Origin of the sequence: Streptomyces sp. NPDC005574, assembly GCF_040605435.1 — a bacterium.
Classification (GTDB): Bacteria; Actinomycetota; Actinomycetes; order Streptomycetales; family Streptomycetaceae; genus Streptomyces.
The window spans coordinates 113,656-171,326 of record NZ_JBEXCW010000005.1; the positions used below are offsets into that span (position 1 = coordinate 113,656).

Below are 57,671 nucleotides of genomic sequence, written 5' to 3' on the forward strand. Positions count from 1 at the left end.
GCGCGAGGTAGGTCGTCGACAGACCGCTCACCGACGAGGGCACGGTGAGCGCGGTGCTCCGCGCGCCGTCGCCGCCCACCGTCACGCCGGTGACGGTCTTGTCGTACTTCTGGGTGCCGTCGGTGTTGAAGAGCGTGGTCCGAGCGGTGAGGCCGGACGCCGGGGCGTGCCGGTTGTTCACCACGACGACCGAGCGGTTGTCGTACGAGTACTGGACGTGCAGCGGCTCGTTCGCCTTCTTCGCACCGAAGTAGGCGCCGCCCTGGTCGAGGTATCGGTCCATCAGCTGCCAGTGGAGCGAGGTCCAGCCGCTGTTGAACATCCAGTAGACGACCCCGGTCGAGGGCTTGGTGGAGTCGGTGGCGTTGCGTCCGTACGCCTCGAACTGTGCGCGGACGTTCTCGTACTGGGCGAGCTGCGCCTTGCGGACGTAGTCGGTGAGGCCGGTGGGTGCGCCGTAGCGTCCGGTCAGCGCGTCGTCATACAGCTTCAGGGTGCTGAAGGTCGACGACGGCGATCGGTGGTACTGCTGCGAACCCGGGTTCTTCCAGAGGGTGTCGAGTTCCGCCGGGCTCATCATGCGGCGCAGGGTGTCGAGGGTCGGGATGTCGGGGCCCGCGCTGGTCTCGGAGTTGAAGCCGGTGGCGCCGCCCTCGCGCTTGGCGTACCAGTAGTTCGGCGGGATCCAGTCGTAGGGGCCCGACATCTTCATGCCCGAACTTCCGCTGACGGGGGAGGAGTTGTCGGAGGCGGCCGCGACCACGGGGGTGGGCCAGTCGGCCGCCTTCAGCGCGTCGAGGTAGTCCTTCTCGATGGTCGCGTCGGGCGCGAAGTCGCTGCCGATGAGAAAGGAGATGACGCTGGGGTGGTCGCGCAGCCGGGCGGCCTCGGCGGCCATCGACGCCCTGGCGACCGGGTGGTCGGCTGCGGTCCACTTGTCGCCCGGCTCGCCGCCGTTGACGTTCCCCTCCCACTTGTCGCAGCACTCCCAGCCGGGCAGCGTGAGGATGCCGTAGCGGTCCGCGAGGTCGAAGAACTCGTCCGGCTCGATGTGCCCTTCGAGGCGGATGGTGTTGAGGCCCAGGTCGAGTGCGTACTTCAGCCGGTCCTCGACGTACGTCCGGTCCCAGCGCAGGAACTCGTCGGGCGACCAGCCGCCGCCCTTGATGAGCAGCTTGCGCCCGTTGACGCTGTACTGCCGGGCGCCGTCGGAGTTGAGGGGGGCCTTCACGTCGCGGATGCCGAAGCTCTCGTGCGCCGTGTCGGAGACGGTGCCCGCGGTCGACGCGGTGAGGGCGAGGGAGTACAGGGGCTGTCCGCCCATGCCCGCCGGCCACCACACCTTCGGCGAGGTCAGGTGCAGGCCCGGCACGTCGGCCGGGGTGAAGGTGACCGCCTTGGCCTCGTGCGCGGCCAGGGAGACGGACGTGCTGAACGAGATCGCGCCGATGCTGCCGGAGACCGTGGCGGTGACGGGGGAGCCTGTCTCGTTGCGGGCCTGGGCCTTGACCGTCAGATCCGCGGCGGACAGGGTCGGTACGTCGAGCTTGGTGACGACGTGCGCGTCGCGCAGGGCGACCGGGCCGCCGCGCCGGACCAGCACATCACGGACGACGCCCATGTTCTCGTCGGGCGGCGGCTGCAGCCAGTCGATCCAGCCCATGGTGAGGTTCTTGTTCGGGCTGTTGGGCTGGATGCGGAAGGCCACCGTGTTCGTGCCCGCGCGTACCAGCGAGGTGACGTCCAGCTCATGGTGCGTGTACGCGCCCGTCACGTCGGCGGCCTTGGCGACCTGCTGCCCGTTGACGTAGACGTCGGCAGCCGAGATCACGCCGCTGAAGTCGAGATACGTACGCTCACCGGTGTCGGCGACCGTGAAGTCCGACCGGTACCACCAGGGGACCTGGAAGTCGGCCTTGGGGATCTGCTGCTGGTTGGTGGAGTAGAACGGGTCGGCGTACTTCCCGTCCGCGAGCAGTGCCGCGAGCACCGTGGACCGGGAACCCGCCGGATACCAGCCGCTCGCCGGGTAGCCGGGGGAGGAGACGGCCGCGGCCGAGTCGGTCACCTTCGCCGTCGACTGGATGGTGTACCCGGACAGCGCCGTGGTGGCGCCGGCGCGGGAGGTGACGGTGGTGACCTGGGCATCCGTGTGGGGTGGCGAGGGGGCGCGCGCGCCGGCCCACGCGCTCGTGGACAGCGTGCAGAGCAGACCCATGGCGACGGCGGCCGTGGCGAGGCGGCGTCTGACGGCGGGGCGGTGGAACACGTCTGCCTCCTGGAGGAGTGGGGGAGCATCCGCGCTACGACACTTCAAGTTAGGAAACTTTACTAACTCGGGGCACAAGCTAGGGGCCGCCGCTGGGCGTGTCAATCACCGTCGTCGCCGTGGCAGTTGGTCAGGGCGCCGATCGGCGTTCGAACACCACGTCCCGCGCGGTCCCCAGGGCCGTGGCCACCGCCCCCAGGAGGACCGCGTCCTCACCGAGCCGGCTGGGCACGATCTTCGGCCGCAGCGGGGTGAGCGCGCGCAGGTTCTCCCGAACGGGACGCAGCAGCAGGTCCACGCTGTGGCCCACCCCGCCGCCCAGCACCACGAGATCCGGGTCGAGCACGGCCGCGGCCGCTGCGACCGTGTGCGCGATCCGCTCGCTCTCCAGCCCGACCGCCTTGACCGCGGCGGGATTTCCCTGCCGGGCCGCGTCGAAGACCGCCTTGGCGGTGAGCTGCCCGGTCATCCCGAACCTCCGCGCCGACTCCACGACGGCCACCCCCGAGACGGCGTCCTCCAGCGTCTGGATCCGCTGCTGCCCGGGCCACGGCAGGAACCCGATCTCCCCGGCGCCGCCGTGCGCCCCGGTGAACAGCCGGCCCTCGCTGACCACCCCCATGCCGAGCCCCGTGCCGATCATGATGTACGCGAACAGCCGGCTGCCCGCGCCGACGCCGTAGGTGTACTCGCCGAGCGCCGCCAGATTGGCGTCGTTGTGGACCTCCAGCGGGACTCCCAGCTCCTCGCGCATCCGGTCGACCAGCCCGGCCCGGCCCCAGCCCGGCAGATGCATCGCGTACCGCACCCGCCGCTGCTCGGCGTCGTACACGCCCGGCGTGCCCACCACGGCGTGCGCCAGCTCGTCATGGCCGACGCCGGAGTTCCCGACGACCTGCAGCGCCGTGGTGACCACCAGGTCGGCCAGGGCGCCGGACGAGCGCGCCCGGTTGCGTACGTCCGCGCGGGCGACCAGCTCGCCGTCCAGGTTGGCGACCGCCACCCGCAGCCAGCCGCGTCCGATGTCGATGCCCAGCGCATAGCCGGCGGAGGGGTCCGGGGCGTACAGGACGGCGACCCGGCCGCGCTCCGGCGTGTGCGTACCCACCTCGTGGACCAGGCCGGCCTCGGCCAGGGCCGCCAGCGCACTGGAGACCGTCGGCTTCGACAGGCCCGTGTCGCGGGCGAGTTGAGCGCGCGAGGCGGCGCCGGCGGAACGCAGCCGGTCCAGGAGCATGCGCTCGTTGGTGCTGCGCAACCGCTGCCGGTTCCACGGCTGATCCGGCTGCTCGCCGGCGTCGCCGAGGGGCATCGCAGCATTCTCATCCATAGGGGACACCCTCTTGACGCATCTAGTAAGGCTCCTTAACTTTATCGCCCAAGCGAGAGTTCGTACCCGGATACGGACTCTCCGCCTCGCCGGGCGAGCCAAGGGGAGCCCAGCGTCGACCGGATACCCGCCGCCCTTGATCCGTCGGCCGCCGAGCAGCGTCGGTCGGCACGTCGTACAACTCCCCGCCTCTCGCTTCAGGAGGACCCATGTCCGGTAGCCCGCCACCAGAGGGTGGCTTCGTCCGCCGTGTCGGCCTGTTCCAGGCGACCGCGATCAACATGAGCCAGATGTGCGGCATCGGCCCGTTCGTGACGATTCCGCTGATGGTCGCGGCGTTCGGCGGCCCGCAGGCGGTGATCGGCTTCATCGCCGGCGCGCTCCTGGCCCTCGCCGACGGCCTGATCTGGGCCGAGCTGGGTGCCGCGATGCCCGGTTCCGGCGGCAGTTACGTCTATCTGCGGCAGGCCTTCCAGTACCGCACAGGGCGGCTGATGCCGTTCCTCTTCGTCTGGACGGCGATGCTCTTCATCCCGCTGATCATGTCCACCGGTGTGGTCGGCTTCGTGCAGTACCTCGGCTATCTCGCGCCGGACATGGGAAGGACGACCGGCGACCTCGTGGGCCTCGGCATGATCGTCCTCGTGATCGCCCTGCTGTGGCGGGGCATCGAGCACATCGCCAGGATCACGGCCGTGATGTGGGCCGTCATGATCACCTCGGTCCTCCTGGTGATCGTGGCCGCGGCCACCGACTTCAGCGCGGACCTGGCCTTCACCTACCCGGCGCACGCCTTCGACCTCACCGGCAACCACTTCTGGCTGGGCTTCGCCGCGGGCCTGACGATCGGCATCTACGACTACCTCGGCTACAACACGACCGCCTACATGGGCGCCGAGATCAAGGACCCGGGCCGTACGCTGCCGCGCTCCATCATCTACTCGATCGTCGGCATCATGGCGATCTACCTGCTCCTGCAGATCGGCACCCTCGGCGTCATCGACTGGCACCGGATGACCGACCCGAACGACATCGCCTCCACCTCCGTCGCCTCGGCGGTCCTGGAGAAGACCTGGGGCAAGGGCGCGGCCGACACGGTCACGGTGCTCATCCTGATCACCGCCTTCGCCTCCGTGTTCACCGGTCTGCTCGGCGGTTCCCGGGTGCCGTACGACGCGGCCCGTGAACGGGTCTTCTTCCGCCCGTACGCCAAGCTCCATCCCAAGCACCGCTTCCCGATGCTGGGTCTGGCCACCATGGGTGTGGTGACGGCGATCGGCTTCCTCATCGGCCGCCACACCGACCTGGCGACGCTGATCCAGCTCCTCACCACGGTGATGGTCCTCGTGCAGGCGCTGGCCCAGATCGCCGCGGTGACCGTCCTGCGCAGACGGCAGCCCACCCTGCGCCGTCCGTACAAGATGTGGCTGTACCCCCTGCCCAGCCTGGTCGCCCTCGTCGGCTGGCTGGTGATCTACGGCTATGCCGACAAGAACTCTCCAGGCCGCCACCCCATCGAATGGTCGCTGGCCTGGCTGGCCCTCGGCATCGTGGCGTACGCGCTGTGGGCCCGCTTCGAGAAGGTCTGGCCCTTCGGGCCGAGGGAGATCACCGAGGAATACCTCACCGCGCCGACCCCGGACGCGGAGCCCGCGGGGGCCTGAGAGCGGGGTCTGTGCACGTGGGTGCCCTCCGGGGTGGCCGCCCCGGGGTCAGGGGTCCGGCCACCCCGGGTCCGGCCTGACCCCGGGGCGCCCGCTTCCCGCCGGGCCGGCAGATGGGGGAGAGCGCCGGCGGAACGGCCGGAGCCGAGGTGGTGGTGCGGCCTCCGTACCGAAGGCGCCCTTCGTTGGCGGTGCTTCCGTGCTCAGTCACGCGCCGGCGGGCGGGCTCTCCGAGCGTTCTCGGGATCTGCCGTCCGCGCCGTGGCCGAGCCGCGACGGGAGCACGACGTCCGTACGGGGTCGTTCCGGCCGTCTGGACCAGCCCATGGTGTCCGTGGGCTGGAGGCAGATGCCCGCACTCCAGCCCACGGGGAATCAGCCGAGGCCCACCGAGAAGACGTGCAGCTCTGCCTCCTTCGGGAGGGTGACGGACTTGATCTGCTTGCCGTCCGGCACCTCGTAGGGCTTCGTGGCGAAGACGAACGCCGGGTCGCCCTTTCCGCGGGCGCTGTTGCGATACTCCGTCCTCGCCACGACGGAGTTGCCGTAGACCGGAGCGGTTCCGCCGCCCGGCCGGGTCCAGTCGCCGAAGGAGAGATCCGCCTCGGCGGTCGTGCCGTCGGTGAAGGTGACCGTCGCGCTGGCCCTGTGATCGCCGTTCGTGGCCGAACCGACGAAGAGCAGTCGCCCGGTGCCCCTGGTGTCGGCGGCCACATCGAGGCGCTGGCCGTTCGCCGTGATGCTGTCGGGGCGGCCCTCGGGCGGCCCGGGCCAGACGAATTTCGTCCCGGACACGTCGACCGTGGCACCACCCCTGAGGCCGGCCGCGGCCAGCGCCTGACGCGAGTAGCTGTTGCCCGCGCCGTCGAGGTCGGCCGCGGCCGGCGTGTCGTCGCTCGACACCCCCACCGCCGTGTACGCGTCACTCAGGGCAGCGGTGACGCCGCCCTCCCCGGCGACGAGGACGATCACGGTGCGGTGGACGACGTCACCGCTGCGGCCACGGACGGTGAACGGCACCTTGTGGTAGCCCGGGTCCGCTCCGGCCGCCGCCCTGATCGTCAACTCGGCGGTACCCGAACCCGTGCCCGGCGCGAGGGTCATCCTGCCGCCCGACACGGTCAGCCCCGCCGGGGCGTCCACGGCGACCGTCAGCGTACGGTCGTGCCCGGCCAGCCGCTGCCCGTGCACGGTGAGCTTCGTGCCCTCGCCGCCCGGGGACACGGTCACCTGGTTCTGTGCCGCGTACGCCAGGAAGTCCTGCTCCCCTTCGCGGTACGAGGGCGGCTCCGCCTGCGCGGAGCCGGCCCAGCTCCTGTCCGGTGTGCCGGACAGGGCGAAGTCCAGTCGGCCCCCCTTCGTCACCGCTGACTTCGGCAGATAGGTGCGCTCGTAGTGACGGCCGTCAAGTCGCAGCCCGTGGACGTAGGGTGTGCCGGCCGCCGCCCGCGGAGCGCGGATGTCCAGGTCCCGTCCGCCGCCCGGAAGATCCACGACCAAGCGCGGGAAGAGCGGGCTGTGCACCGACAGGTCCGCGGTGCCCGGTGTGGCGGGGTAGAGGCCCATGGCGGCCCAGACGTACCAGGAGGACTGGGCGCCCAGGTCGTCGTTGCCGGGCTCGCCGTCGGGGGTGGGACTGAAGAGGCTGGTCGCGATCGCGCGGACCTTCTTCTGCGTCTTCCACGGCTGCCCGAGGTGGTTGTACACCCAGGGGACACCGAAGTCGACCTCGTTGCCCGCCCACATGTAGGGCTCGTTGGGCCCCGCGTTGAGCTTGCCGAAGAAGGCGTCGAGCCGCTTCGCCGCGGCCTCGCGTCCTCCCATCGCCTGGACCAGGCCGGCGGTGTCCTGCGGGACGAGCCAGTTGTACTGGGCCGCGTTGCCCTCGTCGAAGCCGTCCTGGCCGAACTTGCCCTCCGGCGGCGGCTGGTAGCCGGGCCCGTCAGGGAAGAGACCGTCCTCTCCACGCGGGGAGAGGTAACCGGTGGCCGGGTTGAGGATGTTCTGCCAGTTCTGGCCGCGGCGGGTGAAGGTGCGCGCCGTGTCGCGGTCACCGGCGGCCCGCGCCAGTTGCGCGATGGCGAAGTCGTCGATCGCCCACTCGAGAGTGACGGAGGCGCCGACGCGTGCGTGGTCCCCGCGCACTGTGCTGTTGTTCGCGTAGCCCCGCTCCATGTAGTCCTCCACGCCCGGCCGCTCCTGGTAGGCGCCCGGTGTGCGGTCCACCGAAGTCGCGCCCTTGACCAGGTACTTCAGCGCCGCATCGAGGTCGAAGTCGCGTGCCCCGTAGGCGTACAGGTTCGCGACCAACGGGACGGAGTTGTCGCCGGTCATCTGGCCGGTGTAGTCGTTCGCGAGGGGCCAGCGCGGCCACCAGCCTCCCTGCTCCGCGTCGTGGACGAGCGACTGCGCCATGTCACCGGCCTGCCGGGGGAACAGCATCGCCTGCAGCGGCGCGAGCGAGCGGTAGGTGTCCCAGTCGGAGAAGTTGGCGTACTGCGTACGGTTCTTGGGCAGGGTGCGGACCTTGTCGTCGAAGCCGATGTAGCGGCCGTCTGCGTCGTTGAAGGTGTTCGGGTGCAGAAGCGAGTGGTAGAGGAACGTGTAGAACATCTTCCTCTCACCAGTCTCGCCGCCGCCGACACGGATCTTGCGCAGCGCCTGCTTCCACTGGTCCCGGGTCTGCTTGCGGACGTCGTCCAGATTCCAACCGGGTATCTCCGCGGCCATGTTGGCCTCGGCGCCGGCCACCGAGACGTACGACATGGACACCTTCGCGCGCACCGTGCGCTCGTCGCCGGTGTCGAAGGTCAGATAGGCGCCTGCCCTGGGGGAGTCCACCGCATCTCCGTCCGCGGTCACCGCCTCGCCGTCCCAGGTGCCGTGCGCGACGAACGGGCGATCGAAGGTGATCGCGTAGTGCACGGTGTACTCGTTGCCCTTGCCGCAGAAGTTGCCCGTGGTGGCGGATCCGGTGACCCGGCGGTCACCGGAGATCGTCAGATCGGCACTCTTGTCACCCGCGAGACTGCCGCCGCCCTTGACCAGAACCTGCGCCTTCTTCCCCGTGTCGGCGGGGAAGGTGAACGCGGCCAGTCCTGTGCGGGTGGTGGCGGTGAGCTCGGTGCGCACCGTGGCGTCGTCGCCGGTGGTCACGGCGTAGTAGCCGGCCTCCGCCTTCTCGTCGGTGTGCGTGAACGACTCGGTGCGGTTCCATGGGGCGGTGCCGACGTCCCCCGCGATCGGCATCAGCGGCACGTCACCGAAGGCGGTGCAGCCGACGGACGCGTGGTTGAGGCTGAAGCCCCTGAGCCTGGTGCTGTGGTACTGGTACCCGGCGTAGGAGCCCTCCGTGTCGGGCGAGAACTGCATCATGCCGAACGGGGCTGACGGACCCGGGAAGTTGTTGATCTCGCCGACCGACTGCCCGCCGTTGCCCGTTCCGATGAGCGGGTCCACGAACTCCGTCGGATCCGCGACGAGTTCGGTGCTTCCAGGCGTAGACAACGTTGTCAAAGCGGCGGAAGCGACTCCACTCGAACCTCCGATGAGTGCTGCCACGGCAGTGGCTACGACTGCGACGTGCGTTCTGAAACGTCTCACGTGCGACTCCTGTGCGATGGCGTCCCGGCCACCACACCGTCGGTCATGCTCGCACCAGGGTCAAGAGGGCCGTGGTGTCCGCGCGTTGGGTGTCCCGTTCCGGGCCCGACGGTCGAGCGGCCCGGATTCACCGCCGTAGAGCGGGCATTGAGGTCGCGATGACGAGGTCACGAGGCGTCTCCGGCAGGAGGGGGCGACTCCACGCGAAACTCGGACCGGTGTGCTGGGTGGCGTTGACGGTCTTGCGCAGTGATGGCGGTGACCGGGGCTGCCATGGCGTCAGTTCCGTCTCGGCGATGCCGTACGCCTCCTCCCTGGAGGTTGGTGCGCATCCCCTTGCGCAATGGTCAAGAATCGTTGACCATTGCTCGCATGCCTACCGATGACCTCCCGGAGACGTTTCACGTCACCACGGACGACCAGCTGCGCGCCGTCTCCAATCTGACGCGCCACCGGATCATGGCCGTGCTCCGCTTCGAGCCGGCGACGATCACGCAGATCGCCGCCCGGGTGGGCCTTGCGAAGGGGAGTTCCAGCTATCACGTGCGGCTGCTGGAGCGGGCCGGCCTGGTGAAGGTGGTGCGGACGCGGAAGGTCCGGGGCGTCACCGAGCGGTACTACGCCATGGCCGCCCGGGCGATCGCGCTGCCGGACCCGGGCGAGGGAGGGCCGGATGTGCTGATGCGGCATGCGGTGGCGGACCTGGAGGCGGCGCCCGCGGACGGCGAGCGGCACGTGCGGATGGCGCATCTGCGGCTCACCGAGGACCAGTTCGCCCAGCTGGGAGCGCGGCTGCAGGCACTGGCGGACGAGTACCGGGAGCTCTCCGATCCGTCACTGCCGGACGCGTCCCTCGTCTTCGCACTGTTCCACCCGGCGCAGGGCCAGCAGACCGAAGGGGGCGCCAAGTGACTATCGACACAAGGAAGTTGCCGACCGGATTCGGACGGTTGTGGACCGCGCAGACGATCTCCTCGCTCGGCGACGGGGTGACGCATGCCGCACTGCCGCTGCTCGCGTTGACGTTGACGCGGGATCCGATGGCGCTCGCCGTCGTCACGGCCGCCGGGACGCTGCCGTGGCTGCTCTTAGGAGTGCTCGGCGGTGCGCTGGTGGACCGCTGGGACCGCCGGCGCGCGATGTGGGTCGCGGACACGGCACGTGCGGTGCTGCTCGCGATACCGGCAGCGGCGGCCGCGCTCGACGTGCTGAGCATTCCGCTGCTCGCGGCCGTCGCCTTCCTGCTGGGCGTCGGCGGCCTCTTCTTCGACACGGCCGCCACGGCCTATCTGCCGGATCTGCTCCGCCGCGACCCCGCACTCCTGGAGCGCGCCAACTCCCGCCTGCGCGGCGCCCAGACCGCCATGTCCGGCTTCGCGGGGCCGCCCGCGGGCAGCGCGCTGCTCGCGCTCGGGCGGGCGGTTCCGCTGCTGGCCGACGCGGTGTCGTTCATGCTCTCCGCACTGCTCGTACGTACGCTGCCCGCCATGCCCGGGCCCGTGCCAAAGGCCCGCGAGTCGCTGCTTCGGCAGGCGCGGGCCGGAGCCTCGTACGTCTTCCGGGACCGGGTGCTGCTCGGGCTCGCGCTCCGCCCGGCGGTCGGGAATGTCGCCTTCCTCGCCGTGGAGACCGTCCTCGCCCTCTTCGCGCACGACCGCCTCGGCATCGACACCTACGGCTTCGGTCTGCTCCTCACGGCGGAGGCCACCGGCGGTCTGCTCGGCGCCGGCATCGCCTCCCACCTCGGCCGACGACTCGGCACCGGCACCGCGCTGACCTGCACGGCCGCCGTCGAAGGGCTTGCCATCCTGGGCCTGGCCGCGGCCCCGAACCCGTACGTGGCGGGGCTGGCGCTCGCCGTCTGCGGGGCAGGCATGGGCGCCACGATGGTGCTCGGTCCCTCCCTGCGGCAGACGATCGTCCCGGCTCACCTGATGGGCCGGGTCGCCTCCACCTCCCGCATGCTGGCCATGTGCGCCGCCCCCGTCGGGGCGTTCCTCGGTGGCTGGCTGGCCACCACGTACGACATCCGCACCCCGCTCTACGCCGCCGCCGGCCTCCTCCTGGCGATGACGGCCGTCACGGCATCCATGACCAGCAACCACCGGATCGAAGCGGCGCTGCGTGCCGCCACCCCGGCCGACGGCCTGGAACACCCGGCATCCCAGGCCCCCGCCCAGGAGGGCGCACGCGACTTGTTGTGACACCTGCCGTGAAGGCGTCACACACGTCGGGTGCCAGGCCCCTCGCGGGGCGCGACGAGACCGGGTCGGTCGGATGTGCCGGCTGTCAGTCCTCGTCGTCCTCGGCGGCGAACGGGGCCCGGAAGGGGGCAGGCCCTGGCCGGGGCCGCTGGCTTTGACGTCGTACCTTGCCGAGGCTTGATGTCCGACCGTCCATGACGTCCCCCACTCCGGACGGACGGGTGTCAAGCCGACCGTCACCGCCTCGGTCCTCGCCCGAGCCCGTCGCATCCGCCGCCCGTGCCGCGACCGGCAGGCCGACGAACAGAACACCGCCGTCACCCTCGCCGCCGGCACCAGCCGACCACCGCACCCACGGCACAACCGAGGCCCTGCGTCTCGGTCATCGGCGACTACAACGAGCCTCAGGCAGGGCACTCCGTCCCTTGCCATGGCGTCACCGTAGGTCAACGCCGGGGCCCTCGCGCCTTCCCGAAGCAGATGCGACATACTCTCGGCCGATGAACAGAATTGCTGCACGACTGGAGGCAGACGCCACACCGTCAGCCCCCGCTCTCATACTTCGTCCCTGGAACCCGGCGGACGCTGCTGGCCTGGTTGATCTGGCCTGCGATGAGGCCCTGCGCCGCTGGACGAGTTCAGCTGTGAACGACGAGGTGAGCGCGGCACGGTGGGTTCAACATCAGCAACGGGGATGGGAGACGGGAGACCGCTTCGGATTCGCCATCGTCGAGGCCCAAGTTCCGGGTGATGAGGGACAGTTGGCGGGTCATGTGGTGCTCAAGAACGTCACTCCCGGCGCTTCGTCCGCCGAGGTCGGCTACTGGACCGCGGCGCACGCGCGCGGCCGGGGAGTGGCCCCCCGGGCACTGCAGGCACTCACGGACTGGGCCTTCACCGCCTTCCCTGGTGACGGACTGACGCGCCTTGAACTAATGCACCAGGTGGACAACACGGCGTCATGCCGCGTCGCGAGTAAGAGCCGGTACGAACTGACCGGACTCCTGCCCGCGGCACCGCCCGCTTACCCCGCCGCCGGTCACCTGCACGTAAGGACGCGCGACCTGTGACCTCCACATCGGGTGCCAGTCGAATCCGTCGAGAGCGAGCTCGACAGGCCCATGACCTGCACCGAAAGCACCACTCAGATTGTCATGTGCGGCCCAGACACAGCTTCTGAGCTTGGCATTCAACCTCTGAGCTCGAACGACGAACCACTCAGACGTGTCGCCTGGCGGGCATGTGTGGGACGGGCAGACGACCCTTGCATGTGGATGGGTTCATCCATGGACATTCGTAAGAGGAATTTGGCACGGTGGCGCGCATGTCAATCCCTAACCCTGCCTCGGACGCCGCCGCCTTCTACGCCGCACAGAGCCCGTTCTCCGACCCCGGAGACCTCGCAGGGCTGTACGCCGCCTTGCCCGCCGATCCGCGCGAGCTCGCCCGGATCGCCAGGGGCCTCGTGGTCCACCGCTTGGAGGGTGACCTCTTCGAGTACGCCGTCCCTCAAGATCGTCTCCACAACGACGCCGAGACGCGCTACATCGATGACATCCTGCGGATCGTCATCGCGCGCAACGACGCCCCGCGCATGGCCTACCTCCTGGAACCTCCGTCCTCACCTGCACAGTCCGGCTCGCGACCCAAACCCTCAACTCCCGGCCCAGGACGCCCACCTGGCTCGAAGAACCGGCGCCCCGCCACCCGCTACGACGTGGGCAAAACGACCAGACGCCCCGAGAGCATCGCTGAACGTAATCAACTCAAAGCTCATCAACCATGAAAACAAGCTGAGGCCCAGGTCGCCTCCCTCAGCCCGAACCCGCAGACTGAGAGGTCACGCAGATAGGCGGCAGACGGGCTCGGCTGCAGACGGGACAGGCCAGGTTTCGCGATTATGGAGTTGCGCGCTCTCTGCGATCGCTGACCTTTGCTGCCCTTATGGCTGGCCGAATCGCTGCGGTGTCGGCGGCCTGCTGGCGGTGGCTGCGGGCGTCGACGCGTCGCAGGCCGTAGCGGCTGCTCGAAGGGCAGCGGTGAGATAGCGGTGAACGATGTCCAGTTCACCCGCGGTGAAGTCCTCGGCCGCATCGACGAGGTTGGCGATGAGCGAGCCGAAGAAGGACCAGCCCAGTTCCAGAGCCTTCCGTTCGACCGTCAGCAGGAAGCGTCGCCGGTCGTTCTCATCGCGCTTGCGACAGACGAGCCCCAGGCGCTCCAGCCGGTCGAGCAGGGCAGTGGTGCCCGCCGAGTTGAGCCGCAGCGCCGCACCGAGCCGTCCCGGGGTGACGTCGGTGCCCGCCCGGTCGGCGTCAAGCAGGTTGATGAGGGCCCGCAGATCGGTGGGATGCAGGCCGTTTCGCGCGGCGAATTCCGCGCCACGCAGATCGAATTCCACGGTCACTGCGCGCAGAAGATGGACCAGTCGCAGCGCGGGGTCGTTGTCATCACTCACCGGGCTAGTATCTCGCCGAGCGAGAGAACTGGTCAACGAGATGATTCCCCGGAGGGTTCGTAGTGTCCTCATCCCAAGAGTTCTTCGCGGCCTACGACGCAATGCTCGCCCGTTGGCCCACTGGTACCACCGACATCGACGTTCCCACCCCATACGGCACCACCCGCGTCCATGCCTACGGCCCGGCCGGAGCCACCCCCGTTCTGCTCCTGCACGGCGGCGGTTCAACCGGCGCCGTCTGGTTCGCCAATGCTCCGGCACTTGGCATGCGCCACCGTGTGCTGGCCGTCGACATCCTCGGCGACGCCGGACGCAGCATCCCCAGCGGGCGCCCGCTGCGCACAATCACCGACCTGATGGCCTGGTTGGACGCGCTGCTCGACGGCCTCACCGTGTCGCGCGCGCACCTGCTGGGTCATTCCTACGGCGGCTGGATGGCCCTGACCTACGCCCTGCACGCCCCACAGCGAGTGGATCGGCTGGTACTGCTCGACCCGACCCAGTGCTTCGCCAACTTCCGCCCGGGTTTCCTGCTGCGCTCGCTGCCGATGCTGCTCCGCCCGACTCAAGCCCGCGCAGGCGCGTATCTGGACCGTGAGACGGCGGGCACGGACACCGACCTGGGCTGGAAGCAGCTCTATGCCTTGGCGGTCTCGGGCTTCACGAACCGGAAACTGGTCGTCGGCCGCCGCCCTGACCCCACGGCGCTGAGTGTCCCGCTCCTGGTCCTTCTCGCCGGCCGCAGCGACGCCCATGACGCCGCGAAAGTCGCAGCCCGCGCCCGCAAGGCCGTACCGGAAGCCCGGATCGAGATCCTCACCGAGCTCACCCACTTCGCTATGCCCACCGCCGTGCCCACGCAGACGAACCGCCGGATCAGCGACTTCCTGGCAGACAACCACGATATACGAGCCGCCCAGGGCGCGGTTTGATGAGGATCAAGCGGAGTGCGTTGGAGCCCCCTGGAGCAGGACAGGCACAGGACCCAGTGATCATGGAGCTGCGACGCTCTGTGATCACTGGGGAGACCTGTGCCTGTGCTGCCGTCATGGCTGACCGAACCACTCGGGGGCCAATTCGCGGCCCTGCTGCCCGGGAGGCAAGCCAGAGGTGGCACGTGGAGCGCACCACGCCTGGCAGAACGCCTTCCACCGCCTCGCCCGCTGCTACGAGCGCCGGGCCACCGTCATCGATGCCGTCTTCGACCTGGCCCACGCCGTCATCACCGTACGTAACCTGATCCGCCAGGCATGGACAACCCACCGCTGGGACGAACGCCCGCACCGCCGCCCATGAATGCGTGCCTATCTGCGCGACCTCTGAGTTGCGGCTCCGGTCGAACCGGTCATCAGCGGGCCGGTACCGCGCGGTGATCCGGTACCTCACGCGCCCCGCATACTCGTCCTGTCGCAGGCGTTGACGCCCCGATGGCCGAATGACAACGTTTCCATGACAACGTTTTCATCGACATCCACGGAGGCACTCCCCATGTCCATGTATCCCTCACGCCGGGCCATGCTGGTCGGCTCCGGCCTCGCCGCCATGACCGCGATGGCCACCACCTCGGCGGCCGCGGCGGAACGCCCGGGCCCGGGCCGGGCGCTGTCACGCGCCACCGCCGCGTACTCCGCGCTCAGGAGAGGCTTCGACGCGAAGGACGGTTCCGGACTGGTCCGCGAGCAGTACCCGGCGGCCGACGGTGACAACGCGTACTCCTACGAATGGCCCTTCTCCCAGGCGCACATCGCCGCACTCGACCTCACGGCGGTGGACGCCACGTACGAGTCGGAGCTGGCCCGGCGGGCGACGGCGCAGGAGCACTACTGGAACCCCGGCGGAGGCACGACCAAGCTGCCCGGATACGCCTCCTACCCCATCGCCCCCTACGGCGGGGGCGGTGACATGTTCTACGACGACAACGAATGGGTCGGCCTGGCGAAGGTCCAGCGCCACCTTCAGACCGGTGACACCGCCGCTCTGGCACGCGCGAAGGAGATCTTCGCCCTGGTCAAGTCGGGCTGGGACACCGACACGAGCCACGCCGCTCCCGGCGGTGTGTTCTGGACCCAGGCCGGCTGGAGCCAGGACCGCAACACCGTCTCGAACATGCCGGGTGCCCAACTCGGCCTGCGCCTGCACCAGATCACCGGCCAGGCGGACCACCTGACCTGGGCGAAACGATTCGTCGAGTGGACGAACGCGCACCTGCAGAGCCCGAGCGGTCTGTACTGGGACCACCTCGACCTGAAGGGCACCATCGAGAAGACCATGTGGTCCTACAACCAGGGCGTCCCGGTCGGCGTCCACGTCCTGCTCTACCAGGCCACCCACGACCGGGCCTACCTGCGCCAGGCCGAGCGGATCGCCGAGGCCGCGTACGACTACTACGTCACGCAGGGGAGGCTCCACACGCAGCCCGTGTTCTTCAACTCGATCTTCTTCAAGAACCTGCTGCTCCTCGCGTCGGTGACCAGGGACGGCGCGTATCCGCAGGCGATGGCCGACTACGCCGACCAGGTGTGGTCCACCATGCGTGATCCCGCCACCGGCCTCGTGCACTTCGACACGGCCGGCGGCACGCAGGCGATCCAGCAGGCGGCACTGGCGCAGATCTACGCCGTGCTCGCATGGCCCTCGGCCAAGTGGAAGACGCTCTACTGACTACCGGCGCCGGATCTCCCCCGTGCCTCGCGCGATCAGATGCACGGGGAGGACGGTCCGGCGGGAGGGGGCGTCGTCGCCGTTGATGCGGTCGAGCAGGAGGCGGGCTGCGTGGCGGCCCAGTTCCTCGGTGTCCGAGGTGACCACGGTGACCGGGGTGGGGAGCATGTCCGCGAGCTTGAAGTCGTCGAAGCCGACCACCGCGACCGTCGCCCCGAGTTGCCGGCAGGTGCGCAGGACGCCCTCGGTGACGAAGCCCGTGGTGGAGAAGATGGCGGTCGGCGGACGGTCCGACGTGAGCAGGGTGTGGGTGGCGGCGGAGGCTTCCTCGGTGGTGCCGCGGCGCAGGGTGACGATCAGGCCGCTGTCAGGGGTGATGCCGCTGCCGCGCAGGGCCTTGCGGTAGCCGCGCAGTCGTCTGCCGGTGGTGTAGTACGAGGGGGCCACGAGGACGGCGATCCGGTCGTGGCCGTGGTCGATGAGGTGCTGGGTGGCTTTGCGTCCGCCGTCCTCGTTGTCGAGGAGGACGACATCGGCCTCGGCGCCGGTGGCGGGCCGGTCGACGAAGACGATGGGTACGTGGTCGTGCCCGTTGATCTCGTTGAGGAAGGCGTGGTCGCCCTGGTCGGGGACGATGATGAGCCCGGCGACGCGCCGTCCGATGAGTTCGCCCACCGCGCGGCGTTCGACCTCCGGGTCCTCGTCGGCCGTACTGAGAACGACCGCGTAACCGGCCTGGCTCGCCACCTCGACGGCGGCCTTGGCGAGCGACGCGTAGAACGGGTTCGTCAGGTCACCGAGGAGCAGCCCGAGGGTCATGGAGTTCTGTCCGGGCCGGAGTGAGCGCGCGATCTCGTTGCGCTGGTACCCGATGGCGTTGATCGCCGCGTTCACACGGTCGGCCGTCTCCTCGCGGACCGTGCCGATGCCGTTGACGACTCGGGACACCGTGACGACGGCGACCCCGGCCCGCTCGGCGACGTCGCGCATCGTGGGCCGGGTGCTCTGACGGTGTGGGGGACGACTGCTCACGCGGGGGGAGGACCAACTTTCCATCGTGTGCCGGAGGGCCGGGACCGGGCTAAAGAATACTTTCCTGTCCCGGTCCTCCGGTCCCTGGCTACCTGTTGCTCTTGATCACTTCATTGATCTTGCCGGTCATGGTCTGGAGGTCGGTGAGCGGCTTCTTGCCCTGGAGGATGTCCGGCCAGTAGGCGGTGATCAGGTCGCTCGTCTGGCTGGCCCACTGGGTGGTGAAGCGCACGCCGATGCTGGTCGGCGTGTTCAGCTCCGACTTGACGGTGGACGCGACGGTCGTGAGTCCGGCCTTGTCGAGGGCGCCGAAGTAGGCGTCCTGGGCGGAGAGGTAGGCCGGTGCGGCCACGGGGGAGTCGGGGAGGACCTTGGTCCAGACGGTGGAGTCGAGGTACTTGAGGACCTTGAAGGTGGCGTCGGCGTTCTCGGTGTACGAGGGGGTGCAGATGCCCACGGCGTCGTACAGGGTGGCCGGCTTGCCGGCCTGGGGGATGGGCGCGAAGCCGTACTTGATCTTCGGCTTGTCGGTGAGGAAGCCGGCCGCCAGCCACTGGCCGCTCCACACCATCGGGATCTGTCCGGCGGCGAACAGGGACTGCTGGTTGCTGACGTCGTATCCGGGGGGTGCGATGGCACCGCTCTTGATGCCGGCCGCGAGTTTGCTGACGCCCTGTGTGTACGTCGCGTCGATGGTGGCCTTGGTGGGCTGGTGCACGGAGTCGGTGAAGGGCGCGCCGCCGGCGGACAGGGAGTAGGTGCTGAGGGTGAAGGGGCCGTCCTGGCCGGTCATGGCGTCGGCGACCAGACCGTACTTGGCGCCCTTCTGGTGCAGCTTGGAGGCGGCCTCGAACATCTGGTCCCAGGTCCACCCGGAGGTCGGCACGGCTATGCCGGCGGCCTTGAAGGCGTCGATGTCGTACCAGACGCCGTAGGTGTTCATCAGGGAGGGGACGCCGCCGATCTTGCCGTCGGCGGTCTTCCAGTTCTTCATGGTGGAGGAGACGAAACTGCCGGCGCCGAAGTCGCCGGACCCGGACAGCCGTGAGGCCCAGTCGGTGAGCAGGCCCTGGCTGGTGTACTGCTGCTCGGTGTCGTTGCCGCACCAGAACAGGTCGGGGAGTTTCTTGGCCTGGGTCAGCGCCGCGAGTTTGTCGCTGTAGTTGCCGTTGGGTGTGTCGATGCGTTTGACCGTGATGTTCGGGTCGTGGAAGCCGGCCAGGGCCTTGTCGATGGCCTGGTTGGTCGCGCTGGACTCCCAGGTCATGACGGTGACCGTCGCCTTGCCGTCGGTCTCTTTTCCGGAGGAGCTGCCGCAGGCCGCCGTGGTCAGCAGCAGTCCGCCCGCCGTGAGCAAGGCTCCGGCGACATGGGTCGATCGTTTCACCTGGTCCTCCTGGTACATGGCCGGTACGTGGCTCGTACTCGGCTCGTTGTGCGCATCAGCGCTGGTTGACGGTGCCCAGGGCGCTCAGGCCTTGGATGAAGTAGCGCTGGGCGACGAAGAACACGGCCAGTGGGGGGAGCATGTAGAGCAGGTTGGTGGCCATGCAGAGGTTCCAGTCCGGGGTCTGGCCCGCGAACGAGGTGACGAAGGAGGCCATGCCGACGCTCAGCGGCCACTTCTGCGACGAGTACAGATAGATGAGTGGGTTGAGGTAGTCGTTCCAGGACATCTGGAAGGCCAGGATGGACATGGTGATCCAGGCCGGCCTGGTGATCGGGAGCATGACGCTGACGAAGATCCGGACGTGTCCCGCACCGTCGACCTTGGCCGCCTCGTCGATGGAGTGGGGGATCGACAGGAAGTACTGGCGGGCGAGGAAGATGAACAGTGGATTGCCGCCCAGGAAGGCCGGGACGATCAGCGGTAGCCAGGTGTCGTACCAGCCGATGTCCTTGAACAGCTGGAACAGCGGGATGATGCCGATCACCGGGGGCAGCAGCATGCTGCCGACGAAGACGTAGAACCAGGCCTTACGGCCGGGGAAGCGGAGCCGGGCCAGGGCGTATCCGGCCATCATCGACGTCATCACGCCGCCGACCACCGACAGGGCGGTGATGACGACGGAGTTGAGCAGCAGTCGCGGGAAGTGGATCGCCTTCGGCCCGTCGACGAAGTTCCTGAAGTGGAACTCGTGGGGCAGCAGCCTGGGTGGGACTTCGAACACCGCCGAGGGGCCCTTCAGGGCGACGGTGAGCATCCACAGGATGGGCAGGATCATCACCGAGCAGATCAGCAGCGCGGTGGCGTACCAGGTTGCCTTGCGTACGGTCCTGCCGCGCGGCTTCGCTGCCGGGACTGCCGTCGGCGTGGTTGCCGGAGCCCTCGTAACGTCAGGAGACGTGGTCACTGTAGGTCCAAATCGACGAGAAGCGGGCGGTGGCGGCGATCACGACGACGATGGCGAGGAAGAGCACCCACACCTGGGCGGAGGCGTAGCCGAACTGGGAGACCTGCCCGAGTCTGGGGAAGCCGTTGTTGTAGATCGACAGCATCAGCGTCCTGGTGCTGAAGCCGGGCCCGCCCAGGCCGTCCGGCGAGAGGATCTTCGGCTGGTTGAAGGCCTGGAGGGCGGTCACCATCTGCAGGACCACCTGCAGGACCATGATGGGGCTGATCAGCGGGAGGGTGATCCGGAAGAACACGGTCCTGGGTCCGGCGCCGTCGAGCCTGGCCGCCTCGTAGAGCTCGGTGGGGACCGCCTGGAGTGCGGCAAGGAAAATGATCATGGTGGAGCCGACGCTCCACAGCATGACGATCACGATGGAGGGCATCGCCGAGCCCGAACCGGACAGCCACTCACTGGTGGGCAGGTGCAGCCAGGTCAACACCTGGTTGGCCAGGCCCACTTGCGGGTTGAACACGAACTTCCAGAGGGTGATCGTGGCGACCACGGGCAGCACGACCGGCAGGTAGCACAGGGTGCGCAGCAGCCGCACGCCCCGCATCCGCTGGTTGCAGAAGACGGCGAGAGTCAGCCCGATGACCAGGGAGAGCGGCACGTACAGGATGACGAGCAGCACAGTGGCGCGCACCGAGGGCCAGAAGGACGGGTCGGTGGTGAACATCCTGCGGAAGTTGTCGAGTCCGATGAATTCCGGTTCCGACAGGCCGTTGTACCTGGTCATGGCGAAGTAGGCGGACCGGATCAGTGGATAGACGACGAACGCCGTGAAGCCGACGACGGCCGGTGCCATGAACACGTACGCCGCCAGGGTGTCCGAGGACCGTCTCCGTCGCCGGCGCCTCGGTCGCCCGCGGCTTCCCCCACGCTCCTGTTCGGGTGGCTGTCCCGCAGGTGGTGCGGTGGTCGGCGTCTCTTGGTGCGGGGTGGCTGTCACACGCGCTCACCTTCTCCCTCCGAGGAGTTGGCGATGGCGCAGACGAGGGCGGACCCGAACGTCTGGTGGTTGCCAGCTCCTTCAAGGTAACGTTTCCATTCCCTGTTGATCACACGGTGGCGGACGCCACAGAGGGAGTCAAGAGGCGCGATGGTAACGTTTCCCGGATCAAGATCCGGAACAGTGTGGGCGGTTCCGGAGTCACTGAGGGCGCTCGGGCAGCGGCTGGCCACCGAACTGCGGGGCAACCCGGCGTCCGACATCGTCGAAAGGTGCTTGACCAATACCTGGACCACGTCCATGAGTTGGGGCGCTCCGACAGCGGAGGTCTTCGTCTGGACCGGAGACATCCCGGCGATGTGGCTGCGGGACAGCACCGCCCAGGTACGCCCCTATCTCGCGGTGGCCTCGGATCCGGAGATCGGCGACGCCCTGGTCGGCGTCTCACGCCGCCAGATCCGCTGCGTCCTGCTGGACCCCTACGCCAACGCCTTCAACGACGGACCCACCGGTGCGCACGGCGAGCCGGACGATCGGCCCACGCCGGGTCCGTGGGTGTGGGAGCGCAAGTACGAACTCGACTCCCTGTGCGCGCCAGTGCAGTTGGCCTACGCGATCAGACGGGCGACCGGCCGTGAGGACCACCTCGACGAGGAATTCCATCGCGCCGCGTGGAGCATCGTGCGGATGTGGCGGGCAGAGCAGTCCCACGCGCGGTCGCCCTACAGGTTCATCCGGCCGACCGGCCCCTTCGCCGGTGACAGCCTTCCCCGCCGGGGCCGCGGATCCCGGGTCGGGCGGACCGGTATGACCTGGTCGGGCTTCCGGCCCAGCGACGATCCATGCGCGCACGGCTACCTCGTACCGGCCAACGCACTGGCGTCCGCGAGCCTGCACGGACTGGCCGATCTGGCCGCGTCCGCTCTGCACGACGCCGAACTCGCCCAGGAATGCGTGCGGTTGGCCGGCGAGATCGACGCCGGGATCCTGGCGAACGCGGTGGTCGACATCGACGGTGCATCCGCGCTGGCCTACGAGGTCGACGGCCTCGGGGCGGCGCTGCTCGGCGACGACGCCAACCTCCCCAGCCTGCTGAGCCTCCCCCTGAGCGGCTGGTGCACCCCGGAGGATCCGCTTTACCAGACCACCCGGCGGCTTGTGCTGTCCGGAGCCAACCCTTCGTTCTTCCGCGGCAGACACGCGTCCGGGGTGGGCAGTTCCCATACGCCCGACCGTCACGTCTGGCCGCTGGCGATCGCCACCGCAGGCCTGACCGGCGGCGAGAACGCCGCCGCGCAAGCGCTGGAGACACTGGCGGTCACGACCGCCGGCACCGGTCTGATGCACGAGAGCTTCCACGTCGACGACCCCGGAAGGTTCACCCGGGACTGGTTCGGCTGGGCCAACGCCATGTTCTGCGAACTCGCCCTCGACCTGTGCGGGGAGGGCGTGGCGCACCTGTTCCCCGTGAACCGGCGGACGCTGCCCGCCGCGCCGGGCGCCGGCAGCCGGCCTGCCTGACCGGTCAGTCGTCGGAGCCTTCGTGGGCCGGCCGCCGGCATCGGTTGGCGGTTGGCGCCGGCGCCGGCGCTGGTTCTGGTGTCGGCTTCGGTGTCGGATGTCGGGTGTCGCGTGTCGGGTGGCGGCCGACTGCTGTCAACTCGCGGCCGTGAACGGCACGTTCCCCGACCTCACTACGGCGTGGAAAAGCACTTGAGTGAGCCGGCGCCCCGCTGCTACTTTCGCGGTGGACCGCGAAACCGTCGTATGGAGGTGAGACCCGTGAACACAGTCACCCATGGGTGCTCCCTCAACCCGTCACGGTCCGACGGCTGACGTTCGGTGTCGCCGGGAGCGCCTGAGATCGAGGCACTCCCGGAAGGGGACTCCGATGAACACGAAGCCTTTCACATCCGGCCCGGGCGAGAACGCGGTGATGATCACACGCGTCGCGGACCGGCAATGGCATGCTCTGGATGACGACCTGGTGGTCGGCCGCGGGCATGCGCACCAGCGGCCCGACGGACGCTTGTTCGTCAGCATCGACGCCTGGCACCCCACCGCCTTCGACCGGCTCGCCGAGGCGATGGTCGCGGAACTGCCGACACCCTTGTACACGGTGGTCGACGAGGCCGACGTAGAGCTGACCGCCGGCTGGCGGCGGGCCGGCTTCACGATCCGCCGCCGTGAGTGGGAGTACGCCGTGCCGACCGACCCTCTGGCCACCGGGCTCGGAACCGTCCTGCCGCCCCCAGGGGTGACGATCGTGCCCGCCGGTCTGGCGGACGAAGCGATGCTGCGGGCGGTGGACCGCGCCATCCGTGACGAGGTCGAAGCGAGCGTCGGGTGGCAGTCGATGCCCGCGGAGGTGATCCCCCGCCCCGAAGACGACACCATCGTCGACCCGTCGAAGTACGCGGTGGCCGCCGCGCCGGACCGTTACCTGGGCCTGATCCGCGTGGTGAGGGTGAACCGGCCGCGCATCGGCCTGCTCGCGGTCCGGGCCGGCGAGCAGCGCCGCGGCATCGCACGGGCGCTGCTGGCCCACGCGCTCGGGACGCTGCACCGCTCCGGGGCCGACGCGGCCTGGACCGAAGTCCAGGAGTCCAACCAGGCGGCCTCGGCGCTGTTCGAGAGCATCGGTGCCCGGCCGACGGGCAGCAACCTGGAGCTGGTGCGATGACGAAGAGCAAGAACGTCATCGAAGTCGAGGGCAAGGTCGTCGAGTGCCTGCGCAGCGCCATGTTCACCGTGGAGCTCGAGAACGGCCACCAGGTGCTCGCACACATCAGCGGGAAGATCCGCAAGAACTACATCAAGATCATGCTGGAAGACAGGGTACTGGTGGAACTTCCGCCCTACGACCTGACGCGTGGCCGGATCGTGTTCCGCTACCGGAACCAGGGCGTGTTGTGAGAGAGGGGATGGGGCTCACAGTGTCCACGAAATGGTAGGGCGGCTATGGACGTTGATCACGTCATGACTCAAGGACCAGCGCCTCGCCCTTTGTCCGACGAAGCCCTCTCCAACCTGCTTGGCAAGCAGCAGTTCGGCACGCTCGCCACCGTCAAGCGCAGTGGCCATCCGCATCTGACCACCATGCTGTACAGCTGGGACTCCGAGGCCCGCATCGTGCGGTTCTCAACGACGGTCGACCGCGTCAAGGTCGGGCACCTGCGGCGCGATCCGCGTGCCTCACTGCATGTGCAGGGCGGCGACGTGTGGTCGTTCGCCGTCGCCGAAGGCGAGGCCGAGGTCTCGGGGATCACGACGGTTGCTGGCGATGGGGTTGGCCGGGAACTGCTCGGAATGATCCCGCAAGCTGCGAAGCCGGAGAATGAAGACGCGTTTCTGGAGCAATTGGTTGCCGAGCGCCGAGTGGTCATCCGGTTGAAGGTGGACCGGCTGTACGGAACAGCACTCGACATCAACGGCTAGGACGAATCGGGTCCGTGCTGGTCATAGCCCCTCGTTGACGGCTGCGACCAGCACGGACACGTGATAGCGGACGGCGAGTTCGTCGTACCGTCGATTGATCCCGCATTCGACGGCGTGCCGCTGCTTGTAGTCGCCTTTTCGAACTTCGGCGGACGGCCGCCGCGGGAACCGAGCCTCTGTCGATTGCGGATCTGGTCGGCCTTCTCCGGGATGGTGCACCGCACGCCGCGTCCGCGCAGGTAGGCACGGTTCACGCGCGAGCCGTGGGCGCCGGTCGGCGCGGACCTTGTCCGGCCGGGAGCGTGGTCGGCCCGGCCCGACCCGGGGCACGCGGATGGTGTCCAGGACCGGCTGGAACTGGGGGCTGTCGTGCCGCTGCCGGCGGTGACGAGTAGGGACAACCGTTTCTGTCCCTGCTCGACCGCCGGGGGCAGCCTGGTGGTCTACCGTGACCGGGGCTGCGTTGATGGCTCATACGGCCGCGACCGGCACCGCTCCAGCCGCCTTCGACAGGACCGGCCGACATGTTCGCAGCCCCGACCGACACGCGGCCGACCGGACCCGGGGCGCTCGCCGCCCGGCTGGGCCGGCGCGGCGAACGCCCGTCCGGTCAGCCGATGATGCGGTGCGTGGTCCAGAACGAGGTCAGGTCCGTGGTCGTGGCGGCCTGTGCCGCGGCCTTGAACTCGGCCGTCGTTGAGACGCCGTACCAGTGCGAAGTGGCGTAGTCCTTGAGGAGTTTGGCCATCGCCGTGTCTCCGAGGACGCGGCGCAGGTCGTGCAGGGCGCACTTGCCGTAGCCGTAGACGACGGTGGAGTAGCGGGAGGAGTGGGCGTCCCAGTAGGCCATCGAGTTGGTGATGTTCTCCGCCGAGGAGGCCCAGGAGACGTTGTTCCAGCAGTTGGTGCCGGTCAGTCCCTGGGCGAGGTCGGTGGCGTAGTCGGTGAACGCCTCGTCCAGCCACGGGTTGTTGTACTCGTCGTCGCCGACGATCCCGTAGAACCACTGGTGGCCGATCTCATGGGTGAGGGCCGTGGTGCTGACGAGGTCGAGGACGAATCCCGGGTACTCCATGCCGCCGAACCAGAAGTTGTTGTCGATCACGGCGTCCAACTCGCCGTACGGGTAGGCGCCGAAACGGCCCGCGTGGGCGTCCACCGCGGACTTGGCGGTGGTGAGCATCGACTGGGCGCTGGAGGAGCTGATGCCGGAGACGGAGTAGATGTTGATGGGAGTGCCCGCCGCCGATGTGCCGGAGATCTTGGTGAACGGCCCCGCAGCCCAGGCGAAGTCGCGGACCTTGGACGCGGTCGCCGTGGTCACCGTGCGCCCGCTGGTGCCGGGGGTGTCGACGGAGGTGCCGGTGGCCGGGACCGACAGGCTCGTCGGGTGGTCGAGGGTGACCTTGAAGTCGGCGGCCAGGGAGTAGAACGACTCGCCGTTGTTGGTGTACGGGTCGAGGTGCCAGCCCGAACCGTCCTTGACCGCGAGCACCGGCAGCGCGTTGCCGATCATGCTGAACGCGCCGTCGTATCCGAACCGGTCGGCGCCGCTGGGGACGGTGATCTGGAGGTCGAAGCCGATGGTGGTCGACTGGCCCTGCGCCAGCGGGGTCGGCAGGGCGACCTGGAGGGCCGTGCAGCCGACCGACAGGGCGCCCGCGGTGCCGCCGGTCATGTTGCTGACCGCGATCGGCATCGCCGAGCAGGTGCCGTGGTAGTTGTCCCACAGTCGCAGGTACAGCTCGGTGAGGGGGGTGGCCGAGGCGTTGGTGAAGGTCGCGCTCTCGTGCCCGGTCCAGCCGGTGCCGCTGGTGTTGCTGCTCAGGCTGACGGTGTACGACGGTGCGGCCGGTGTACGGGTGGAGTCGGCGGGCGGGGTGGTGTCGCCCGAGGTGTCGACGGCGATGTCGTCGAGGACGAAACTCGTCTGGAGGCTGGAGTCCTCGACACCGGTGAAGGCGAGGCTCACGGTCTGGCCCGTGAAGGCGGACACGTCGAAGGACTTCTGGACAAAGCCGGTGGCCTTGTTCAGGTTCGAGTAGGTCGCCAGCGTCGTGCTGCCGATCTTCGCCGTGAGCTTGTCGTACGCGGTGGACGACGTCGTCTCGGCGGTGTCGATGTGCAGCCAGAACGTGAGGGTGGCGTGGGAGCATCCCGACGGGATGGTGACGCTCTGGGAGAGCGTGTCGGTGTGGGTTTTGCCGGTGCCGTCGAGCCAGGCGAAGTTGGTGCCGCCGTGGGCGCTCTGCCCGGTGCGGCTGGTGATCACACTGGTCGAGGACGTCGTCCAGGACGAGGTGCCGCTCTCGAAGCCGCCGTTGGCGACCACCTGGGCCGGGGTGCAGGCGGCGGCCAGGGGCGCCGCGATGGGCGCGGCGGCGGCCGGGGTGACGGGAAGCGACACGGCGGCCAGCGCGGCGACGGCGAACACGCCGGCGGCGAGGGCCTTGTGGGGGGTCGATCTCACACGGAACTCCTTTTGCGGCGGCCGGGATCCCGGCCTGCTCGGTGGACGCCCGGCCGGCCAGGGTGTGCCGGTGGGCGGCCGCGTGGGGTCGTGCAGCGATTGCGTCATCGCGGGAGGAAGCTTCGCAGATTTGACCGGGGCATGCCACAGGTTGACGGAGGTGTCACATCACGGGGGAGACGGGTGAGCGCTGCGAGGAGAAAGTGCCGCTCAGGTGCACGGGAGGGACCGCCGGGGTGGTGATCATCTCGACCCGGGCGAACGTCGCGAAAGCCATCCGCTCGGAACGCGCGCGGACCCGCCACCGTGAACCGCCCTCGCCCTCGCCCTCTGCGGCATCCACGCTCACAAGCCGACACTCGGGCTGGCGGCGAACCGCGGTATGGTCCCGCCGTCCGCGCCGGCACTGCCGACCGAACTCGACCTCGCCGTCGTCGGTCCGATGGCGCGTGGTGCCCGCGACCTCACGCTGTTGCTCGACGTCATGGCCGGACCGGACCCGCTGACCCTCGGGGTGGCGCACGCTTTGACGCTGCCTCCCGCGCGTCATGAACGGCTCTGCGACTTCCGGGTTCTGGTCATTGAGGAGCATCCGCTGATTCCGACCGGGTCCGCTGTGCGCGCGGCCGTGAACCGGGTGGCCGACGCGCTGGACGCCGGCGGCGCTCGCGTCGAACGGCACACTGGCCTGCTGCCGGACCTGACCGAAGCCGCAGGGCTGTACACCCAGTTGCTGTTTTCCGGCTCCACCGCACACTTTCCCGTCGAATCACACGATCAGCTGCGGACCCGTGCCTCCCGACTCAGCGCGAACGACGAGAGCCTCGATGCGGCGCGGCTGCGCGCCATGGTGTTCAGCCACCACGACGGGATCGAGGCGAACAGCCGTCGAGAGCTCCACCGCCACGGCTGGCGGCAACTCTTCGCCGAGTTCGACGCCGTGGTCTGTCCCATCACGCCCACTCCCGCGTTCCCGCACGACCACAACCCCAATCCGTCGGACCGCCGGCTCGACATCGACGGCGTCCCGTATCCGTACTTCGACCAGCTCGTCTGGGCCGGTCTGGCCACCATGCCCGGCCTCCCCGCCACTGCCGTACCAGCAGGCCGTTCCCCTGAGGGCCTGCCGGTCGGAGTGCAGCTCATAGGCCCGATGTTCGAGGACCGCACCCCGCTGCGCCTGGCCGAACTGCTCGAGGGGAAGATCGGCGGCTGACCACAGGTCTCGGTGCGGGTCAAGAAATCGTCGATCTTTGAGAGCTTGAGCCTGGCGCTCGGTGTCGCCGCGCGGCCCCGCGTGCCGAGGCCCGCTACCTCACCTGCCACCGCGGACTTGTGGCCCTGGAAGCCCGGAAACTCAGGTGTTGGCGGGCCGTAGTGCAGGGCGCCGCCTTGTGGAAGCAGATATCCGATGTCTCGTTTCCGCGGGATCCGTCCCGCCGGCGTCGACGCGTCGGTGCAACCGAAGACCTCGAAGCCGATCACCGCCAGGCTGAAAGCAGCGTTGGGACGCGGTAACCGGTCCGGGTCGGGCCGGTGCCCGGGTGCTCCTCTGCAGGTGGTGGCGGCGCGGTCGGTGGATCAGTGGGGTAGGGGGCCGTCTCGTGGGTACTTGCGTCCAGCGCGCCTGGGCGGCAACGGGCGCCAGCAGGAATCGGGCTTCGAAGCATGGGAGATGGAATGAGGCTGCGCGAGTCAGCCATGGCGCTGGCGTCCCGCTGTTCCGCCGAGATACTGGCCGGCCGCTACCGCCTGGACGCTCTCATCGGTTCGGGCGGCGCAGCGGATGTCCACCGAGGCTTCGACCTGCGTCTGAGACGGCCCGTGGCGGTGAAGGTCTTCCGGCCCGGCACCGGCTTCGATGCAGACGAGGGCCTGGGAAGCGAGGCGGTGATCCTGGCACGGCTGCAGCATCCGGGACTGGTCACCGCCTACGACGCCGGGCGGCACGACGGCCGAGCCTATCTGGTCATGCAGCTGATCGAAGGCTCCACGCTGAAAGGCCGTATCGCCCAGGGCCCTCTGTCCTACCAAGAGACCGCCGCCCTCGGTGCCGGCCTTGCCGGGGCCCTGGCTCACGCCCACGAGGCGGGGATCGTTCACCGTGACGTCAAGCCGTCCAACATCCTCCTCGACGCTTCGGGCCGCACCTATCTGACGGACTTCGGAATCTCCCGGCTGGTCGACGCCACCACTCACACCGCTACGGGCACCCTCATCGGCACCGCCGCGTACCTGTCGCCCGAGCAGGTACTCGGCCAGCCGGTCGGTCGGCCCGCGGACATCTACGCTCTCGGACTCGTGCTCGTCGAATGCCTCACGGGCAGGCTCGAGTACGACGGCGGTCCCCTGGAGGCAGCGATAGCGCGCCTCCACCGCTCACCCGTACTGCCGGGCTCCCTGCCGGAAGCACTCGCCGTCCTGCTGCGTGACATGACCGCCCTGGACGCGCAGACCCGTCCGTCCGCGCTCGCCTGTGCCCGGACACTGGCCGCCCTCGCCGACACGCCCCGTCTCCTGTCCACCGTAGCCACCACGGGTGTCACGCCCGTCGTCCCCGTTCGGGAACGGGCGCAGGACGACGACTTCACGCACCCGCACCCGCTGCCCGCCCCGGACCCTGCCGCGCCGAAGACGGCGCCCGCACACAGCCGCGTCCTGGTGGCCGGCGGAACCGTCGCGCTCGCGGCCGTCATGGCCGCCACCCTCGCCGTCACCGACGGCACCTCACACCCGGGAGACAACGGGAAGGCCACCCGCGCCGTGAGCCGACCCGCCGAAACGGGCCGCACGGAAAGCAGCAGCCCGGCGGAAAGGCACGACACCTCCACGGCACCTGTGGCTCCACCGCCCACCACTCACAGCGCCTCCGCCGGGCAGCTTCGCGACGCCGCCTCCAGGACGAGCGCCGCCGCTGCGGCGTCCGACGGTCTGAGCCGGAAAGCGGCCAGGCCTGCCGGGGTTCTGCACAACAGCGCGTCCGACAGGGGAGTGCAGGCGAACACGAAGCCGGATACGTCCGACCAGAAGCCTGGCAAGTCGAAGAAGGCCAAGAAGGCCGAGGAGGCGCCCGGAAAGGCGCAGAAGAAGGCCGAGAAGAAGGCCGAGAAGAACGAGGCTGCGGAGAACAAGGCCAAGGCCGGCTGAGGGACCGCGGCCCGGTCGGTCAGTGGAAGCGGAACGGGCGACCGCCCGGGTCGGCGCACACCCGGGCCGTGGGCTGTCTCTCTGGCCGGGCGCATCACCGGCGCACGGTGGTCTCGCAGCCGGCGGTGGGCTCCGTGGGCGTCGTGGCGCGGGTGCCAGGCCGTGCCGATGGTCAGCGGTGGAAGCGGCAGCGGGATGTCCAGGAGCCGCAGTCCCAGGGCGTGCGCCGCGTCGCTGAGCGGTGAAGGGGGCTCGCCCGGCAACGCGGTCGGCACCGGGCAGACCACGTCGCCGACCGCGGCCAGGGCCATCGCTGCCAGATGCCCGGCCAGTACGACACTGACATGCCGGCTGAGTCCTTGCTCAGCCAAGGCGACGTCCAGCGGGCCGGTGAAGCGTCCCCGGCGGCTGACCGCCACGTGCTCGGCCGTGGCCAGTCTGGCGGCGGCAGGGTTTTTCGGTGAGTGGATGCCCAGCCCTGACGCCGGCCGCCATCCGCGGCGTGGCCGGCTCCCCGACCCTCGTCTCCGGGTCGACGGGGTCGATGGCCCCGATCTCCAGGTCGGTCCGGCCCTCGCGCAGCGCGGGGCCGGCCTCCCACTCCTCGGCCAGCACCCGCATCGAGACGCCCGGCGCCCGGCGTCCGGCCGGCCCGAGCAGTCCCGGCGCCGGCGCGGCGCCGACCAGGTCCGAGGCCTGAACGGTGAAGGTGCGCCGCAGGGCGGCGAGGTCGGTCACGCCGCTCGGGGCGAGCAGTGCCTCCAGCCGGGGCACCACCGAGGCGGCCTCGTCCCGCAGCGCGTCGGCGCGGGGTGTGGGCACCATCACCTGGCCCGCCCGTACCAGTAGCGGATCCCGTAGCACCCGGCACAGCCGGGCCAGGGTGCGGCTCGTTCCGGTGCTCGGCCCACAGGACCTGTCGCCCAGCGAGCTGGCCCGCATCATGACCGAGGAACTGGGCCGTCCGGTCCGCTACCAGCACCAGACGTTCGAGGAACTGCGGTCCACCCTGCTCGGCCACGGCCTCGACGAAACGTTCGTCGACGGCATGGTCGACCTGAAGCGTGCCAAGGACCAGGGCCTGGACTCGGGCGCCGCCCGCTCGCCGCAGGCGGGCCCGGCCACCGGATTCGCTCAGTGGTGTGCGCAGACCTCAGGCCAGCCGTCCTCACCACATCGGAGGCAGCCGATGCCCGCTGACCGGACGGAGCCGCTGGTGACCGCCCGTCTCACGCCCCACACCACCGCGCACCGACTCGCAGGCACGATCATGGCCGGGGTCAGCCGCTGCAGGTGACGGACGGCTCTGTGGTGCTCTCTCACGCGGTCGCCGTCGGCGTTCCGCACCCGACCGCCCCGGCCGGCGACATCGGCTCTGCCTGATCTTCGGGGCGGTCTGCGGCCTGCGGTTTCGTGCCCGCCTTCAGCCGGAGCGGCTGGGGCGGCTCGCTGCGCCTGGAGCGGGGCGAGTCATGAGATCGCCGGGCTCGGACGCGTACGCGAGAAGATCAGGCCTCGATGACGCCCGACTTGGCGATGGTGATCTTCGCCGAGGGGGTGCCGGAGCCCGAGCCGAGGCCCTCGATCTTCTTCACGACGTCCATGCCCTCGACGACCTCACCGAAGACGACGTGCTTGTTGTCGAGCCAGTTGGTGACGATGGTGGTGATGAAGAACTGCGAGCCGTTGGTGTTCGGTCCCGCGTTGGCCATGGAGAGCTGGCCGGGCTTGGTGTGCTTGAGCTGGAAGTTCTCGTCGGCGAACTTCTCACCGTAGATGCTGCGGCCACCGGTGCCGTTGCCGGCGGTGAAGTCGCCGCCCTGGAGCATGAAGTCGGGGATGACCCGGTGGAAGGAGGAGCCCTCGTAGCCGAATCCCTGCTCGCCCGTGGCGAGTTCGCGGAAGTTCCTGGCGGTCTTGGGAACTACGTCGTCGAAGAGTGCGAAGACGATCCGGCCCGCGGGCTGGTCGTTGATGGTGATGTCGAAGAATACGTTGTTGGACATTGCTTCATCTTGGCACCCGGAGCCGCTCAAGCGCACATCGACCCCTTCCGTCGGCGGTTTGAACGCTGCCGATGGCCACCCGGCCGATTCGTTGTCCGGGGCACCGGGCAGGGCCTGGGCGTCACCGTCGCCGGAGTGGTGCGGAATGCCGAGGAAGGGCAGCTCGACGCGACGTCTGCTGTCAGCGGCAGGGAGGCCCTGAACCGAGCCCGGCCGCCATGAGGGCAGGGCGCCGCGTGAACCCTGGAGTGGCCCGACGGACCCGCGAGCCCCGGCCGGCTGTGCGGCCGACCAGGGCGACCCGGCCTCACTTCAGGTGTCGGTCCAGGAATCGGCACCCGTCTTCCAGCTCGAACCACGGGGTGCCGGTGTGCCCGCCCGGATTGGCGTGCAGCGTCTTCTCCTTGCTGCCGAAGGCGTCGAACAGGTCCAGGGCCCGTTGCCGGGGGTTTCCCTCGTCGTCCCACTGCAGCAGGAACAGCAGCGGGATGGTGACCTGCCGGGCCTGCTCGCGCTGGGCACGGGGCACGTACCCCCCGGCGAAGAAGCCCGCAGCCGCGATACGCGGCTCGGCCACCGCCAGCCGAATGCCGAGAGCGGTCCACCCTCCGGAGTACCCGACCGGGCCGCCGATCTCGGGCAGCTCGAGGAGAGCGTCCAGAGTGGCCCGCCACTCCGGGACCGCGTTCTCGACCAGCGGGCCGATGAGGGACTCGAAGATCTCGTCGACCGGCTCGCCGGCCCGCATCGCCCGCCGGAGGTCCGCACGGGCCTGCTCGTCGGCGGCGGAACGCGGTCGCTCACCGCACCCGGCGGCGTCGATGGTGGCCACCGCGAAGCCGCGCGCCGCGGTGTACCGGGCCCTGGCCACCAGCCGGGGTTCCGCCTTGGGCAGGCCGTTGTTGTGGGCCATCAAGAGCAGCGGGGCCGGTGCGGACCCGGGCGTCCACAGGGTGCCGGGGATCTCGCCGAGGGTGAATTCGCGCTCGAGGACGCCGTCGTCGAGGCGCTGTTCGGAAGTGAAGTGCACGGTCGTGCCTTTCGGGAGGGCTCTTGAACGGCGCTCCCGGACGACCTATCGCCCGACCATGACTCCGGAGGGGAGCACCCATGTCGATATCGCGTTCACGGGTACCACCTCCTCGTTCTGTCGCACGGCCTCCGGCAGAGTAGCAACGGTGGCCGTGTCCGCCAACGGGATTTTGCGTCCGCCAACGGGTTTTGCGAGGCTCCGTGGCCCCGTCGGCGGCGAGCCGTGCAGCCGTTCCCGCTCCGGATACTCCGCGCCGGCGGGAGTCGACTGTTCGGGGAGTACGGCGCGCAGGCGCGAGCGGCGCCGGGGCTTCGGCGCGAGGCGCGCGAAGCTGGACCGGGATCTTCAGGTGAGGACCAGCCAGCGGCGGCCGTCGATCAGCTCTCGGGCCGCGTCGAGGTGGCCGGCGTGGCACGCGGTCTCGGTGATGACGTGCAGCAGGACGTCGCGCACGGTGTGCAGGTGCGGCTCACCGAAGAGATCGCGAGGCCACCAGGCCAACGCGGCGTCCGCCGGGGTGGAGGCGATGACGGCGTCGGCGACTTCGGCCTCCTGCCGGTACCGGTCGAGCACGTCGACGGCCGGCACCTCCGGGGCCACCTTCCACGCCTCGTCGCCGCTCGACAGGCCACGGATGACCTCCTCGTCCCCGGCGACGACCGCGCGGAACCAGAACCGCTCCACATCCAGCGTCAGGTGCTGGACCAGCCCCAGGCAGTGCCATCCGGAAGGCAGCACGGGCCGTCGCAGCTCCGCCGCGTCGAGCCCGTCGAGGATGCCGAGAACGTGGCGCCGCTGTCCGTCCAGGACCCGGAGAAGTGCCCTGGCCTCACTGCCGGACGTTGTCTCGCTCAGATTTTCGGTCACGGGCACCCAGCATCCCCGAATCGCCGCCGCCGCGCAGGGAGTTACCCGAGTCCCGTGACGCGCGGCCCACCGAAGGCAGGTCGCATTCGGGAGAGGGCAGCCACCTGCATCCGTTTCCGTTCCAGGGCCGTGTCGCCGAGAACGACGTGCCGCGACACGTTTCGCCGCGCCCCGAGGACATGGGAGGGCCGTGCGGGGTCAGCCACCGACGTGGATGCCGGGGCGGCGCTCGGGGTCGGGTTCGTTGCTGCGGATGATCTCGCGGGTGACCGGAGCGGTGTCACCGCGGCCGAGCAGGAAGTAACGGAACATGTGCTTCAGCGGGCTGCCTTCGGCCCAGGAGAAGTAGCAGTGCGGCTGTACGTCGGTGGCGTCGCGCAGGGCCAGGAGGATCGCGGCGATGGCGTTCGGGGCGGCCGGGGCCTCGGCGCGCAGGACCCGGTATCCGTCGACTTCCGCGCCGCACACGGTCAGCGTTTCGCTGAAGTCGGACGGGTCGACCACGTCTATTTCCAGGAACAGCACGTCGGCCGGACCGGGCACCGGGTTGCTGCCGCGCTGCTCGCGTTCCTTGGCGGTGTATTCGGCACTGTCGCCGGCCTGACGGCGGTTGGCGATGATGTTGATCGAATTGTCGTGGGCGAGGGTGTCGGTGATGAACTGCCGGGCGACCGGGTCGAAGACGATGCGGTCGGCGCGCAGTTCGGTGGTGCGCGAAATCCGGGAGACCAGTGACACGGTGATGATGCCGGCGATGAACATGCCGGAGATGGCGATGCCGTTGGGCTTGTCGACGATGTTGGCCACCAGGGCGTAGAAGAGCACCGCGGTGAGCAGGGCGAAGCCTGTGGCAGGCGCTCGCCGGCGACGCCGTACGACCGAGACGGTGACGGCGAAGGCGCCGGAGACCATCATGGCCAGGATGCCGGTGGCGTAGGCGCCGGCCTGGGCGTCGACGTCGGCGTCGAACGCGATGGTGATCAGCACGCACAGGGCGGTGTACACGAGCACGACCGGGCGTACCGCGCGTCCCCACTCGGGGGCCATGCCGTAGTCGGGCAGGTATCGGGGGACGATGTTGACCAGGCCCGCCATCGCGGACGCTCCCGCGAACCACAGGATCAGGATGGTGCTGACGTCGTAGACGGTGCCGAACGCCTCACCGACGTGCTCGTGGGCCAGCCAGGCCAGGGCCCGGCCGTTGGCTCCGCCGCCGGGTTCGAACTCCTTGTGGGGTATGAGGACCGTGGTCGCGAAACTCGCGGACAGCAGGTAGACGCTCATGATGAGCGCGGCGGTGGTCAGCAGCCTGCGGGTGTTGCGGATCCGTGAGCGCAGGCGTTGCTCGGCGTCGGCGCCGTCGGCGGCCACCAACGGCATCATGCTCACCCCGGTCTCGAAACCCGAGAGGCCGAGCACCAGCAGCGGAAACGCCGTAAGTGCCGGACCTGCCAGATCACCGAATCCGCCGCCGCCCTCGGCGAGCGCGTGCGTCCATGCCGACCATGCTCCCGGCGTGGTGAACACCTGCACCAGTCCAACGGCGATCACCACCGCGTTGAGGAGCAGGAAGACCGCGACCAGGGGGATGGCCACGCTCACGGCTTCGCTGAACCCGAGCAGGAACACCCCGCCGAGCACCAGCAACAGGCCCACCGTGATGGCGACTTCGTGACCGTGCAGGGCATGGGGCAGATAGGGGTTCTCCATCATGTGCACGGAGGCGTCCGCCGCGGACAGGGTGATGGTGATGATCCAGGAGGTGGCCACGAAACCGAGCAGCACCAACACGAACAACTTGCCCCACCAGAAAGGCAGGAGGTCCTCCAGCATCGCCACCGAGCCTGCCCCGTGCGGGCTTTCCCGGGCCACGCGACGGTACATCGGCAGCATGCCCACCAGCGTCAGTGCCACGATCAACAGGGTCGCCAGCGGCGACACCGCCCCGGCCGCCAGAGCCGCGATCGCCGGCACGTACGCCAGGCTGGAGAAGTAGTCCACCCCGGTCAGGCACATGACCTTCCACCATGCCTGCGGCTCGGTGTGACCCTCGCCCGCCGCCGGTCCGACCGGCTGCACCCGGTGACGCAGCAACCACTGCGCGAGGCCGCCGCTCGGATGCGGCCGGACAGACGGACTGTCCACCACTTCCGGAACGGCCAGTTCGTTCGCGTCCTTCATCTTCCCCTACAACCCTTCAGCAGGCGCTGCGCACCGGTCACCGCGTTCATGTCACCGCAGCGATCACCGAGTATGCGTTCCTTGTGAAGTCCGCATCACATCGGGGGCGTCGCACCGGTGCCGTGCAGATCCTCCTGCCCTGACCGGGCCTGCGGATGCCCACCCGCGATGGTGCGGTCGGCGTGCTGAAGACACCCGGCGTCATCGCCGACGTACCGGCTTCAACGGCCTGCGCGATGTCCCGCGACCGCAGGGCAGGCCGACCACCACCGGCACGTTGACAGGTGCCTGTCGACATGTTGCTATGATGCGCTGCTCAGTCGGACCTGTGCCTCGTCGCATGCCGCTCGGGCGCCTGATCGACGGCCAGACGAAGGGGGCGGGGCCCCCGAGCCAGGAGCGAGGACCCATGCCGCAGCGCGCCGCGACCATCGTCGGCGGCGGGATCGGTGGCCTCGCGGCCGCCCTTGCCCTGCACCGCCGGGGCTGGCGCGTCGAAGTGCTGGAACGTGCACCGGAGTTCACTGAGATCGGCGCCGGCATCTCCCTGTGGCCGAACGCACTGCGCGCGCTCGAGGCGCTCGGCCTGGCCGACGTCGTCCGGGCTGCCGGGGCCGTCGAGACCGCGGGCGGCGTCCGCGACCGCCGCGGCCGCTGGCTGTCCCGGACGGACAACGCGGAGCTGGTACGTCGCTTCGGCCATCCCCTGGTGGTCCTGCACCGCGCGGACCTGCTGCGGGCGTTGACGGAGGCGCTGCCTGCCGACAGCCTGCGATCGGGCAGCGAGGTGTCGGCGGTCCGTGACGTCGCCAACCGTCCGGTCGTCGATCATTGTGGGGGCGAGTCGCGGCCTGACCTCGTGGTGGGCGCCGACGGGCTGCGCAGTGTGCTCCGGCGCGCCCTGTGGCCCGATGCGGCCGGGCCTCGCTACGCCGGTTACACCGCCTGGCGCATGGTCACCGAGCCGCTCGCCGAGCCGCCCCGCGAGGGCGCGGCGACCTGGGGCCGCGGAGCGAGGTTCGGTCATACGGCGCTGCCGGGCCGGCGAATGTACTGCTTCGCGTCGGCGTCGCTGCCGGAGGGGACGGTCTTCGGCTCGTCCGAGTACGGCGAACTGGTGCGGCGCTTCGGGTCCTGGCCGGATCCCGTCCCCGCCCTGCTGGCCGCCGTCCCCCCGGACGCGGTGCTCCGCCACGACCTGTACGACCTGCCGCCGCTGCCCTCCTTCGTCCGCGGCCGGCTCGCGCTGCTGGGCGACGCGGCTCATGCCATGACTCCCAATCTGGGGCAGGGCGCGTGCCAGGCGCTGGAGGACGCGGTCACGCTCGCCCACTGCCTCGACGGCACCCAGGACGTGGCCGCGGCGCTTCACTCCTACGACCTGCTGCGCCGCCCGAGGACCCAGGCCGTCACACGCCGCTCCGCCCGGTTGGGCGCCATCGGGCAACTGTCGTGGCCGCCCGCGGTGTTGCTGCGCGACGTGGCCGCCCGCCTGACGCCCACGCGGGCGACGCTGCGCTCCATGACGCCGGTGCTCGGCTGGACCCCGCCCGGCGATCGGGTGACCGCGTCACTAAACGGGGGCCGCTGATGCCGGACTGGACGTATCACCCTCTGCGCGGCCCCGCTGCCGCCGTCCTCGGCCGACGCCGTTCGCAGCGAGCGGCCCTGCGACTGCTTGCCTCGATCGGCTCACGACCCGGCGGCGCGCGGCTGATCTCACGGGCGTTCGGACACCGTCATCCGCCCGCGCAACTCGCCGGTGAGATCGCCGGGGTGCCCGTGGCCGTCCGCCTCGGTATATCCGTCCCGCCCTCGCTTGCCCGCGAAGCGGTACACGCTCTGCCGCCGCTCGGGGCCGGCTTCGTCGAGGTGGGCCCTGTCGCGTCGGCAGACATCGACACGGTCCGGGAGGCCGCGGCCGACCGCTCGGTTCCACTGGTCGTCCGCGCCTGCGACCCGGAGACCGAAGCCGCACTGAAGCCCTACGTCGACGGGTTCACCAGCGACGACGACCCGCATGTGAGCCGCGTGTCCGACCCGTCGGTCACCGCTGCGGCCGCCGCGATCGAGGAACCCGGCGCCGTCGTGCTCGCCCGTCCCTCGGTGCTTGTGGCGGCCGGGCCGGGCTGGTTCGCACGGGTCATCGACGCGGCCACGCCCACCGCGCCGGCCCCGGGACTGCACGACGTGGGCCGAGACCCCCGCCGCTGGCCCGCCTGGTGGTGGGCGCTGCTCGTCGGACTGGGCATGGTGGGCGCCGGACTCGGCGCCGCGGCGATCACGCTCGGACCGGTGCTGCTCTGGTACGACCGGGACTATCTCGGCATGACGGTGCACGACTTGCATGCCGCCAATCACCATCTCGTGCACTTCCTCCAGCACGACCGGATCACCATGGCCGGCACGATGGTGGCGATCGGCGCCCTCTACACCGGCCTCGCGCTCGGCGGGATCAGACGTGGGTGGACCTGGGCCCGCACGGTGTATCTGCTGTCGGGGGCGATCGGTTTTCCGACCCTGTTCTCCTTCCTGGCCACCGGCTTCGTGGAGCCACTGCACACCGCCACCACCCTCGTGCTGTTCCCGATGTTCGTGGCCGCGGTCCTACGGCCCCCACCCACACCGCGGTGGCGTCTGGTGCCCGAGGGACCGGAGCCGGAACGCCGCCGAGCGCTGACCGGCCAGCTGCTGTTGATCATCACCGGAGCGGGGCTGTTCGTCGGGGGAGCGGTGATCTCGGTGGTGGGTCTGACCGGCGTCTTCGTGCCGAGCGACCTGACCTTCCTGGGCACCAGCAGGCGGACGCTGGAGACCGTGAATTCCCGGCTCGTGCCGTTTGTCGCCCATGACCGCGCCGGGTTCGGCGGCGCCCTGATGTCGGCCGCGGTGGCGATCACCCTGCTCAGCGCGTGGGGATGGCGGCGGGGCGAGGCGTGGGTGTTCTGGACGCTGACCGCGGCGGCGGCCGCGGGATTCCTTCCGGCGGTCGCGGTGCACGGCGTGATCCACTACACGGACTTCTTCCACCTCGCGCCGGTCTGTCTGGGCATCGCCACAACAGGCACGGGACTGCTGCTCGCGCGCCCCTATCTGTGCGCCAAGTCACCGCCGAATCAGACCAATTGACGTGCCGCCACACTGTCGCCCTCGACGGCCTTGCCTACCGGCGCCCGTCCCGGCCCGCGAGCGGATTCCGGCCCTGCCTCACCTTTCGGTGTGCCGATGTCCGTAAGCGCAGACGGCGCTGCGAGGCCGGCGTGCAGCTCCGGGCGCGGTGCTGTCGGGCTGACTTCCGGCACGCGCCTGCCCGTGTGCGTGAGCGTGAGCGTGAGCGATGAGTCTGGGCGGCGGATCGGGTCTGCCCTGTCATGAATCGAATCCCCGCTGATATCCCGGTCCGCCCCGACGGCTTCGTCACCGGGCACGGGCCTGGCGACCCCGGCCCGGACAACCGCCTGGTCACCGATCGCGAGGCCCTGCACAATTCGGCGTTCACCGATGATCCCGACGACCGCCGGGCTGACGCCGCGCCTCGCGTCCGCCGAACCGACGCGGCCCCCCGCGTCCGCCGCGCCGCGCACCGGACAACGCCGTTCACCGGCCGAGCGCCGCGCAGGCCGATGCAGCCCAGGGTGATCTCGGTGTCGACCGCGACGCACCTGACGTACGACCGCTTCCGGTGATCCGATGACCACTGTCGACGTCAATGAGATCGCCTTGGGCATCGAGTCGTTCGGTGACGACGACGCGCCGCTCGTCCTGCTCGTGGGCGGGACGACGATGCTCTCCTGGCCCGACGCCCTGTGCGAGCGCCTCGCCGCCGGTGGGCGCCGTGTGGTGCGCTACGACCTGCGTGACAGCGGGGAGTCGACGACCACGGATCCGGAGGCGCCCGCCTACACCCTGCGCGGCCTCGCCGCCGACGCGGTGGCCCTTGCCGACGCGCTCGGCGGGGGACCTGCGCACCTCGCTGGGATCGGTGTCGGCGGGATGGTCGCCCAGGTGGCCGTGCTCGACCACCCCGGCGCGTTCTCGGCACTCACCCTGGTGGGCACCCGCGCGGTTGCCCCTGGCCCGCCCGACGATGACCTCCCCGACCATGACCAGGCGACGATGAGCCGGCTGTTCGCGCGTCCGATGCCCGACTGGACCGACCGCGAGGCGGTGGCGGAGTTCGCCGCGGCCGGCGCGGAGATCCGCGGCGACGACCCGATCGCCGCGCGCGCGATCGCTGCCCGCATCTGGGACCGCACGCCCGGCACCGCGACACCGGTTCAGATGGCCAACCAGATGGGCCTGGTGTTCTCCAGGCTCGACTGCAGGCCCCGCCGGCGCGAGCGACTGCCCGAGATCGGGGTCCCCACCCTTGTCGTCCACGGGCGCCGCGACCGGTTCTTCCCCGTCGGCAACGGCGAGGCGATCGCCCGCGAGATCCCGGGGGCACGGCTGCTCGTCCTCGAGGACGCCGGCAGCGCGATCCCCGATGCGGCGATCGGCGAGGTCACCGAGGCGATGTTCACGCTCGGATAGAGGCGCCGGGTGCCACGAGCCTGCGGCCCCCACGCGGCAGTGCACGTCGGTGACTTGACCCGGCCGCGCGTCGCGTCGTACGAGGTCATCACCGTGCGGGCGTGGCCCTGCGTGACGGGCGCACGGGTTCGGGAACCTGTCCGGGGGCTCGGTCCGATCCCGCCGATGGCCGGCCGCCCGCAGGCATGGGGCCGTCGATGCCGTTCGATGAGCCCGGTCCGACGGGCTCCTGGTGGCCGGTGCCCCGCAACCGACCGTGGCGTGGCGGGGTTCAGCCGGGTACGTCCATGCGCTGGGTGCCGATGACCGACAGCAGCCTCAGCGCGTCCTCCGACGGTGAGCCGGGTTCGGCGGTGTAGATCACGACCCGCTGGTCCCGGTCGGCGATGTCGAGGACGTCGCAGTTGACAGTCACGGGGCCGACCAGCGGGTGCTGGAGGGTCTTGCACAGAGTGGGTTCGGCGGACACGTCGTGGGAGGCCCAGAGCCGGGCGAACTCCGCACTGCCCGAGCGGAGTTCGGCCACCAGTGAGGCCACCTCCGGGTCGTCGGGGTAGCGGGCGGCCGTGGCGCGCAGGTCCTGGGCCGTGTTGCGGGCGAAGGCGGCCGCGTCCAACAAGCCGTACGTGCCACTCCCTTGCCGGCGCGGCTCCAGGAAGACGCGGCGCGCGAAGTTGCGCTCGCGCCGTGACAGAGCGGAGAAGTCCTCCAGGAGAGCGGTCGCCAGATCGTTCCAGGCGATCACCTCGTACGTCGCCGAGATCACGATCGCCGCGGCCTGCGGCAGCCTGTGGAGCAGGCGCAGAATGCTCTGGCGCACCTCACGGGAAGGCCCGGGTGGCGGGCCCGGCGGCGCGCCGGCCAGGTGGTGGAAGTGGTCGCGCTCGGCATCCGACAGGCGCAGGGCTCGGGCCACACCGGCCAGCACATCGCGTGACGGGCGCGGGGCACGCGCCTGCTCCAACCGCGTGTAGTACTCGGTCGAGATGAACGCCAGCTGGGCCACCTCTTCACGCCGCAGCCCCGGCGTACGGCGGCGCCGCCCTGTGGGCAGTCCCACCTCGGCCGGAGTGATCCGCTCACGCCTGCTGCGCAGGAAAGCGCCCAGTTCTTGTCTGTCCACCCCCTCAGTGTGCGCCGATGCCGCTGACGCTATCCAGGTACCGCCTGTGCCTGGATAGCGTCAGCGACCGGACGCAGGCTTTCTGCCATGGACAACACACCCACCGCCGACACTTCCATCCCGACCGCCTCCCCGGCCCTGCTGGCCGGCAAGGTCGCCTTCATCACCGGCGCCGGGCGCGGGATAGGCGCCGCCGCGGCACGGCTGTTCGCCCGAGAGGGCGCCCGGGTGATGCTCGCGGCCCGCACGGAGGACCAGCTGGAATCGGTGACCCAGGACATTCGTGCGGCGGGCGGCACCGCGGACCACGTCGTGTGCGACCTGGCCGACGCGGACAGCGTGCGGGCCGCCGTCGACCGCACCGTGAGCCGGTACGGCCGGCTCGACATCGCCTTCAACAACGGGGCGACGGGAATCCCGCCGGGCCCGATGGACCAGGTGCGGGAGGCCGACCTCGACCGCATCTACGAAGTGAACTTCAAGGGCACTTGGCTGGCCATGGCCGCCGAGGTCGCCGCCATCCGGGCCACCGCCGGCACCGGGGCCATCGTCAACAACTCCAGCGTCGGCAGCCACAGGGGCAACCCCGAGCTGCCCGCCTACGGGGCGATGAAGCGGGCGGTCAACAGCCTCACCGAGTCCGCCGCCGTGACCTACGGCCCGGAGGGCATCCGTGTCAACGCCATCGCCCCCGGCACCACCCTGACCGAAATGATGCGTGGTTGGGACGACGTCAACCCCGGCATCATCGAGCGCATCAACGCGGGGACCCCGCTGCGGCGTGCCGCCGACCCCGGCGAGATCGCGCAAGCCGCCGCCTGGCTCCTCAGTGACCGCTCCTCCTACGTGACCGGCGCGGTCCTGAAGGTCGACGGCGGCCTCGGGGCGTGAGGCAGGGCGTCCGACGCCCGCCCGCTCGGGCCGCTGTCGCGAAGCCGTCGGGGCGCGGGTCCCGGTCGCGGAGCCGAGTGAGATCGACGTCGGTCCGGGGATCGTCAGACCTCGGGCCGCACGCCGGGTTCACGTGGCGGCAGGACGCACAGGTCCTGCGGGTGTCGGGGTGCGACCGTCGCCGCCGGGAACGTCACGCGTCATCGGCGTCCCGCTATTTCGTCGCGCCCTGCGCGAACCCGTTGTAGATGTACCGCTGGAGCAGGAGGAACGCGATCAGCGTGGGCAGGATGACGAGTATGGTGCCGGCCGAGATGTTCTCCCAGTGCGCGCCGAACGGGCCCTTGAACCGGAACAACGCGGTGGACATCGTGCCCAGGTCCTCCGACGGCATGTAGAGGAAGGGGATGTAGAAGTCGTTGTACACCGTGATCCCCTTGACGATGACGACCGTCGCCACGGCGGGCTTCAGAAGGGGAAGGATGATCTTCCAGTAGATCGTCCAGGCGTTGGCTCCGTCCAGCCGGGCCGCCTCGTCCAGTGACGTCGGGATACCGCGGATGAACTGGAGGAAGATGTAGATCGACAGGATGTCGGTGCCCGTGTAGAGCAGGATGGGCGCCCAGCGCGTGTCGAACAGGCCGAAGCTGTTGACGACCTGGAACGTGGCCACCTGGGTGGTCACCCCGGGAACGAGCGTGGCCACCAGGAAGAGGCCCATCACCAGCTTCCTGCCGCGGAAGACGTAGCGGTCGATGGCGTACGCGGTCATCGAACCGATGATCACCGTGCCGGTGATCGAGAAGAGCAGGATAAAGGCCGTGTTGCCGAACGCGGTGAGCATGTGGCCGTCGGTGAAGGCGGTGGCGTAGTTGTCGAAGTTCAGCCAGTGCCGGGGCAGGGCCAACGCCCCGCCGCCGTCGACGAGTTCACTCGACGTCTTCAACGAGGTGAGGAACACCACGAGGAGCGGTGTCAGGACGACCAGCGAGGCGAGGACCAGGGAGCCGTAGGTGAAGGTCCTGGACACCCGGTGACGCTTGGAGGGGGTGCGCGCGGGGCGGGCGACGGAGCTCATACCAGGTCCACCTTGTCGTCGGGCAGAATGCGGCGCTGCAGCCAGGTGATCAGCAGGACGATCACCAGGAGGACGACCGCCGCGGCGGACGCCAGCCCCGTCTTGTTGAACTGGAAGGCGAGCTTCACCGTCTGGATGACGAAGGTCGAGGTGCCGGTCGCCCCGCCGGTCATGATCCAGGGAATCTCGAACACCGCGAGGGAGCCGGAGACGGCCAGGATGACGCTGAGGCCGATCACCGGCCTGATCCCCGGGAGGATCAGATGGCGGAACTGCTGCCACCGGTTCGCTCCGTCGAGTTCCGCCGCCTCGTACAGCTCACCCGGGATCGACTGGATCGCCCCCAGGAACAGGACGAAGTTGAGGCCGGTGAACCGCCACACCGAGACACCCGCCAGCGAGACGTTCGCGGATTCGGCGCTGCCCAGCCAGGAATGGCCGGAGCCCGCGCCGAACCACGAGAGCACGGTGTCGAGCGTGCCGCCTTCCTGGAAGAAGTAGAGGAAGACGAACCCGATGGCGACGCCGTTGATCAGATACGGGAAGAACAGGATCCCCTTGAAGAGGTTCCGCAGACGGACGTCGAAGCTGAGCAGTGCGGCGAAGTAGAGGGCGGCGGCGATCTGCACGACCGAGGCCGCGAGGTAGTAGAAGCTGACGAAGAAGACACGGAACAGCTCGGGCCGGGTGAAGATCTCGGTGTAGTTCTTCATCCCCGTGAAGTCGCGGTCGGGGCTCACTCCGTCCCAGTCGGTGAAGCTGTAATAGATCATGTTCCCCACCGGCACATAGGTGAAGGTGATCAGCAGTCCGAGCGGCACCACCAGGAAGAGCCAGGGTGTGATCCTCCTCAGAGGGTGGCTGCGCCAGGAGCGGGGGGCCGGCGGCGACTCACCGCGCGTGCCCTGACGGGAGTCGGTGGGCGCGGGCTGGGCCGCCCGGGCCCGGGTGCTGTGTGACATGGAGGTCTTCCTCGTCCGTGGTGGGGGAGGACGGGGCTCGGCGGTCGCACGGCGTGCTCGGGCCCCGTCGCCGTGACTCAGGATCCGACGGTCTTCCTGGCCTCGGACCACCGCTTGTCGAGATCCGCGAAGAAGCCCTCCAGATCGCCCTTCTGCGCACCGCGGGCGAGGTCGACCAGCTTCTGCCGGTAGTCGGGCTTGTTCAGCCCGATCTCCGCCGCGTCGTCGATGGCGTTGACCGCGGCGGTGTCCGTCTCCGAACGCTCCACGAACCGGACATCGTTGTCGGCGTAGGCCTTCAGAGTGCTCGGCATGGGCGCCGACTTGAGTGCGGAGACCGCCCCCTCCTTCTCCGCGTAACCGGACTTCTCCGTGAACCAGTCGATCCAGGCGCGAGCGGCGGCCTTGTGGGAGGAATGGGTGTTCACGGCCTGCTGGTAGTCGGACAGCAGGGTGGCGCAGAACTTCCCGTCCTTCTGCGCGGGGAAGGGCATGAAGCCGATGTCGTCGGGGTTGTCGCCGGCCTGTCGTGCCGCGTCCTGCATCTGGGTGATGGCCCAGGAGCCGAGCTGCATGCTCGCGATCTTGCCCCGGGCGAGCAGTCCCTTGGAGTTCTCCCAGTTCGTGGTGGTCGGATCCTTCTCCGAGAGCTTGTCGTGCACGATGTCGTAGAGCAGCGTGTCGATGACGTTCAGGTCACTGCCCATGGTCCAGGGCGCGTCGGAGCCGGCCAGTCCGTTGCTCGACTGGGGGTCGCAGCTGACGGAACCGAGACTGTTCGTCCATGCGGTCAGCGGCCAACTGTCCTTGAAGTTCGTGTAGTACGGGTCGGCGTCCGTCTTCTCCCTGATCTTCCGCAGGTCTGCCAGGAACTGCGCCGGCGTGGTGGGCCAGTCGGTCACACCGGCTCGCTTCCAGACGGCCTTGTTGTAGACGAACCCGTTCGCCGTACCGAAGCTCGCGATGCCGTACGCCTTGCCCTTGACGTCGGTCTTGTCCATGAAGCGGTACTTCGTGCTTAGTCGAGCGGTGTCACCCAGCGGTGCGAAGAACTTCGGGTAGTCGTCCTTCGCTATGGCGGCCGGGATCATGAGGACGTCGCCGTAGTGTTCCGTGTTCATGCGGATCTTGACTTCGCCCTCGTAGTCCGTGATGGCCTCGAACTTCACCTTCACCTTCGGGTACACCTTGGTGAACTCGGCGGCGTACTTCTTCATCGTGCCGTTCTGCACGAGGTCCGTCCGCTGGGTCAGGACGGTGATGTCCCCGGACACGCTGCTCGCGTCGGCGGGCGCGGTGGCCGCCTCGCCGGACGGTGCTCCCGCCCCGCTGCATCCGGCGAGTGTCAGGGTCGCGGCGGCGAACACGGCGGTCGCCGTTGACTTCCTTGCCATGTGCCCGGCTCCTTCCAAGGTTGCGGCTCGGTTCCCCCGAGCGGGCTGCCCGGAACTATGGCAGCGGCTGCATGAACCGGTAAAGGTTAAGTGCGCCTCGCGTTGCCTAATCGTTACTGATCCGCGGATGGGTGTGTCTGTTACCGCAGTTGGAAGCCGGTGTAGGCACTTGGCTGGAAGGGCATCCGCCGTCTGAACCGGTTTATGGACAGACGGTGGGACGAGCGGATAGTTTGCCTCCAGCCCGCGGACCGGTGACGCGGGATCCGGTGAGGGGAGCCGCGTTATGAAGGACGTCACCCTGCTCAGTGAGGGGTGGAGTCTGCACCATGAAGGGAGGGCGCTGGGGGTGCGCGTGCCGGGCTGTGTGCATGACGACCTTCACGCCCACGGGCTGCTGCCCGACCCCTTTCTGGGCAGCAACGAAACGGAGGTGGCCTGGGTGGGCACCACTCCGTGGACGTATTCCCGAGCCCTCGACGCGGCGACGGCGCACGAGCGCACGGACCTGGTCTTCGACGGCCTCGACACGGCGGCCGAGGTCGTCCTGGCGGGCCGGGAACTGGGCCGCACCCGCAACATGCACCGCTCCTACCGGTTCGACGTCACCGGCCGCTCCGGTGAGCTGACCGTGCGGTTCGCGTCAGCCTACGAGGAGGCCGAGGCCGTACGGGCCGTGGTCGGCGAGCGTCCGAACGTGTACCCCGCCCCCTCCCAGTACATCCGCAAGATGGCGTCCAGCTTCGGCTGGGACTGGGGCCCCACGCTCGTCACCGCGGGCATGTGGCGTCCGGTCCGGCTCGAACACTGGTCGACGGCGCGCGTCGCCCGGGTACGACCGGTGGTCACCGTGGCACGGGACCTCGGCCGCGTGGTCGTGCAGGTGGAAGTGGAGAGGACGGCGACGGGCGACGGGCGCCGGCTGACAGCCCGGGCCACGGTCGCCGGCGCGGAGTCCGAGACGGAGTTCACCGGGAACACGGCGGTGCTGAACCTGGAGGTGCCCGGTCCGGATCTGTGGTGGCCGCGCGGCTACGGCGAACAGCAGCTGTACGAACTGGAACTGACCCTGTCCGACGGTGACGACACCCTGGACGTGTGGCGACAGCGCATCGGTTTCCGCACGGTCGAGCTCGATCGCGAGGTGGACGAGCACGGTACGGCCTTCACCCTCGTCGTCAACGGCGTCCGCCTCTTCGCCCGCGGCGTGAACTGGATTCCGGACGACGCGCTCCCCTCCCGCGTCACGCCCGACCGCTACCGCCGCCGGCTCACCCAGGCCGCCGAGGCCAACGTCGACCTCGTGCGCGTGTGGGGCGGTGGGATCTACGAGGACGACGCCTTCTACGACGTCTGCGACGAACTGGGCCTGATGGTCTGGCAGGACTTCCTGTTCGCGTGCGCCGCCTACCCCGAGGAACAGCCGCTGCGGGGCGAGATCGAGGCGGAGGCGCGCGAGAACGTCGTACGACTGATGCCCCATCCCTCCCTGGTCCTGTGGAACGGCAACAACGAGAACCTCTGGGGATTCCGCGACTGGGGCTGGGAGCCCGAACTGGCCGGGAACTCCTGGGGCGAGGGGTACTACCTGGGCCTGCTGCCCCGTGTCGTCGCCGAACTCGACCCCACCCGCCCCTACACCGCGGGCAGCCCCTGGTCGGGAAGCTGGGACCACCATCCCAACGACCCCGGGCACGGCACCCACCACTCGTGGGAGGTCTGGAACCGCCGCGACTTCGCGGACTACCGCGACAGCGTGCCCCGGTTCGTCGCCGAATTCGGCTGGCAGGCGCCGCCGGCCATGGCGACACTGCGGCGAGCTCTGCCGGGCGAGGCGCTGGCGCCCGACTCGCCGGGGATGCTGCACCACCAGAAGGCGGAGGACGGCCAGAACAAACTCGACACGGGACTGAGCCGGCACTTCGTCCCACCCCGGGACTTCGACCGCTGGCACTACCTCACCCAGCTGGTGCAGGCGCGGGCGATCGCCGCCGGCATCGAACACTGGCGGTCGCACTGGCCGGTCTGCGCGGGCACCATCGTGTGGCAGCTCAACGACTGCTGGCCGGTGACCTCGTGGTCGGCGATCGACGGCGACGGCCGGCCGAAACCCCTCCACCACGAACTCCGTCGTCTGTACGCCGACCGCCTGCTCAGCGTCCAGCCCGGCCCCGAAGGGCCCGTGCTCGCCCTGGTGAACCAGACGGCGCACACCTGGAGCACCACGGTCTCCCTGCGCCGGCTGTCCGCGGACGGCGCAGTCCGCGCGGAGCACACCTGGCGCGTGGAGGTCGACGCACGCTCCGTCGTCCGTGCCCCCGTCCCCCCGCCCGTGACGATCGAGCCGGGAGCGGACAAGGAATATCTCGTCGCGGATGCCGACGGGCTGCGGGCGCTGCACTTCGCGGTGCCCGACCGGGACTTCGCCTACCCCCGGCCTCGCTTCGACGTCCGTGTCGAGCCGGTGACCGGCCCGGGAGATAGGGTCGACGTCGTGGTGACAGCACACACTCTCGTACGCGATCTCCTGCTGCAGCCCGACCGGCTCGCCCCGGACGCGGCGGCGGACCGCGGGCTGACCAGCCTGCTCCCCGGCGAACAGGCGCGCATCCGGGTCAGCGGCTGGTCCGGAGCCGACCCCCGGGCAGCCCGAGCCGCCCTGTTCTGCGTGGAACCCGCGTGAGCGTTTCGCCCAGCCGGGTCACCATCAGGGAGGTCGCCCTCCGGGCCGGGGTGTCCAAGGGCGCGGTGTCCCTGGCGTTCAACGCCAAACCGGGGGTCTCCGCCGCCACCCGCGACCGGATCTTCCAAGCCGCGCGGGAACTGGGCTGGACGCCGAACACCCGAGCCCGCAGCCTGGCCGGCATCCGGGTCGACACCATCGGTCTGGCGATCTGCCGGCCGGCCAGGCTGCTCGGCCTCGAACCCTTCTACATGGAGTTCATCTCCGGTATCGAGAGCGTCCTGAGCGAAAAGTCCTGTTCGCTGCTCCTGCGCCTGGTGCGCGACCTCGACGAGGAGGTCGGGCTGCACCGGCAGTGGTGGCAGGGGCGCCAGGTGGGCGGTTCCATCCTCGTCGACTTCCAGACGGACGATCCGCGCATCGGCGCCCTCGGCGAACTGGGACTGCCCGTCGTGGCCGTCGGCCACCCCTCCCTCACCGGCGGCCTCACCTCCGTCTGGACGGACGACGCCACCGCGGTGTCCGAGGCGGTCCGCTACCTGGCGGCGCTCGGGCATCGGCGGATCGCGCGGGTGGGCGGTCCCGGCGGCCTCGGACACAGCGCGATCCGTGCCGAGGCGTTCGAGACGACCATCCGGGACCTCGGCCTCGTCGACGCCCGGCAGGTCGACACGGGATTCGCGGGCGAGGAAGGGGCCCGGGCCACCCGTTCGCTGCTCCTGGCCGCCGAGCGGCCGACCGCGATCGTCTACGACAACGACATCATGGCGGTGGCCGGGGCGGCGGTGGCCCAGGAGTTGGGGGTGAAGGTACCCGGCGATCTGTCCCTGCTGGCCTGGGACGACTCCCAGCTGTGCCGGCTGACCCACCCCCCGCTGTCGGCGATGAGCCACGACGTGCACGGATTCGGCGCCGAAGTGGCGCGGACGCTCTTCGCCGTGATCGACGGACAGACGCCCGGCTCGCACCAGGTGCCCACGCCCACCCTCACCCCCCGCGGCTCCACGGGACCAGCGCCGCCGTGAGCGGAGATCCGTGGGCGGCCACGGAGAGTGGGCGGTGCCGAAGCGATCCGGCACCGCCCGCTCCGGCGGATGACCCCGCGCCGGTCACGCGTGCCGAGCTGTCGGCGGGCGTGACGCGGCGGAACGTCAGCCGCGCGCCAGGCGGTCCTTGAGACCCTGGCCGTAGGCCGTCGCGGTGCCGTTGTAGTTGCTGATGAGGGCCGGGCCCGACCGGCAGTCCCAGGTGTTCCAGGTCCAGGCGAGGTAACTCAGCCCACGGGCGTCGAGCCAGTTCATCAGCGTGTCGATGTAGCCGTGAGCGCAGTCGTTCTCACCGATCTCGCCGACGACCAGCGGATAGCGCGCGGCGACGGGGGCGATCTGGGAGTCCCAGCAGCTCTGCGTGTTGCAGTAGTTGAAGTTGTACGAGTGCCAGGAGGCGGCCACCTTGCCGGCCGAGTCCGTCGGAGCGTATGTCAGCCACTGGGACAGGTCGTTGGCGTAGCTGAGACCGCCGACCATGACGTAGTTGTTCGCGCCGGTGGACCGCACCGCGTTCAGGAGTTCCTGCATGCCGGCCACCGTGTACGAGAAGCCGGTGCAGGCGGAGCCGCCGTCCCGCCAGCACTTCCACGACGCGTTGTAGTCGGACATGACCTGGTTCGGGAACGGTTCGTTGAACAGGTCGAAGTACACGCCGCCGTCGTTCTTGAAGGAGCTCGCGACCGACTTCCAGAAGGCCGGGGTGTGGTCGCGGTCGGGCATGGGCTTCTGGCAGTTGGAGGCGTAGGTCGAGCACTGGGAGCCGGAGCCCGTGTACACGCCGCTGCTCCAGTGCAGTTCCAGGATCACGTTCTGACCGTTCTGGCGCAGCAGGGTGACGTAGTTGGTCACGGCGGTGCGGTAGGCGCTGCCGCTGTAGGCGGGGTTGACGCCGTTGATGCCGAGCCAGCAGTCCTCGTTGAGCGGGACACGGACGGCGTTCGCCCTCCAGTTCTTGATCGCCTGCACCGACGCGGCGTCGGAGGGGCCGTCGAAGATGCCGCGGTTCTGCACGCACATGAACTCGGTTCCCGAGCGGTTGACGCCGCGCAACCGGGTCGGCAGGGCGGCTGCCGCGACGGCTTTGGACGACTGTCGTGCGCGGTGCGCCGCGCCCGGCTGTGGGGCGGCGGTGGCGTCGTGTCCCACTGCCAGCAGAGCGCCCAACAGGGCGAACAGGGCGAGAAGGGCGAGCGGTAAGGGGGTGAGATGGCGGCTCTGGGATGTCCGGCTGTCAGGCATCCGGTTCTCCTCGGGGGGTGTGTTGTGTCATATACCTGTCATGGAAGGGCCGAGCAGTGTCCCTCCGCCCGGCCCCTCCCGGGCTCACCGGCCCATGGCGGCCGCGTGCTCGCTCAGCACACGGGCCGTCGAGCGTGTGGTGTTGGCGTCGTCGTTGTTCCAGGTGATGCGGAACCCGTCGTAGTCCGGATAGAAGGAGCCGTCGTCGACCCGCGAGGTCAGCAGCCAGAACTGGGATCCGGCTCCTGACTCCCGCTCGACGATCCGGGTCCAGCGGCGGTAGATGTCGTCCCGGGTGGCGGTGTCCGGTACGTCCTGGCCGGCGTCGATCCGTACGCCGAACTCCTCCAGGACGGCGGGTTTGCCCAGCCTGCGGGCGTCCCGCAGATGCCGGAGGATCCACTGCTCGCCCCAGCCGCCGACATCGGTTCCGGGCTTCGCGGACGAAGTCTCACCCCAGCCCTGGGGGTAGAGATGGAAGGTCGCGTAGTCCACCGTGCGCAGAGCGCTGAGCCGTCGCCAGTCGACGCCGTCGTGGTCGGAGTACGGATAGTCGGCGTGACCCGCCTCCCCGTAGGCCCCTTCGTCGCCGACGGCGACCAGCTGACGCGGCGCCAACCGCTTGACGTGCGCGCTCATCTCGGCCGCCCAGCGGACCAGGGTGTTCCCGGACCGGTCCGAGCGGCATCGCGGTTCGTTGGCCAGCTCGAAGGCCATGACGGTCGGGTCCTCGTGGTACCGCAGGCCCGTGTAGCGGTTCCGGCGCCCTATGACGTGGGCGGCGAACGCCTTGTAGCACGCGCGGATCGCCTTGTCGGTGTAGAAGCGGTCGTGATGAGGGGTCTCGGCCCCGTAGCTGTCGTCGTCGAGCCCCAGGAACCATTTCACGTACTGCTGCATCCCGCCGTAGTCGGGCCAGTTGTTGACCAGCGGGAGGACCAGCTTGATCCCGAGCTCCGCGGCCTTGTGGACCGCGTAGTCGAGCGCGTCGAAGGCGTCCTCGTCGTAGTGGTACGGCTGGGGCTGCAGCGGTCGGTCGGCCTTCTCGGCGCCGTCCGCGAACGCCCAGGCGCGCACCACGCTCAGGCCCATGGCGGCGGCGTCGTCGAGAGCGCTGTCGATCATGTAGTGCGAACGCTGGTGGAGGTAGTAGCAGTTGGTCCCTCCGAATCGGAACCGGCTGCCGGCGTGGACGAACTCGCCCTTTCGGACGGTGACGTAGTCGCCCCGGGGGCGGTGCGATGCGCCGGCGGCACGAGCGGAGCCGGAGGGCAGCAACAGGGCGCTGCCCGCGCCGACGGCTGCCCCCATCAGAAGACGGCGACGAGAGGCAGATGCGACAACGTTGTCATCTTGGATGGGGAGCATGGATCTCCTTCGGGCGGGAGGCTGCTGCCGGGCGGGTGCGCCAGGGTCGCGTCAGGTACCCCGGCGGCACGCTGTCGATGGAAGCACTAACCCGGTTGAGTGGTCAATGCTTGTGGCAACGGGTCGGTGTTCGGAGAGTCAAAGACACGAGATGCCATGTTTGCTGGGGAATTTGGCATCCGGTATCGCGCGAGTAGGCGTCGAGGCTGGCGGGTGGCGGCAACGGGTTGAGGACGCCACTAAAACGGTTTAGTACGCGCCGCCAGCCACGTCGGCCCGCCGGAGCCGGAGACTTTCAGCACCTCATCGACGCTCTGTCGCACGCGTCGGGGTTTCGTCGGAGGCGCCTGCTTCGGCTCGTGCCGCCGTCGGCACCGCCGTTCGTCTGACCCCTGCGACGGCGTTCGGTGAGGAAGAGTGTGAGGTCGGTGCGGTCCCGGCAGGCGTCACTTGATCTGTGCCGCAGCCCATTCCGCCCATTCGCGGCGCATCGTGTTGAAGCGAAGGCCGTACTCCAGGGCGATGCGGCCGTACACCGCGAGATGGTCGTCACCCCAGTCGACGGACTGCATGAGCTGCCGCAGATTGTCGTACTCCCGCTCGGACATCCCGGCGAGTTCGTCCAGGTAGGAGCGTGCCTGCTGCGGTGTGAGCACGCCGAGGAAGAAGACCCGCAGCAAGATGTCGCTGCGCAGGACTCGCTGGGGTCTGGTCTCCGTCATCCAGTGCCGCAGTTCGGCCAGCCCCTCCTCGGTGAGGGCGTACTCCTTGCGTCCACGAGGCCCTTCGGCCGCCACGGTGATCAGTCCGGCGGCGGCCAGCTTCGTCAACTCCGTGTAGATCTGGCTCTGGGTGGCCGGCCAGACGTTGGCCAACGAGGTGTCGAAGAGCTTCAGCAGGTCGTATCCGCTGGCGGAGTGCTCCGAGAGTAGACCGAGGAGCGCATGTCGGAGGCTCATGGTCCCGACTGTAGCAGCCACCTTCCACTATTGACATGTCACCTTCGAACCTTCTAGTTTCGACATGTCACAACGGGCATAACAAATGGGGGAGACCATGTCCTACTTGCGCACCTTCCTGCCGTGGATCGTCTTCGCCGTGGTCCCTGCGGGCTACTGGCAGTGGGCGGCGCTGGCCGCGCTGGTGATCGCCGTGGTGGTCATCGCGGAGCAGGTGCGTTCCGGCGTCGGCCCGGACGCCCTCGTCATGGAAGCCGGCTCCGCGGTCTTCTTCGCCGTACTGGCCGTCATCGCCTTCACCCGCCACGACTCGGGCGTGCACACCTACTCCGCGGCCCTCTCGGCGGGCACCCTAGCCGTCATCGCCGGAGTTTCCCTGGCCATGGGCACGCCGTTCACCCTGGGTATCGCCAAGCGGACCACTCCTCGCGAGATGTGGGGGGTCAAGGCGTTCATCCGCGTCAACGTCGTCATCACCGCCGTCTGGACCGCCGCGTTCGTCCTGACCGCCGTTGTCCTCGCCGTGCTGGAACACGGCGGACACGCGCACTCCACCGCCGCGACGCTCGTCCAGATCGCCGGTTTCGTCGTGCCGATGCTCTTCACCGTCCGCTACGTCGCCCACGTCAAGGCCAGGGCCGCCGCACGGACGGCCTGACGATCGCCCCTCACCGGTCGGTGACCGATCGGACCCGGCGCGTCAAGCGCCGGGCGCGGCGCCGGATCCGCACACCGGCGGCCGCTTCCGGCGCCGTGGCCGAGGACGGAAGGGAGTTCACGTGGGCGGGACCGCCTTCGCCTCCCAGTCGATGTGGTGGTCGAACTGCCAGGCCGTCTTCTCCGGGTCGATCAGCTTCATGGCCACCGGCATCACGAGGTCCCGCAGTGCGCGGCCGACCGGGCCCGCGGTCTTGTTGCTGTTCGTGCGGGCACCGAGCCTGATGATGCGTGCGACGCGGGGGCGGCGCAGTCCTTCGTACGCCGCGAAAGCCTGCTGGTAGGGCAAGTCCCGCAAGCAGCGCGCCAGTTCTACGGCGCTCTCGGCGGCGATGGAGGCGCCCTGCCCGGAACTGGACGAGGCGGCGTGGGCGGCGTCACCGATCAGAGTCGCGCGGCCGCGGGTCCACGTCGGGACCCCTGGCATGTTCTCCATCGGGCCGGTGACGAGGAGTTGGCCCACGTCGGTACGGCTGATCATCTGTAGGGCCGGGGTGCGGTCGCCGGCGAAGGCGGTCAGCAGGGTGCGCATCCATTCCCCCGCCCCGATCGCCTGGGCCTCGGCGACTGTCATCGGGACGCGGTGGGGCAGGTTCGCGAACCACACCGCCGAGGAGTCGTCGAAGACCTGGTAACCGAAGAACGCGCGCTTACCGAAGCACATGTACATGACGCCATTGGTGGAAGGCATCCCCGATCGGTGCATCCGTGCTCCGAAGCAGAGCAGCCCGGCGTAGTTCGGCTCGGGTGCGGTCGGGTCGATCAGGGAGCGGACTCTGGAGCGGATGCCGTCCGCGCCGATGACGATGTCGGCGCTCGCCTGCGTACCGTCGGCGAAGTGCGCGGTGACGCCGGAAGCGGTGTCCGTCATGCCGGTCAGCCGCTTGCCGTGGTGGATGGGGACAGAGCGGCGCTGCGCCTCGTCGTGGATCGCACGGTAGAGATCGGCGCGCCAGACGAACTGCAGAGACGGGAGGCGGGAGGGAGGGGCGAACTGCGCGAGGGGTCTGTCCGTCCAGCTCCTTAACCCCATGGCGGTGACCCGTGTGCCGATGGCGCGGACGATGTGACCGGCGCCGATCGCGTCAAGCGCGTCCTGTCCGTTCGGGGCGATGGTCATGCCGCCCCCGACTCCGTCGGCCGTGCAGTCGTACGCCTCGTGGACGGTGGCCTCGATACCTGCCTGGCGGAGGGCCATGGCGGCCACCGGCCCTGCGATACCGCCGCCGATGACGAGTGCGGTGCGGACCTTTCCGGCATGGGTCATGACCGGTACCCCCTTGCAGGGGCGTCGACCGTCGGTGTGCCACCGGTCCTGTGTGCGCGGAGCACATCCTGGGCGTACGCGCGGGAGAACATCGCGGAGAGGGTCGCGATGCCACCGCGGTGGACGCGGATCTCGCTGTTCGTCGCCGAGCCGGACAGCAGGACACGGCGGCCGGTCGCCGCGGCGCTGGTGGTTGAGGACTGCGAGTCCTTGATCTTGCCCTTGGCGGGCCACTTCAGGTTCCAGTGGTCGATGGAGGTGTCCTCGTCGACGAGCAGCTTGACCATGGCCCGGTCCATGTCGAGGTGGATCTCGACCTCGTCGGGCAGGTCGGGGGAGCGAAGGTCGAGGACCGCCGCGCCATGGCGGGCCCTGACCTCGAAGTGGCCGGCCCGGGTCCAGTTGCCCAGGCGCTTGACGAGGCCGTTGTCGGAGTGGACGCGTTCGGTGACGGGCATCTCGGTGGTTCCCTTCGGGTGGGTGTCGTCGCACTGACGCTTCGATAGTCGCATTGAGACTAGTTTCTCGTCAACTAGTTCTCGCGGGGCTAAAATCAGGTCCATGACCGCATCCGCTCCCCGCAGTTCCCCCCTCGCCCTGACCGTCCTGGCTCTGCTGCACTACAAGCCGCTGCACCCGTACGGCATTCAGCGGCTGGTCAAGGACTGGGGCAAGGAGCAGGTCGTCAACGTCAGGCAGCGTGCGAGCCTCTACCGCACCATCGAACGACTCAACGGCGACGGGCTGATCGCGGTCCGCGAGACCGGGCGCGATCAGCTGTACCCCGAGCGAACCGTCTACGAAGTGACTGACGCGGGGCGCGAGACAGCCCGTACCTGGCTGGAGGAGATGCTCTCCGCACCCAAGCAGGAGTTCCCGGAGTTCCCGGCCGCGCTCTCGAATCTGCTGCTGCTCACCCCCGAGGAGATGGTGGACGTGCTGGAGCGGCGAGTGGAGGCCCTCACGGAGAAGCTCGACGCACTGGCGGCGGCCGCCGCAGCGGAGGCCGATCAGGGGCTGCCCCGTATCACCGTTCTCGAGACCGAGTACCTGCGGGCCGTGACGACCGCGGAGTTGGCATGGGTGCACGCGGTGGTCGAAGACCTGCGAGCCGGCAGGCTCTCGTGGTCGAAGGAGCAACTGGACGCCCTCGCGGGGCCGGCGGCACAGTGACCTTGCGGCCACCACCCTCCACGTGAGGGGTGCCGGTCGTAGGGGTGAACACCGGGCGGGGACGTGTGGAGGCGAGCCGAACAGCGAACGAGCCGGGGGAGTGGGACAGTTCGGGGTGAGCGAAGGCCGCCGGGTCATGCCTGCGGTGCGAGTCCGTTCTCGGGCCGGTCTGCCGGCAGGGTGCCGCCGCCGGGCCCCTTTCCGCCGCACCGATCAGGCGGGAGGCATCCGGTGCGGGCAGATCGGGGCACGTCGAGCGATCCCCGCCTCACCTGTGATCTTGCAGGACGTCCTGAGTGAGGCCCCTCGGGCGGGCGCCGCGTGGCCGGAGAAACCGTGTGCCGGCCTCCTTCCGAGTCGTAAGATCGGTGATCTCAGGGGGAGGTGGTCATGGGCAGGGAGCGCCCTGGCGCGCCGACGCTGGAGGAGGTGGCCGCCCACGCCGGGGTGGGACGGGGCACGGTCTCCCGGGTCGTCAACAACGCGGCCGGCGTGAAGGAGTCGACGCGCCGGGCCGTGCAGCGAGCCATCGAGGAACTGGGGTACGTGCCCAATCTGGCAGCACGCTCGCTGGCCGGCCGGCGGGCCGACGCCGTCGCACTCGTCCTGGCGGAGCCGGACTGGAGGCAGTTCGCGGAGCCGTTCTTCTCCGAGATCGTCAACTCGCTCGGGGACGCGCTGGCCGACACCGGAATGCAACTGCTGCTGACCCTGGTCCGTTCGGACGCCGAGCGGCAGCGCTTCCTCGAGTACGCGCGGGGCGGGCGGGTCGACGGAGCCCTGTTGGTGTCCGTGCACGCGGGTGATCCGCTGCCCGACATGCTCGCCGCGGCCCGGCTGCCGACCGTGCTGCTGGGCCGTCGGTCGGGCGACGAACGCATCAGTTACGTCGACGCGGACAACGTCGGGGGCGCCCGCGACGCCGTCTCCCATCTGCTGAACCGGGGCAGCACCGGCATCGCCACCATCACCGGCCCCCTCGACATGCATGTCGCGCGCTGCCGGCTGCGCGGATACCAGGAGGCACTGGCCGCGGCCGGTCTGCCGACCGATCCGTCCTGGGTCGCCGAGAGCGACTTCACGCAGGAGAGCGGTCGACGTGCCATGGCCGAACTCATCGGGCGTCACCCGGAGATCGACGGCGTTCTCGCGGCGTCGGACACCACCGCGGTGGGGGCCCTGGAGGCGCTGCGCGCGGCGGGACGGCGTGTGCCCGACGACGTCGCCGTGATCGGGTTCGACGACTTTCCGCTGGCCGAGCGGACCGAGCCGCGCCTGACCACGGTGCGGCAGCCGCTGGAGGAGATCGGGCGGGCCATGGTCCGGCTGCTTCTCGAAGAGATGAAGGAGCCCGCCGTGGCGTGGCGGCATGTCATCCTCCGCACGGATCTGGTGGTGCGCGAGTCCGCCTGAGCGCGGAGGGCCGGCACTACAGGTCGGGAGCGCTCCCAAGAGGAGAATGCCCCCGCGTGGCGCGCACCGCGCCTGCCTGGCAGGTTCTAAAAGGCTGGGACACGTTCCTGTCCA

The 57,671-nt window shown here is 69.6% G+C and carries 44 protein-coding genes and 5 pseudogenes (1 of these 49 running past the window's edge); 25 read left to right on the forward strand and 24 right to left on the reverse strand.

The features are described 5' to 3' along the window. Both ABZT03_RS05695 and ABZT03_RS05700 read right to left on the reverse strand, forming a co-directional pair. Window positions 1-2,269, reverse strand: the 5' portion of a protein-coding gene (locus ABZT03_RS05695; protein WP_356033945.1) for a sugar-binding domain-containing protein. 452 nt of this gene lie to the left of the window's left edge; the window shows 2,269 of its 2,721 coding nt (coding positions 1-2,269); it begins with the start codon at window positions 2,267-2,269; its stop codon lies beyond the left edge, outside the window. 130 nt (window positions 2,270-2,399) lie between these two features. Next, entirely contained in the window at window positions 2,400-3,599 is a 1,200-nt protein-coding gene (locus ABZT03_RS05700; RefSeq protein WP_356033948.1) for an ROK family protein, read from the reverse strand. A gap of 209 nt (window positions 3,600-3,808) precedes the next feature. On the opposite strand from ABZT03_RS05700, the gene ABZT03_RS05705 reads away from it, so the two are divergent. Beyond that, window positions 3,809-5,263: an APC family permease gene (locus ABZT03_RS05705; protein ID WP_356033951.1), complete on the forward strand. Its 1,455-nt coding sequence runs from the start codon at window positions 3,809-3,811 to the stop codon at window positions 5,261-5,263. A gap of 375 nt (window positions 5,264-5,638) precedes the next feature. Here ABZT03_RS05705 and ABZT03_RS05710 read toward each other — a convergent pair whose 3' ends face one another. After that, window positions 5,639-8,770, reverse strand: coding sequence for a GH92 family glycosyl hydrolase (locus ABZT03_RS05710; protein WP_356033954.1), 3,132 nt, complete (start codon window positions 8,768-8,770; stop codon window positions 5,639-5,641). Window positions 8,771-9,238: 468 nt separating this feature from the next. On the opposite strand from ABZT03_RS05710, the gene ABZT03_RS05715 reads away from it, so the two are divergent. From ABZT03_RS05715 to ABZT03_RS05730, 4 genes and pseudogenes are all read left to right on the forward strand, one after another. Next, window positions 9,239-9,778 carry a helix-turn-helix domain-containing protein gene (locus tag ABZT03_RS05715; RefSeq protein ID WP_356033956.1) on the forward strand — a complete coding sequence of 180 codons (540 nt, stop codon included), beginning with the start codon at window positions 9,239-9,241 and terminating at the stop codon, window positions 9,776-9,778. Next, window positions 9,775-11,070, forward strand: a complete 1,296-nt coding sequence (locus ABZT03_RS05720) for an MFS transporter (protein WP_356033959.1) — start codon at window positions 9,775-9,777, stop codon at window positions 11,068-11,070. Before ABZT03_RS05715 ends, ABZT03_RS05720 begins: the two co-directional genes overlap by 4 nt. A gap of 500 nt (window positions 11,071-11,570) precedes the next feature. Next, window positions 11,571-12,140 carry a GNAT family N-acetyltransferase gene (locus tag ABZT03_RS05725; protein ID WP_356033962.1) on the forward strand — a complete coding sequence of 190 codons (570 nt, stop codon included), beginning with the start codon at window positions 11,571-11,573 and terminating at the stop codon, window positions 12,138-12,140. A 540-nt stretch (window positions 12,141-12,680) separates the two neighbouring features. Next, window positions 12,681-12,856: pseudogene (locus ABZT03_RS05730) on the forward strand (transposase); the annotation flags it as partial. 156 nt (window positions 12,857-13,012) lie between these two features. Here ABZT03_RS05730 and ABZT03_RS05735 read toward each other — a convergent pair. Next, a complete protein-coding gene (locus ABZT03_RS05735) occupies window positions 13,013-13,528 on the reverse strand; it encodes a helix-turn-helix domain-containing protein (RefSeq protein ID WP_356033964.1) in 516 nt (171 codons plus the stop codon). A gap of 62 nt (window positions 13,529-13,590) precedes the next feature. Between ABZT03_RS05735 and ABZT03_RS05740 the strand changes: the two genes are divergently transcribed. From ABZT03_RS05740 to ABZT03_RS05750, 3 genes and pseudogenes are all read left to right on the forward strand, one after another. Then, the gene (locus tag ABZT03_RS05740) at window positions 13,591-14,460 is read left to right on the forward strand and encodes an alpha/beta hydrolase (protein ID WP_356033967.1); all 870 of its coding nucleotides are present in this window, start codon (window positions 13,591-13,593) and stop codon (window positions 14,458-14,460) included. A 116-nt stretch (window positions 14,461-14,576) separates the two neighbouring features. Then, window positions 14,577-14,824: pseudogene (locus ABZT03_RS05745) on the forward strand (IS5/IS1182 family transposase); the annotation flags it as partial. Between the two features lie 192 nt (window positions 14,825-15,016). Beyond that, a complete protein-coding gene (locus ABZT03_RS05750) occupies window positions 15,017-16,189 on the forward strand; it encodes a glycoside hydrolase family 76 protein (protein ID WP_356033970.1) in 1,173 nt (390 codons plus the stop codon). On the opposite strand, the gene ABZT03_RS05755 is transcribed toward ABZT03_RS05750, so the two are convergent. From ABZT03_RS05755 to ABZT03_RS05770, 4 genes are all read right to left on the reverse strand, one after another. Next, a complete protein-coding gene (locus ABZT03_RS05755; RefSeq protein WP_356033972.1) occupies window positions 16,190-17,179 on the reverse strand; it encodes a LacI family DNA-binding transcriptional regulator in 990 nt (329 codons plus the stop codon). 130 nt (window positions 17,180-17,309) lie between these two features. Beyond that, complete coding sequence (locus ABZT03_RS05760) at window positions 17,310-18,608, reverse strand: extracellular solute-binding protein (protein WP_356033975.1); 1,299 nt, start codon at window positions 18,606-18,608, stop codon at window positions 17,310-17,312. A 55-nt stretch (window positions 18,609-18,663) separates the two neighbouring features. Beyond that, the gene (locus tag ABZT03_RS05765; protein WP_356033977.1) at window positions 18,664-19,446 is read right to left on the reverse strand and encodes a carbohydrate ABC transporter permease; all 783 of its coding nucleotides are present in this window, start codon (window positions 19,444-19,446) and stop codon (window positions 18,664-18,666) included. A 112-nt stretch (window positions 19,447-19,558) separates the two neighbouring features. Then, window positions 19,559-20,422, reverse strand: a complete 864-nt coding sequence (locus tag ABZT03_RS05770) for a sugar ABC transporter permease (RefSeq protein ID WP_356034173.1) — start codon at window positions 20,420-20,422, stop codon at window positions 19,559-19,561. A gap of 294 nt (window positions 20,423-20,716) precedes the next feature. On the opposite strand from ABZT03_RS05770, the gene ABZT03_RS05775 reads away from it, so the two are divergent. The 4 genes from ABZT03_RS05775 (at window position 20,717) to ABZT03_RS05790 (ending at window position 24,004) form a co-directional block, all read left to right on the forward strand. Next, complete coding sequence (locus ABZT03_RS05775) at window positions 20,717-22,087, forward strand: glycoside hydrolase family 125 protein (RefSeq protein WP_356033980.1); 1,371 nt, start codon at window positions 20,717-20,719, stop codon at window positions 22,085-22,087. 370 nt (window positions 22,088-22,457) lie between these two features. After that, the gene (locus ABZT03_RS05780) at window positions 22,458-23,249 is read left to right on the forward strand and encodes a GNAT family N-acetyltransferase (RefSeq protein WP_356033983.1); all 792 of its coding nucleotides are present in this window, start codon (window positions 22,458-22,460) and stop codon (window positions 23,247-23,249) included. After that, on the forward strand, window positions 23,246-23,482 hold the full coding sequence (gene infA / locus ABZT03_RS05785) for a translation initiation factor IF-1 (protein ID WP_356033986.1): 237 nt from the start codon (window positions 23,246-23,248) through the stop codon (window positions 23,480-23,482). The genes ABZT03_RS05780 and infA overlap by 4 nt, the downstream gene beginning before the upstream one ends. Window positions 23,483-23,545: 63 nt before the next feature. Beyond that, window positions 23,546-24,004, forward strand: coding sequence for a PPOX class F420-dependent oxidoreductase (locus ABZT03_RS05790; protein ID WP_356034176.1), 459 nt, complete (start codon window positions 23,546-23,548; stop codon window positions 24,002-24,004). Window positions 24,005-24,614: 610 nt separating this feature from the next. On the opposite strand, the gene ABZT03_RS05795 is transcribed toward ABZT03_RS05790, so the two are convergent. After that, window positions 24,615-26,474 carry a M1 family aminopeptidase gene (locus ABZT03_RS05795; protein ID WP_356033989.1) on the reverse strand — a complete coding sequence of 620 codons (1,860 nt, stop codon included), beginning with the start codon at window positions 26,472-26,474 and terminating at the stop codon, window positions 24,615-24,617. A 163-nt stretch (window positions 26,475-26,637) separates the two neighbouring features. Next, window positions 26,638-26,817 (reverse strand): hypothetical protein, encoded by a 180-nt coding sequence (locus ABZT03_RS05800; RefSeq protein WP_356033991.1) that lies wholly within the window; start codon window positions 26,815-26,817, stop codon window positions 26,638-26,640. Between ABZT03_RS05800 and ABZT03_RS05805 the strand changes: the two are divergent. Both ABZT03_RS05805 and ABZT03_RS05810 read left to right on the forward strand, forming a co-directional pair. Beyond that, a pseudogene (locus tag ABZT03_RS05805) lies at window positions 26,806-27,690 on the forward strand (amidase family protein); the annotation flags it as partial. The gene ABZT03_RS05800 and the pseudogene ABZT03_RS05805 sit on opposite strands and share 12 nt — an antisense overlap. Window positions 27,691-28,154: 464 nt before the next feature. Beyond that, window positions 28,155-29,621, forward strand: a complete 1,467-nt coding sequence (locus tag ABZT03_RS05810; protein ID WP_356033993.1) for a serine/threonine-protein kinase — start codon at window positions 28,155-28,157, stop codon at window positions 29,619-29,621. Between the two features lie 110 nt (window positions 29,622-29,731). On the opposite strand, the pseudogene ABZT03_RS05815 reads toward ABZT03_RS05810, so the two are convergent. Continuing rightward, window positions 29,732-30,512 (reverse strand): annotated as a pseudogene (locus tag ABZT03_RS05815) (LysR substrate-binding domain-containing protein); the annotation flags it as partial. Between the two features lie 7 nt (window positions 30,513-30,519). Between ABZT03_RS05815 and ABZT03_RS05820 the strand changes: the two are divergent. Next, entirely contained in the window at window positions 30,520-30,918 is a 399-nt protein-coding gene (locus tag ABZT03_RS05820; protein ID WP_356034181.1) for a hypothetical protein, read from the forward strand. 211 nt (window positions 30,919-31,129) lie between these two features. On the opposite strand, the gene ABZT03_RS05825 is transcribed toward ABZT03_RS05820, so the two are convergent. The 4 genes from ABZT03_RS05825 to ABZT03_RS05840 all read right to left on the reverse strand — a co-directional run bounded on the left by ABZT03_RS05825 (window position 31,130) and on the right by ABZT03_RS05840 (window position 35,708). Beyond that, window positions 31,130-31,627 carry a peptidylprolyl isomerase gene (locus ABZT03_RS05825; RefSeq protein WP_356033995.1) on the reverse strand — a complete coding sequence of 166 codons (498 nt, stop codon included), beginning with the start codon at window positions 31,625-31,627 and terminating at the stop codon, window positions 31,130-31,132. Window positions 31,628-31,934: 307 nt separating this feature from the next. Beyond that, the gene (locus tag ABZT03_RS05830) at window positions 31,935-32,657 is read right to left on the reverse strand and encodes an alpha/beta hydrolase (protein WP_356033997.1); all 723 of its coding nucleotides are present in this window, start codon (window positions 32,655-32,657) and stop codon (window positions 31,935-31,937) included. Window positions 32,658-33,005: 348 nt separating this feature from the next. Further along, complete coding sequence (locus ABZT03_RS05835; RefSeq protein ID WP_356033999.1) at window positions 33,006-33,533, reverse strand: DinB family protein; 528 nt, start codon at window positions 33,531-33,533, stop codon at window positions 33,006-33,008. 192 nt (window positions 33,534-33,725) lie between these two features. Next, on the reverse strand, window positions 33,726-35,708 hold the full coding sequence (locus tag ABZT03_RS05840; RefSeq protein ID WP_356034001.1) for an amino acid transporter: 1,983 nt from the start codon (window positions 35,706-35,708) through the stop codon (window positions 33,726-33,728). 409 nt (window positions 35,709-36,117) lie between these two features. Between ABZT03_RS05840 and ABZT03_RS05845 the strand changes: the two genes are divergently transcribed. The 4 genes and pseudogenes from ABZT03_RS05845 (at window position 36,118) to ABZT03_RS05860 (ending at window position 40,241) form a co-directional block, all read left to right on the forward strand. After that, window positions 36,118-37,299 (forward strand): FAD-dependent monooxygenase, encoded by a 1,182-nt coding sequence (locus ABZT03_RS05845; RefSeq protein ID WP_356034003.1) that lies wholly within the window; start codon window positions 36,118-36,120, stop codon window positions 37,297-37,299. After that, a complete protein-coding gene (locus ABZT03_RS05850) occupies window positions 37,299-38,837 on the forward strand; it encodes a hypothetical protein (RefSeq protein WP_356034005.1) in 1,539 nt (512 codons plus the stop codon). The genes ABZT03_RS05845 and ABZT03_RS05850 overlap by 1 nt, the downstream gene beginning before the upstream one ends. Before the next feature lie 242 nt (window positions 38,838-39,079). After that, a pseudogene (locus ABZT03_RS05855) lies at window positions 39,080-39,229 on the forward strand (dihydrofolate reductase); the annotation flags it as partial. Window positions 39,230-39,398: 169 nt separating this feature from the next. Next, window positions 39,399-40,241, forward strand: coding sequence for an alpha/beta hydrolase (locus ABZT03_RS05860; protein ID WP_356034007.1), 843 nt, complete (start codon window positions 39,399-39,401; stop codon window positions 40,239-40,241). A 271-nt stretch (window positions 40,242-40,512) separates the two neighbouring features. Here the strand turns inward: ABZT03_RS05860 and ABZT03_RS05865 are convergent, their stop codons facing one another. After that, window positions 40,513-41,364, reverse strand: a complete 852-nt coding sequence (locus ABZT03_RS05865) for a helix-turn-helix transcriptional regulator (protein ID WP_356034009.1) — start codon at window positions 41,362-41,364, stop codon at window positions 40,513-40,515. 87 nt (window positions 41,365-41,451) lie between these two features. Here ABZT03_RS05865 and ABZT03_RS05870 point away from each other — a divergent pair, with 87 nt between their 5' ends. Further along, the gene (locus ABZT03_RS05870) at window positions 41,452-42,255 is read left to right on the forward strand and encodes a glucose 1-dehydrogenase (RefSeq protein WP_356034011.1); all 804 of its coding nucleotides are present in this window, start codon (window positions 41,452-41,454) and stop codon (window positions 42,253-42,255) included. Window positions 42,256-42,469: 214 nt separating this feature from the next. On the opposite strand, the gene ABZT03_RS05875 is transcribed toward ABZT03_RS05870, so the two are convergent. The 3 genes from ABZT03_RS05875 to ABZT03_RS05885 form a co-directional block, all read right to left on the reverse strand. Further along, complete coding sequence (locus ABZT03_RS05875) at window positions 42,470-43,333, reverse strand: carbohydrate ABC transporter permease (protein ID WP_356034013.1); 864 nt, start codon at window positions 43,331-43,333, stop codon at window positions 42,470-42,472. Beyond that, a complete protein-coding gene (locus ABZT03_RS05880) occupies window positions 43,330-44,295 on the reverse strand; it encodes a sugar ABC transporter permease (protein WP_356034015.1) in 966 nt (321 codons plus the stop codon). Before ABZT03_RS05880 ends, ABZT03_RS05875 begins: the two co-directional genes overlap by 4 nt. A 77-nt stretch (window positions 44,296-44,372) precedes the next feature. After that, window positions 44,373-45,689: an extracellular solute-binding protein gene (locus ABZT03_RS05885; protein WP_356034017.1), complete on the reverse strand. Its 1,317-nt coding sequence runs from the start codon at window positions 45,687-45,689 to the stop codon at window positions 44,373-44,375. Window positions 45,690-45,975: 286 nt separating this feature from the next. On the opposite strand from ABZT03_RS05885, the gene ABZT03_RS05890 reads away from it, so the two are divergent. Together ABZT03_RS05890 and ABZT03_RS05895 are read left to right on the forward strand one after the other, a co-directional pair. After that, window positions 45,976-48,372, forward strand: coding sequence for a glycoside hydrolase family 2 protein (locus ABZT03_RS05890; protein ID WP_356034019.1), 2,397 nt, complete (start codon window positions 45,976-45,978; stop codon window positions 48,370-48,372). Beyond that, the gene (locus ABZT03_RS05895) at window positions 48,369-49,397 is read left to right on the forward strand and encodes a LacI family DNA-binding transcriptional regulator (RefSeq protein ID WP_356034021.1); all 1,029 of its coding nucleotides are present in this window, start codon (window positions 48,369-48,371) and stop codon (window positions 49,395-49,397) included. Before ABZT03_RS05890 ends, ABZT03_RS05895 begins: the two co-directional genes overlap by 4 nt. 126 nt (window positions 49,398-49,523) lie before the next feature. Here the strand turns inward: ABZT03_RS05895 and ABZT03_RS05900 are convergent, their stop codons facing one another. The 3 genes from ABZT03_RS05900 to ABZT03_RS05910 all read right to left on the reverse strand — a co-directional run bounded on the left by ABZT03_RS05900 (window position 49,524) and on the right by ABZT03_RS05910 (window position 52,987). Next, window positions 49,524-50,660 (reverse strand): cellulase family glycosylhydrolase, encoded by a 1,137-nt coding sequence (locus ABZT03_RS05900; RefSeq protein WP_356034023.1) that lies wholly within the window; start codon window positions 50,658-50,660, stop codon window positions 49,524-49,526. An 84-nt stretch (window positions 50,661-50,744) separates the two neighbouring features. Then, on the reverse strand, window positions 50,745-51,971 hold the full coding sequence (locus ABZT03_RS05905) for a cellulase family glycosylhydrolase (RefSeq protein ID WP_356034025.1): 1,227 nt from the start codon (window positions 51,969-51,971) through the stop codon (window positions 50,745-50,747). 503 nt (window positions 51,972-52,474) lie between these two features. Beyond that, the gene (locus tag ABZT03_RS05910; RefSeq protein WP_356034027.1) at window positions 52,475-52,987 is read right to left on the reverse strand and encodes a PadR family transcriptional regulator; all 513 of its coding nucleotides are present in this window, start codon (window positions 52,985-52,987) and stop codon (window positions 52,475-52,477) included. 97 nt (window positions 52,988-53,084) lie between these two features. Between ABZT03_RS05910 and ABZT03_RS05915 the strand changes: the two genes are divergently transcribed. Then, window positions 53,085-53,645, forward strand: coding sequence for a hypothetical protein (locus ABZT03_RS05915; RefSeq protein ID WP_356034029.1), 561 nt, complete (start codon window positions 53,085-53,087; stop codon window positions 53,643-53,645). A gap of 117 nt (window positions 53,646-53,762) precedes the next feature. Here the strand turns inward: ABZT03_RS05915 and ABZT03_RS05920 are convergent, their stop codons facing one another. Further along, the gene (locus tag ABZT03_RS05920) at window positions 53,763-54,971 is read right to left on the reverse strand and encodes an NAD(P)/FAD-dependent oxidoreductase (protein WP_356034031.1); all 1,209 of its coding nucleotides are present in this window, start codon (window positions 54,969-54,971) and stop codon (window positions 53,763-53,765) included. Next, window positions 54,968-55,483, reverse strand: a complete 516-nt coding sequence (locus ABZT03_RS05925; protein ID WP_356034033.1) for a hypothetical protein — start codon at window positions 55,481-55,483, stop codon at window positions 54,968-54,970. The genes ABZT03_RS05920 and ABZT03_RS05925 overlap by 4 nt, the downstream gene beginning before the upstream one ends. A gap of 49 nt (window positions 55,484-55,532) precedes the next feature. On the opposite strand from ABZT03_RS05925, the gene ABZT03_RS05930 reads away from it, so the two are divergent. Both ABZT03_RS05930 and ABZT03_RS05935 read left to right on the forward strand, forming a co-directional pair. Continuing rightward, window positions 55,533-56,144 (forward strand): PadR family transcriptional regulator, encoded by a 612-nt coding sequence (locus ABZT03_RS05930; RefSeq protein ID WP_356034035.1) that lies wholly within the window; start codon window positions 55,533-55,535, stop codon window positions 56,142-56,144. A 390-nt stretch (window positions 56,145-56,534) separates the two neighbouring features. Further along, window positions 56,535-57,557, forward strand: a complete 1,023-nt coding sequence (locus ABZT03_RS05935; RefSeq protein WP_356034037.1) for a LacI family DNA-binding transcriptional regulator — start codon at window positions 56,535-56,537, stop codon at window positions 57,555-57,557. Window positions 57,558-57,671 lie beyond the last annotated feature (114 nt).

Coding starts and splice junctions, on each gene's coding strand:
- ABZT03_RS05725 (WP_356033962.1), top strand. CDS start 11,571: ATGAACAGAATTGCTGCACGACTGGAGGCAGACGCCACACCGTCAGCC.
- ABZT03_RS05925 (WP_356034033.1), bottom strand. CDS start 55,483: ATGCGACTATCGAAGCGTCAGTGCGACGACACCCACCCGAAGGGAACC.
- ABZT03_RS05765 (WP_356033977.1), bottom strand. CDS start 19,446: ATGATCCTGCCCATCCTGTGGATGCTCACCGTCGCCCTGAAGGGCCCC.
- ABZT03_RS05860 (WP_356034007.1), top strand. CDS start 39,399: ATGACCACTGTCGACGTCAATGAGATCGCCTTGGGCATCGAGTCGTTC.
- ABZT03_RS05810 (WP_356033993.1), top strand. CDS start 28,155: ATGAGGCTGCGCGAGTCAGCCATGGCGCTGGCGTCCCGCTGTTCCGCC.
- ABZT03_RS05870 (WP_356034011.1), top strand. CDS start 41,452: ATGGACAACACACCCACCGCCGACACTTCCATCCCGACCGCCTCCCCG.
- ABZT03_RS05825 (WP_356033995.1), bottom strand. CDS start 31,627: ATGTCCAACAACGTATTCTTCGACATCACCATCAACGACCAGCCCGCG.
- ABZT03_RS05880 (WP_356034015.1), bottom strand. CDS start 44,295: ATGTCACACAGCACCCGGGCCCGGGCGGCCCAGCCCGCGCCCACCGAC.
- ABZT03_RS05930 (WP_356034035.1), top strand. CDS start 55,533: ATGACCGCATCCGCTCCCCGCAGTTCCCCCCTCGCCCTGACCGTCCTG.
- ABZT03_RS05890 (WP_356034019.1), top strand. CDS start 45,976: ATGAAGGACGTCACCCTGCTCAGTGAGGGGTGGAGTCTGCACCATGAA.
- ABZT03_RS05875 (WP_356034013.1), bottom strand. CDS start 43,333: ATGAGCTCCGTCGCCCGCCCCGCGCGCACCCCCTCCAAGCGTCACCGG.
- ABZT03_RS05935 (WP_356034037.1), top strand. CDS start 56,535: ATGGGCAGGGAGCGCCCTGGCGCGCCGACGCTGGAGGAGGTGGCCGCC.
- ABZT03_RS05905 (WP_356034025.1), bottom strand. CDS start 51,971: ATGGGGGCAGCCGTCGGCGCGGGCAGCGCCCTGTTGCTGCCCTCCGGC.
- ABZT03_RS05755 (WP_356033972.1), bottom strand. CDS start 17,179: ATGCGCGACGTCGCCGAGCGGGCCGGGGTCGCCGTCGTCACGGTGTCC.
- ABZT03_RS05840 (WP_356034001.1), bottom strand. CDS start 35,708: ATGAAGGACGCGAACGAACTGGCCGTTCCGGAAGTGGTGGACAGTCCG.
- ABZT03_RS05705 (WP_356033951.1), top strand. CDS start 3,809: ATGTCCGGTAGCCCGCCACCAGAGGGTGGCTTCGTCCGCCGTGTCGGC.
- ABZT03_RS05910 (WP_356034027.1), bottom strand. CDS start 52,987: ATGAGCCTCCGACATGCGCTCCTCGGTCTACTCTCGGAGCACTCCGCC.
- ABZT03_RS05920 (WP_356034031.1), bottom strand. CDS start 54,971: ATGACCCATGCCGGAAAGGTCCGCACCGCACTCGTCATCGGCGGCGGT.
- ABZT03_RS05780 (WP_356033983.1), top strand. CDS start 22,458: ATGAACACGAAGCCTTTCACATCCGGCCCGGGCGAGAACGCGGTGATG.
- infA (WP_356033986.1), top strand. CDS start 23,246: ATGACGAAGAGCAAGAACGTCATCGAAGTCGAGGGCAAGGTCGTCGAG.
- ABZT03_RS05845 (WP_356034003.1), top strand. CDS start 36,118: ATGCCGCAGCGCGCCGCGACCATCGTCGGCGGCGGGATCGGTGGCCTC.
- ABZT03_RS05850 (WP_356034005.1), top strand. CDS start 37,299: ATGCCGGACTGGACGTATCACCCTCTGCGCGGCCCCGCTGCCGCCGTC.
- ABZT03_RS05915 (WP_356034029.1), top strand. CDS start 53,085: ATGTCCTACTTGCGCACCTTCCTGCCGTGGATCGTCTTCGCCGTGGTC.
- ABZT03_RS05700 (WP_356033948.1), bottom strand. CDS start 3,599: ATGGATGAGAATGCTGCGATGCCCCTCGGCGACGCCGGCGAGCAGCCG.
- ABZT03_RS05790 (WP_356034176.1), top strand. CDS start 23,546: ATGACTCAAGGACCAGCGCCTCGCCCTTTGTCCGACGAAGCCCTCTCC.
- ABZT03_RS05770 (WP_356034173.1), bottom strand. CDS start 20,422: ATGGCACCGGCCGTCGTCGGCTTCACGGCGTTCGTCGTCTATCCACTG.
- ABZT03_RS05715 (WP_356033956.1), top strand. CDS start 9,239: ATGCCTACCGATGACCTCCCGGAGACGTTTCACGTCACCACGGACGAC.
- ABZT03_RS05775 (WP_356033980.1), top strand. CDS start 20,717: ATGGTAACGTTTCCCGGATCAAGATCCGGAACAGTGTGGGCGGTTCCG.
- ABZT03_RS05900 (WP_356034023.1), bottom strand. CDS start 50,660: ATGCCTGACAGCCGGACATCCCAGAGCCGCCATCTCACCCCCTTACCG.
- ABZT03_RS05750 (WP_356033970.1), top strand. CDS start 15,017: ATGTCCATGTATCCCTCACGCCGGGCCATGCTGGTCGGCTCCGGCCTC.
- ABZT03_RS05885 (WP_356034017.1), bottom strand. CDS start 45,689: ATGGCAAGGAAGTCAACGGCGACCGCCGTGTTCGCCGCCGCGACCCTG.